Origin of the sequence: Ruminococcus sp. (assembly GCF_019417665.1) — a bacterium.
Classification (GTDB): domain Bacteria; phylum Bacillota; class Clostridia; order Oscillospirales; family Ruminococcaceae; genus Ruminococcus_C.
In genome coordinates this window covers 1-57,671 of the sequence record NZ_DXUU01000002.1, presented here as the reverse complement: position 1 = coordinate 57,671, position 57,671 = coordinate 1, and the positions used below count along the sequence as shown (strand labels likewise).

The window sequence follows — 57,671 nt, the reverse complement described above, 5'->3', positions numbered from 1 at the left end:
AGGAATTTGCTGGATTGTCGAAGCCAATGAGTCTGCCGCCCAGACGCAGCATAGCGGTCTGGAAAGACATCTGTGTCCGGGTAGACGGTTCATAGAACAGGGTCGCCATGATTTTGTTGCTGCACGCGCCGGCGTAGATCTCCGGGTGATCTTTGATCTGTTCTCCCAGATCTACCACTTGTTTCCACCAGGAAACCGGGTAATCATTCAGGTCGATCAGATGCGGATAAGGTGAAATCATTATACGATACCTCCGTGTTTGAATTAGTATAAAATAAATGGATAAGAACCTGTTCAGCATCTTTTTTCGCACGTCCTTTCGGCAGATTTTGCCGTTAACTGCGTCGAAAATCCTTGCCATACGTCAGTATGCCTGCGGATTTTTTCCTTGTAAACGACAAAATTATGCTCGAAAATCCGCACATAAAAAGATACTGAACAGGCTCTAAGAAAACAATGCGCTGAAGAAAAAACCGCCTCGATTTCTCGAAGCGGTTTCTCCAATGGTTTTTGTCATGTAAAACCACAACGTACTTTCGTTTCACATTATAGCACATTTCCAGTGGTTTGTAAAGCGTTTTTGTCGTTTTTTCTGGGGATTTTCAAAAAAAGTGGGGTGGCTGTCTTTTCAGAGTCTGATTGCAGCTTCAATATTTGCTGCCTATAATATATTGCTGCCGTTAATATACATCTTGAACTTCCGGTCAAAGAACAGTGCTGCACGTTTGGACAGCAGCATACGTTCCATGAAGATCTCGAAGTATTCCAACACGGAAGAGATCTCTGTATCAATTTTCAGATCCAGCACAATGGATTTCAGGTCATCGCTGAAATGGAGATTGGAATATTCCACGGCATAATTCACACGGTCGTGGATATCAAAGGTCATAAAATCCGTATTTCGGACACGGCTTCGGCGTACATCGGTTTTGTCGGCGATGATCAGCGCAGCAGAGATGGCATCCACTGGTTGTGCTGTTCCCTCGTCGTGATTGCCGATGGCGGAGATGATGGAACAGATTTCGTCTACAGGCATTTCCAACCGATCCAGCAGACGGAATGCCATGACGGCACCGCTCTGGGCGTGGTCTGTACGGTTGATAACATTGCCGATATCATGGAGAAAACCAGCGATCTTTGCCAGTTCAATTTCTCTTGCCGGATATTCCAGAGTCTCCAGGATCATGGCAGCGGTATGGGCTGCTTTTTCCACGTGGGCAAAGGAATGTTCTGTATAGCCGATGGCAGCCAGTGCCATGTCGGCACGGCGGATATATTCCCGGATATCAGGATTTTGTCGGATATAGGCATAGGTGACGTGGCTTGACATGGTGTCTCCTTTTCAGAGCAGATCCTGAATGCAGATGGTCAGGGGATCTGGATGATTTTGATAGATCCGCATGGGAATCGGTGTATCAAAGGTGTAAATATGGGGTATTTGGCTTTCCTCAAAGAAATAGGTTACGGTTTTTTGGTGCTGAGGGTCAATGATCCAGTATTCCCGGACACCGCTGGTGCGGTAGTGCCAGAGCTTACGGTCAAAATCATCGCTGCGGTTGGAGGAAACAACTTCTGCTACAAAATCCGGTGCACCATTATATTTCTGGCTGTCGAACCAGTCTGCATGACAGGCGATAAATACATCCGGAACTACGATGTTTTCTTCATCCAATTTCACATCTGTTGGCGCAATAAAGGTGTCACAGCCGCCGTGGTTGGCGTCGATATAGCTGCCGAGCCTGCGGTATAATCCGCCGGAGATACGTTGGTGTAAGATGCTGGGGGACGCCATGGCAACGATCTCGCCATCTAGTAGTTCCGTTAGCTGAGAGGTGTTTTTTACGGTATCATAATAGGTTTCTGCCGTATATTTTTGCGTATGGGTCGCATTGTTCATAGAATCACCTGCTGTAAGGGTCGTTTATTTCGTTTATGCTTCACAATTTTCCGGGAAGTAAACCTGATACCACACCAGGAACATATACAGCGTCCAGATCTTACGGCTGTTGTCAGCTTTTCCGGCACGGTGTTCGTCCAGCAGGTGTACCAGCTTTTCTGTATGGAAGAACCGGTTCGCTTCATCGCTCTCGAAACGATCCCGCACGATCTGATAATATTTGTCTTCCTTCAGCCATACACGAATGGGTACCGGGAAGCCCAGCTTTTTCTTGGCAGCCGTCTTTGCTGTCTCAGGCGGTGTATCCTTTTTGGCAGCCAGACGCATGGCATATTTGGTGATATAGGGCGTTTTTTCGTCCGTAGTCGATTCCCGTGTCACACGATACCGTGTGGGGATCTGCTCTGCCAGTGCCATGACTTCCTTATCCAAAAACGGAACACGCAGCTCCAACGAGTTTGCCATGCTCATTTTGTCGGCTTTTAGCAGGATATCGCCAGCCATCCACATGTGCAGATCCAGATACTGCATTTTGGTGACATCGTCCTGATCCTGCACCTTATCATAAAAAGGCTTGGTGATCACCATGGGATCAGGCGCATTGGTGCGCATTTTCAGAAGTGATCTGCGTTCTTCCGGCGTGAACATATAGGCGTTGCCGATGAAGCGTTCTTCCAGATCTTTGCCTTTACGTACCAGGAAGTTTCTGCCCCGGTGTGCCGGCATTTTTTCAGCAATGGCACCAATACCCCGGCGCAGACCACGGGGCAGCTTGTCATAGGCAGAGCCGCCGGGTTCGCTGTATACATTATAGCCGCCGAAGATTTCATCCGCACCCTCGCCGGACAGAACAACTTTCAGGGACTGGGATGCCAGATTGCACACGAAATACAGGGCAATGGCGGCAGGATCGGCAAGAGGTTCATCCATATGATACTGGATCATGGGCAGCTTTTCCCAATATTCTTCCGGGGAGATCACCTTGTTATAATTTTTCTTGCCAATCGCTTCAGAAAAGCCTTTTGCCCAGCCAATTTCGTTATAGCGTTCTTCTGTGCCGAAACCTACCGTAAAAGTTTTATCCACATTGGCGATGGCTGCCACATAGCTGGAATCCACGCCGCTGGACAAGAACGAACCGACTTCGACATCGGCGATCTTATGAGCTTCTACGCTGTTGTGGAAGGTATCGGAGATGCGGTTTACCCAGGTGTCCAGATCCGGTTTTTCGTCCGCTTTGAAGTGGACATCCCAGTACCGTGTCATCTCGAATTTGCCGTTTTTGTAGATGAAATAATGTGCCGGCGGCAGTTTGTAGACACCTTGGAAAAAGGTTTCGTCGCAGGGGGAATACTGGAAGGTTAGATAGTTTTCCAGTGCGGTGGTGTTGAGTACTTTTTTGAAATGGGGATGGCTCAGGAAGCTCTTGATTTCCGAGCCGAAGAGGAAAGTCTCTCCCATCTGTGCATAATAGAGGGGCTTGATGCCGAAAAAGTCCCGTGCGCCGAACAGAGTTTGCTCTTGTTTATCCCAGATGACAAAGGAGAACATGCCCCGCAGCTGCTGGAGCAGGGATGGGCCGTATTCTCGATAACCGTAAATGAGTACCTCAGAGTCTGTCTGTGTGGTAAAGTGATAGCCTGCTTCTGCGAGACGGGAACGGATCTCCTGATAATTATAGATCTCGCCGTTATAGACCAGAACCAGATTGCCGTCCTCACTGTAAAGAGGCTGGGTTCCAGCATCGGAAACGTCGATGATGCTCAGGCGGCGATGTCCCAGAGCAATATGCTCGTCAATGTAAGTTCCCTCAGCATCCGGTCCACGGTGACGGATTTTGTCCAGCATTTCCTGGAGGACAACGTTGGAATTGTCAATGTGATTGGTGAATCCTACAAAACCACACATAGTAATGGCTCCTTTCTGGGGTGATTTATTTCAAGATGGAATTTAAAATGTTTCTTTCCTATTCCAAAAAAGACGCTTGGTAATGAAGTTTTTTGGTCCAGCAATTTTTCAAAAATGCTGGCGAGGTCCAGGGCGAGAAGCCCTGGTCGCCGTCCGCAGACGGCGAAATACCCTGCGCCGTATTTTCGGCGCACGGAGAAAAGGGGTGAGAAAAGCGACAGCTTTTCGAGGGGAAAGCGAACAAGACTGCTTTCCCCTTGTAACGACTTTTCAGTAAGTGAGATTTTGCAAATGTCCCAGTGGGACATTTGCAGTAGATGTACTGAATAGTAGTTCGCCCTTACAGTTTTACCTTTTATTGTAACTATAAAAAGTATATTTCTAGCATTCATAGAAAAAAGTCTTGCAAAATCCATGCAAATCCCGTATAATAGAATCAGATCGCTGCGAAGGGAGTTTGATTATGAGTAAAAAGCAAAAACAGCTGCGCCGTGTGGACGATATCCACAAGCCGAAACCGTTTCTTCGCTTTCGGTTTCGGGTGGTCGTCGCTTTCTTTATTGTATGTATTCTTGCGTGTCTGGTGTACTATATGATCCTCGCCAATGCAGATGCCAGCCACGTGATCACCGGTTGACTGCCGGGTTCTCAGCAAGTGGGCGGATCTTCCGGATATGCTGTAGGGAGAAATGCCCCTGTCGTTTCGTCATAGGCATATGCCATCTTTGCCGGCGGCGTGTGCGCCGTGAGAAGGGGGGTCAGGCATGGCTCTAGTTCCAGGGCACGATCTACGGAGATCAAAAGACTGTTTTCCGGGTTGGCAAGCTCCAGCCCCGTTTCATTTCCGTGGAGCAGCTGCCAGCCTGTGTCACGCTCGTCACAGACAGCGTCTGTACGCAGCAATAGGCGGATCTGCTTTGTCTCATAGGCACGGCGTGTGAGAAATACCAGCTGTGCAGACCTCTCTGAATGCCTGGGATACATATAAAACACCTCCTGCGTTCTGTGCGGTTCCGGTCTGATTGTCTTAGATGCCGGACTGCTGATATACTATTATATCGCAGTTTTGAAAAAATTGCAAGTATGCAGGACGTTCTCTTTCCCGAAATGGCAACATGCACAAAATTCACAAGGAAATTCTTCTGAAAATCGAAAGAAAATCTGTTGGTTTTGGCTTGACATTTTCGGATGTTTTATGTTATAATATTTTTTGTACTGTCAGAGAGACCGGTTATAATCTTGCGCAATGCCGGCAGTGCAGTCTGACCCAACTGCCCTCTGCCTGGTTCCTGCTTTTTGCGGAACCGAGATTATTTTTGATAGAAGTTTAGATGGAGGAATTTACTATGGCAACAACTATGCCGAAAGTCGGCGAAGTAGACCGCAAGTGGTATGTTCTGGACGCTGCTGGAAAGCCGCTGGGACGTGTTGCGGCACAGGCTGCGCACCTGCTGCGCGGCAAGCACAAGCCGACATTTGCACCGCATGTAGACTGTGGTGACCATGTTATCATCATCAACTGCGACAAGGCAGTTCTCACCGGCAACAAGCTGGAGCAGAAGTATTATTACTGGCATACTGGCTGGATCGGCGGCCTGAAGAAGACGCAGTACAAGGTTATGATGGAAGAAAAAGCAGATGAAGCAATGATGATCGCTGTCAAGGGAATGCTCCCGCACAATACCCAGGGCGCAAACCAGCTGAAGCGTCTGCGTACCTACAAGGGCGCAGAGCACAAGCAGGCGGCACAGAAGCCGGAAGTTTGCGAGTTCTAAGGGAAAGGAGCAGAAAAGATGTACGAATCTAAGGTTAAATACTACTATGGTACTGGCAGACGGAAGCACTCTGTTGCAAGAGTTCGTCTGTATCCGGGTACTGGCAATATCACCATTAACGGCAGAAATATTGACGAGTATTTCGGTCTGGACACCCTGAAGCTCATCGTTCGTCAGCCTCTTAATCTGACTGACAACATGGACAAGATGGATGTGATTTGCACCGTTACTGGCGGCGGCGTTACTGGTCAGGCTGGTGCAATCCGTCACGGCATTTCCCGTGCACTGCTGGTTTACAGCCCGGAACTGCGTCCGGTTCTGAAGAAGGCTGGCTTCCTCACTCGTGACCCGAGAATGAAGGAAAGAAAGAAGTATGGTCTGAAGGCAGCACGTCGTGCTCCGCAGTTCTCAAAGAGATAAATTTTTTACTTTTCAAAGATATTGTAAGTCTCCGAAAGCCACGTGCTTTCGGAGACTTTTCTGTTTTTTTGATTATGTTTAGTATTGGCGTAAGGAATATTGTATTGATGCACTTTGAGAAAAGGTGGTCATCATAAAACTCTGCTGTACAGGACAATCCCCATACAGCAGAGTTTTTGCGTCATATCATAGAAAAAATAGTGTAGTTATAGTTGCTCAAAAAAAGCAAATTTGTCTAAGCTCTTTCGTTCCTTTGGATGGACAGCCTTTTCATTGGTATATCCGACTGCAAGAATATTAACAATCTCCAGATGGCCGGGAATGTTAAATTCCTTTTTCAGGATATCAGGTTTGAAATAGCAGATCCAGACGCTGCCTAGACCGAGAGATGCTGCTTGCAGCATCATATGGTCAGTCACAATAGAAGCATCAATATCAGTGGTTTGCTTTTCATCAAAGGGTCTTTTCCATGCGGTGCTGTGGTCAGCACATACAAGAAATGCCAAGGGTGCACCATAGATGTTTACTGCATTTCCCAGCTTTGTAAGGCTGGATTCATGTTCCAGAACCAATACCTGAACCGGCTGTAAATTTGCAGCAGTTGGGGCAATTCGTCCAGCTTTTAAATGGCGTTTCGCTTCTCAGGTTCTACGTGTTTCGGAAGATAGCTCCGCACAGAATGCCTTTCCGTGATCAGTTTGGAAAACTCCATGATAAATTCCTTTCGGCTGTACAGCTTGCAAATTATAATCGATTATGATATGATTATAGCATAGAGATTTCGAATTGACAAGTACCCACTTTTTTGTCATATACTTCCCAAAAAGTAAGAAAAGGAGAATTTCCATGAAAATCTGTCCCAAAGAGTTTAACTGTCCGGTTGATGCAACCATACAACTCATTGGTGGAAAATACAAAGCAGTCATTCTGTGGCATCTGATTAAGGAGCAGAAAAGATTCAGCGAACTAAAACGGCTTATCCCGAAGGCAACGGAAAAAATGCTGGCGCAGCAGCTGCGTGATCTGGAACGTGATGGTCTGGTTATCCGTACAGTTTATCCGGTCGTACCGCCAAAAGTGGAATATCGACTGTCCGAGTTTGGAAAAACGATTATTCCAGTGCTGGATGCTATGTGTCAATGGGGTTCATCGTATTTAAATATGTTAGAGCACCAGACGGATTGAGACGTTTAGAAACTTCATAGAAACAGGCTTTTAGGCTTGTCTTTGTGCAGCCTCCTCTAACCTCTTCATCCGCCGGAATTCCAGCGCCACCATACCGATGGTTACTGCGGCAGATAAAAAGTCCGCAATAGGACCGGTGTACAAAATACCATCAATACCGAAAATCAGCGGCAGTACGATCAAAAAGGGCAGGAAAAAGAGAATCTGTCGTGTCAGGGAAAGGAACATACCTTTCACCGGTTTGCCAATGGAAGTGAAAAATGTCGATGTAATGGGCTGGACGAAATTGATCCAGGTGAAAAACAGGAAAATTCGGAAAAATCTGACTCCGAATTCGTAATAACTCTCATTCCCTGATCCAAACAGGGAAATAATCTGCCTCGGAAATAGCTGAAACAAAATAAATGCCAGAATGGAAATGGCAGCGCCGGTTTTGGAGGCAAGTCCGTATGCCTGGCGTACTCGTGAATAGCGCTTTGCGCCATAGTTGAAGCTTTCGATGGGCTGCGTTCCTTGTCCCAGTCCGATGACAATGGAAAAGACTACCTGATTGACTTTCATGACAATGCCCGCACAGGCAAGGGGCACTGATTCCCCGTAAATGGAAAGCGCACCATAATACCGCAGAGAATTGTTCAGAGCGATCTGTACGATCATAATGGCAAGCTGGTTGAAACAGGATGCCATGCCGATGGAGGCAACCCGCAGCGTATACTGCCGGCGTGGGATCAAATGTTTCCACTGGAGGTTAACATTGCGGAACCGCACCAGATAGACAATCACGATCAGCGCCGAAATGACTTCTCCAATGACTGTAGCATAGGCGGCCCCTGCCATGCCCCAATCCAGCTTCAGGACAAAGAGCGCATCCAACCCTGTGTTAATGACTGCACCGGTCAGGTTGCAGATCATAGTCATTTTCGGGCTGCCATCCGCACGGATCAGATGACCGCCTCCGGTGGTCAGGATCAGAAATGGAAAGCCGAAAGCGGTGATGCGGACATATACCTGCGCCAGAGGCAGTACATCATCCGGCGAGCCGAAGCATTTCAGCAGAGGTGTCAGAAACAGCAGAGTCACAGCGCTGAGCAGTACACCGCTGAAAACCAGCATGGTAATTGCGTTTCCCATAAAATAAGGTGCTTTTTTGGTCTCTCCCTGTCCCATATTTAGATTGAAACAGGATGCGCCGCCGATGCCGAAAAGCAGGGCAAGGGCGATACAGGATGTGGAAAAGGGAAAGGCGATGTTTGTTGCTGCATTGCCCAAAGTGCCCACAGCCTGTCCGATAAACAGCTGGTCAATGATGTTATATAGTGCGCTGACCAGCATGGCGACAATGCTCGGTACAGCAAATTTCGTCATTAACCTGGAGACCGATTCCGTTCCCAGGGGATTATTTTGTTCCAAAGATCTCATGTGAAAAACCTCCCGCTGTACAAATAAGGGCAACACCGTGGCTGTTCTGAAACGGAACTGCTGGGTGTTACCCTATAAAAATTATTATAAGAATATCATATGCCGCAGAAAAAATCAAGAGGAGAAGTGTGAACAGTCAGAGAAATCTATTTTATATTCTCAATGAGATTTGTCATACACCAATTTGTAGACATCCTACAGTATTCACCTTTTCCGGAACAGCCGTGACGGACGGTGTCCGGCAGCTTTGGAAAATTCTTCTGTCTCCACGATCTGTTCTGCAATGGTGCGTCGGAATGCAGCAGGCAAAAGCTTCGTATCGAGAATGATCTCATACACTTCCTGTAGTTGGCTGATGGTAAACTTTTTCGGCATCATGTGAAATACAATATCCGTGTAGTTGATCTTGTTTTTCAGCCGGGCACGTGCTTCAGCAATGATCTGGTTATGGTCAAAGGCAAGGGGCAGTGTTTCTACTTCGTCCACGCTTTGCCACTGGGCATCTGCGATGTGTACCTGTTCCGTGTCGATCAGCGAAAGATAGGCACAGCTGATGACACGCATTCGGGGGTCACGCTCTACTGCGCCAAAAGTATACAACTGTTCCAGATAGAGATGATCCAATCCAGTTTTGGCGTGCAAAACACGCTGTGCCGCCTGTTCCAGGGTCTCATCCGGACGGACAAAGCCGCCAGGCAGGGCATAGCTGTTCTTAAACGGAAACTCATTTCGCTGGACCAGTAGAATATTCAGCTTTTGGCTGTCCAGCTTGCGGTAATTGTCGCTTGCACTTCTTGTCACACCGAATACCACGAGATCCACTGTGACCGCCATGGGCGTATAGGCGTTAGGGTCGTATTCGTTTAGAAACCGCTGTTCCTCGGCTTGTTTTTTTATATCATGCATCGTTGTTTCTCCCTTCATAAAGTTGATCAAACGGTACAGTCAGTCGTATATTGCCGCAGCCTGACAGTGCCTGCACCAGGCGTTCCAGTCCAAAGGCAAAACCGCCGATCTGCAAAGTACCGGCATTGTCCAATTGCTCCAGATACTGTCCGTATTTTTCCGGTTTCACATGAAAGATCTCCATCATTTTTTCCTGTAGACTGCGCTGCATGATCCGCAGATCACCGCCGCCCACTTCAATGCCGTTTATGACAACGTCAAAGGATTCTGTAGTCATCTGCAACAGTGTTTCCTCTGACATATCCGTAATTTCCTCGGATGGCAGCGCAAAGATATGATGGCAGGGAATCCATGTTCCTATTGGTGTCTTTTCGCCGTTTGTCAGCGGCATACGTTTCAGGAATACCACGGAGACGGTATCTTTGTTCTTTCGGCAGTCAGGCTTCATTTCATCACCGTAGATTTTTCGGCAGACTAAGCCATCCATAACACTGATCTCTGCATGAATGGACAGCGTTTCCATAATCTCACGCAGCAGGCTTTCGGCAAAGGCAAGCAGTTCTTCCAGAGACGGAATCTGCATTTCCAGATCCAGCTGCATGAATTCGCATAGCCGTGTTTCACGATTGTTCTCGTGGGCGATAGGGCGGAAACAGTGGGCGAATTGATAGTACCGCTCATAACCGGCGTGTAACAGCAGCATTTTGTACATCTGGGGAGAATCCCCAAGGCAGGCAGAATCGCCGTCGATCTGCACATCGAATGTGGGATTATAGATCTCCCCACCCTTTGGCTGTAAAATGGGCGTATCATATTCCATGAATCCACGCTGTTCCAGAAAGTTTCGTACGGCCTGTTTGATTGTTCTGCCCATGTTCAGATTTTTTTGAACCACGGGATCTCGCAGATGTGCCATGATATCACGCATGTGCATCACCCACATTTCTCCGGCGGCAGAAGTCGGCACCTGTATGATCTACCCGGACAATGCTGTTGATGATATCCACATACTTGTCTATGGCATCGTGCGCTTCTGATTCGGTGATGTCAGCGTGAAGCAATGTTCCGAATGCAGGGTGATTGGTAGGGCATACCCCGATCCAGCCGCTTGCGGAGTGTTTCAGACTATAGATACCTTCCTGACAATATTCTGTACATGTCTCACACATTTCCGCCCGGTGAGTACAGGAAATGCTGTCCTTCATATTGACGGTAATCCCATTCCGGACAAAGTTATAAGAATCGCAGCCCACTCGCAGTCGGCGGTGCACGTCTGTATTTTCCCATGCGATGCGGCTGCGAAGCTGGGCGAGATCTGCAAATTGCGCTTGCCAGAATTGCCGGTTGCCCTCAGAATAGTATAGATCCAGCACACTGATGTAGATCTCGGTGCCGTATTTTTGTTTCAATTCCGCTGCAAAATCAATGAGCTTTGGCAGTTCCTGGGCATTCTGTTTCATGTACACAAAATTCAGCCCGATGGTTTTCACTCCGGCACGGCAGCATTCCTCTACGATCTGCGGCGTTCTGGCTGCGGCAGGGCTACATGCAATTTGTGCGGCAAGCTCCGGTGTCAATGCATCCATGGAGATTTTCAGCACATCAATATACTGCTGCACCGTGTCCATATGGCGTATCAGCTGCGTGCCATTAGTGGTGATCTCGGTCATCCGGAATATACTGCGGCATGCCTTGGCAAGCTCTGCAAAATAGGGACACAGCAGCGGTTCGCCGCCGGTAAACGTGATATTTTGAAATCCGTGCTGTGCAATCCAGTGCAAGTTGCGCACATATTCCTCTGCACGAAGCACCGGTGCCTGAAGACATGTAGGGGTGTGGTTCTCCATTCCCAAGTCAGACGGGCAGTACTGACAGGAAAAATTACACAGATCACTGATGGACGCTCTGAGAAAAATGCTCTGTTTTTCTGCGATAAGACGTTTCATAAGAATGCACCTCACTGTTTCTGTTCTAGTGTTAATATCAATATGATAATAACAGTATAGCACATTCAAGTTCGTTTGTCAAGGGGTCGATAAAATTTTATGGAGAATCAACTTTTCCAGAAACAAAAAAGGTGCAGCTGTTTTTTTAGCCGCACCCTTTCTACACATTTTATACGTGTATTTTCTCACTTAAACACTGCCAGCAAGAAGCCTGCTGCAATTGCCGAACCGATAACGCCGGCAACGTTGGGACCCATAGCGTGCATCAGCAGGAAGTTGGACGGATTTGCTTTCTGTCCTTCCTTCTGTGCAACACGGGCTGCCATAGGAACGGCGGATACACCAGCCGAACCGATCAGCGGATTGACTTTTCCGCCGGTAACCAGATACATGAGCTTGCCCACCAGCAGACCTCCGATGGTGGAGAAGCAAAAAGCAGCCAGCCCCAAGAAAACGATCATCAAGGTTTGCAGGGACAGGAATGAGGATGCCACTGTTGTAGCACCTACAGAAATCCCCAGGAACACTGTGACAATATTCATCAGCGCATTCTGTACTGTGTCGGACAGGCGCTCTGTCACGCCGCATTCCCGCCACAGGTTACCTAGCATCAGACAGCCGATGAGAGGTGCTGTAGATGGCAGCAGCAGAATGACAACCATGGCTACCACAATGGGAAAGAGAATTTTTTCTGTCTTGGATACCTGACGTGTCATTTCCATCTTGACTTCCCGTTCTTTTTTGGTAGTCAGAAGACGCATCAGAGGCGGCTGGATCATGGGGATCAGCGCCATATAGGAATATGCTGCAATGGCGATTGGTCCCAGCAGTTCCGGCGCCAGCTTACTGGTCAGGAAAATTGCCGTCGGACCGTCTGCGCCGCCGATGATGCCGATAGAAGCTGCCTGGTTGCCGTCAAAGCCCAGACAAACTGCACCGAAGAATGCCAGAAAGACACCCATCTGCGCAGCAGCACCTAGCAGCAGATTCTTCGGACTGGACAGCAAAGGTCCAAAGTCCGTCATAGCACCGATGCCCAGGAAGATCAGGGACGGATACAAGCCAGATTTTACACCGATATACAGGATATCCAGCAGACCGCCGTTTGCCATAATATGTCCATAGCTGTGATAATATGCGCTGCTTTCATCCAGGAATGCGTTCCACAGTTCCGGGTGATACAGGGCGTTGGCAGAGCTGACGCCGTCCACAAAGAAGTTCGACACGTTTACCAGCAGACAGCCGAAAGCAATGCCCACCAGCAGCAGCGGTTCAAACTTTTTCTTGATCCCCAGATATAGCAGCACACAGGAGATGGCGATCATCACAAGGTTTTTCCAGCCGCCGTCGGCGAAAAAGCTCACGAAACCGGAATCGTTCAGCAGATTTTGAAGGGTCTCCAGAATATTCATTGATACCCCTCCTTTATGCCAGTACGATCAGCGGCGAACCAGTCTCTACCGTAGAACCCTTGGAGACAACCACCTGTGCCACCGTACCATCTTTTGGCGCCAGGATCTCGTTTTCCATTTTCATTGCCTCCAGTACCACCAGAAGCTGTCCAGCCTTGATGGTATCTCCCTGCTTGACTTCCACACGCAGGATATTGCCTGGCATAGGTGCATTTACCGGTTCTCCGGCAGCAAGATTCACCGCCGGTGTTGGTGCAGGAGCAGCGGCGGCAGCCGGTGCTGTCTCTGCCGCCGGTGCAGCTGCCGGAGCTGGTGCACATGCTTCATATTCGTCAAGCAGTACAGCCTTTCCTGCCTCTACTTCTACCTCATATGTTTTTCCGTTCAGGGTTACTTTATACTTCATCCTCTTTGACCTCCTTGATCGAAATAAAGCGCAGTTCATTCAGCGGTTTCTGCATTTTGTATGCCACCACAGCCATGACCATTGCCGCTTCCTTGTCGGGTACGTCATATAGCTTCACATGACCGGCAGAACCGGGTGCAAGGGGCTTTTCTGGTGCAGGTTCTTCTGCCGACACCGGCGTCTCTATCGGGGCAGCAGCTGCCTTTGCTGCTTCGTTCTTCTTTGCTTTTGCCTTGAATACAGCGCCCATGATATAGAGCACGATCATCAGAAGCAGAAGTCCGCAGAATACGACCAGATAACCGAATACTGCCGTAACAGCTGCATCGCCGATGCTCATCTTTGCCGCTGTGGCAATCTCATTTGGCATAGATGTCCCTCCTTACATTTCCTCAATGGTATATACCGCTTCGTTTTCTTCCTGCGCCTTCCGTGCCTTTAGGAACTTCACTGTCTGATCCGGGAAGCAGATATAGCTCATGAGATCTTCTTCCGATCTTGCCAGATCACCCAGCGCTTCTGCCGCCTCCTGGAATTCCACACCAGTGCGTTTTTGATCTTCGATCCGGCAGTCCACCGGTTTTCCGCCTTCGCCCAATACCTGGGTAATGAGATCCTCACTGACCGGTGCGGGAGCGATGCCGTATTCGCCCTTGATATAATTCTTGATCTCCTTGGAGATCTGCTTATAGCGCTGTCCCAGCAGGACATTTGTCACTGCCTGGTTGCCTACCATCTGGGACAGAGGTGTGACCAACGGAGGATAACCCATATCGGCACGAACCTGAGGGATCTCTTTCAGGGCATTGTCGAATTTGTCCATTGCCTTCATATCCGTCAGGTTGGCGATCATATTGGACAGCATGCCGCCGGGCACTTTATATACCAGCGCTTGTGCATCGGTGCCCAGGCTCTTGGGATTGATCTGACCATTGTCAATATACTTTTGCTTAATGGGCTTAAAATAATCGTTCACTTCATTGATGCGTTTTTCATCCAGACCAGTTTCAATGCCGTACTGCTGGCAGGCGTAGAACATGGTCTCTGTTGCCGGCTGGGATGTGCCGCCGGAGAAGCAGGAGGTCGCTGTATCAATGACATCAATGCCGGATTCAATTGCCTTGGTCAGCGTCAGATATGCCATACCGGTAGTGCTGTGGGTATGGAGGATCAGCGGCATATCGCCCACGGCGTCCTTGATCCCCTTGATGAGATGCTCTGCCTCATAAGGTGTCATGGTACCTGCCATGTCCTTCAGACAGATGGTCTGAAAGCCCATTCGCTTCAGTTCACGGCACATTTCAATATACTTATCCACTGTATGCACCGGGCTTTGGGTATACGAAATACAGCCGGATGCAATGGTATTCTTGGTGGCATATTTCATGGTAGCATTCAGCGCCGTTTCACAGTTGCGGAAATCGTTCAATGCGTCAAAGATACGAATAATGTCAATGCCGTTTTTGATGGAAAGCTCAATAAACTTTTCTACCACATCATCGTGATAATGCTTATAGCCCAGCAGGTTCTGACCACGGAGCAGCATCTGGAGTTTGTTGTTGGGCAGATTTTTCCGGAGCTTCCGCAGGCGTTCCCACGGATCTTCGTTCAAATAGCGCAGGCAGGAATCAAATGTGGCACCGCCCCAGCATTCGATGGAATAATATCCTGCCTTGTCCATGACCGGCAGAATATCTTCATAGTCTGCATAGGGCAGGCGTGTCGCCATCAGGGATTGGTTTGCATCACGCAAAACGGTTTCAGTAAATTGTACTTTTCTCATATAGGAACCTCCTCATGAATCGGCGGACGCTGCATCAGGCTCAATGCCGTCCTCCCAGGAAATATTCTTATTGTTAGAGTATAACATAAAACCATGAATATTTCCACGTCTTTCTTTAAGCTCTTTCATTATTTTGTTTTTTGGATTTTTTCCTTTGTTACCAAAAAGAAACACCCAAATTCATTTCAAAAAAGAGGATATGTCAAAATAGTATGGAATGCTATGAACATGCTCTAGTATGTGCAGAAATTTTTCAGGAATTCCCAACATAGACCAAAGTGGTGTCAAGAAGGATACTTTATTTGGAAAAATGAATACTTTTTTCTGAAAGGAGCTTTTGATTTCCGTGTAAAACAGCGGTAGACAAATCCCAGAATTTATGGTAAAATAACGAATGATAGGGGTCTATTTTCCAAGAAAAACAGGAATGGAGAAGAAATACATGGAAATCATTCGGAGCAAGCCGAGAAAAGCCGTATTCAAAAAGAGGTATCTTCTTTCTCTGGCAGCGCTTTTGATCATTGCCGGCATAGCAGCGGTGCTAGTGATTGGCTGTATGGGAACGCAGAGGATACAACAGAATTTTTCCGAAAACGGGCTGGCTGTCGGAAATAACAGCATTCCTGTGATCGCTACACCAATAACCAGTGCAGAGCCGAAACCTTTTGACTATACCCTTTGCTTTGCCGGCGATATATGCGTGGCGGATAATGCACGCACCACGGCATACTGGAAGGATCAGGAAAGAGATATTACAAAGTGTATTGATCAGGAAATGATCGACCATATGCAGGGTGCGGACATTTGTTTCGTGAACAACGAATTTCAGTATTCTACACGTGGTTCGGCATTGCCCGGAAAGCCGTGGACTTTCCGGGGTGATCCGGAAAATGTCTGCGTCATGGAGGACCTGGGCGTGGATATCGTCTCCCTTGCCAATAACCATGTGTATGATTTCGGCGAAGATGCCTTGTTGGACACCATGGACACTCTGACGGATGCCGGAATCCCTTATGTGGGTGCTGGAAAAGACCTGGACGAAGCCTCGGCGGTGTATTATTACGAACTGGACGGTTTTACCGTTGCGTTTGTCTCCGGTACTCGTGTGGAATGGATTGAGGAAACAAAGGGTGCTGCGGAAACCACGCCGGGCGTGTTTCGTACTACAGATCCTTCCTTACTCTATGCCCGTACCAAAGAAGCGTCTGCCAATGCGGACTTTGTGGTAGTTTACATGCATTGGGGCATGGAAGCAGTGACGTATCAGGAAGAATATCAGACAGAAACGGGAAAAGCACTCATTGCCAGCGGTGCAGATGTGGTCATTGGCGACCATCCTCACTGTCTTCAGGGCATTGAGTACTATCAGGGAAAACCGATCCTGTATTCTCTGGGAAATTACTGGTTCAACGGCAAGGTTATGGATACCATGCTGGCAGAACTGCACATCAGCGGCACTGCGGAGGATTATGCGGTGCAGCTGCAATTGATTCCTGGCAGACAGGAGAATTGCCAGGTGAAATATCTGTCAGAAGAAACGGAACAGGATGCATTTTATCGGAATATGGGGTATCTTTCCAGCGCCTATGGGATTTCCATTGATGCGGACGGCTATGTGACGGAACTGGGCGCGGAAACAGAGATAGAATAGAAGCAAAAACAACGGATAGACTGGCGGTTTATCCGTTGTTTTTGCGTTGAATTGTTTTCATAACTGTATGCCCAACCGTTTGACAATCCCTATCCCATATGATATACTATAATTGACAAAAATATAGATATTCTGTACGATTCCAAGCGAAAGGCGGTGGCGGCTTGTCCGGTATCCAAAAGTTGATCTCTCTGATCTTATCCGATGAAAAATTGCAAAACAGCAGATCCTTTTCTTCTCAGGTGTACCAAGACGAGCCGATCCTGCATACAGCGGCGCAGATGAAAAACTATCTGCCGCCGGAGATCCGTGCTATGAAAAAGCTTGCGCAAAGCTATGATGCCTATCATCATTCTGATGAGTGGCTGTTCTATGAGCAAGGGAAGATGATGGAAACATACGAGGATGATTTTCCGAAGGCTGTGAATTTCAACCGTTATTACCCCACATACCGCAGCATGAACAATGACCAGCTCCGCACCTACTTCACCTGGCGTACCAAGGTGCGGCGGGGCACTGTGGAAAAAATAGATATCTCCTATGTGTTTGTGTATCTCTACGAGATGCTCAATCAGATCGGTGTGCCGTCTCCAGAAGAAGGCTTTACCATGCTCCGGGAGTTTTGGGTGATCTACCGTGAACTGGATGCCCAGATCGATTCCTATATGCCTGCCTGGCTGAGGGATTATGTGGTCTATTATGGTCTGGATTACGCCTTGTTGGAGGATTCCGACGACCTGAAATTTGACAATATACTGCTGACGCTGCTTCAGCCGGATAATCATAGCACCCATGAGATTTTTTCGGCATTGGCAGCCTTTTCTACGTATCATATGGAAAGGTCCCGGTTTTATCAGCAATATCCTGAGGATATGAAGCAGGTGGTGTGTCGTGTTTTCTCTGCACTGTCAGCATATTATGAAAAATACCGCAAAAAAAGCTTCTGCGAATCCCTGTTCGGGAAAAAGGCGACATGCACCTATTATATGTTCCGTTCCGCTGTATTCTATTTACAGGACAAGCAGGACCGGGAATATGTGATAAATCCCATTCACCGTTACCGGTGCAAAAACGGTATCTGGACATGCGAAAAGTATTATGGCAGCTGCGGCAAGCACAAGGAACTGGGTGCAATCCTGAAAACAGTGGACAGCATGATGCGTAAGGCGTATGATTTCCGCTATCCCATGAAGCCGGCAACGGAGAAAAAATATCTTCTGAACCTGATACAGAAAGAAGTTGATCAGTTTCTGGCAGAGAAAAAAGCCAAGACCGCACCAAAATTTGAGATGGATATTTCCAAGCTCCGGGACATCCGCCGGGAGGCAGCCATTACACGGGATAAACTTATTGTGGATACGGAATCGGAAGAGCCGGAATGTTTTCCAGAACCAACTCCAGAGCCGGTTTTGTCTCCGGAAACACTGCCGGAACAGAACAAATCTACCGCCGGACTGGATGCCATAGAAGTGGAATTTCTGCAATGTCTGCTCTGGGAAAAGCCCTATGATGCACTGCTCCGGGAACATGGTGTCATGCTGTCGGTACTGGTGGACAGCATCAATGAAAAGCTGTTCGATCAGTTTGCGGATACGGTGATCTTGTTCGAGGGCGATGTACCGGAGCTGATCGAGGATTATGCAGATGAATTGAAAGGAATGATTACTCCATGAAGATACCAAAGCGGATCGCTTCGGCGATCATCAATTCCCTGAAAGGCGGCGTTGTGCCCCGGATCGGTCTTCCATATATTACCGTGGGCAGAAAAAACGAAATTGACGCACTGCTGCATGATGTGGATATTATGGCAGACGGCGGTGCGGCCTTTCGCTTTATTGTGGGGAAATACGGCAGCGGCAAGAGCTTTTTGCTCCAGACCATCCGCAGCCATGTTATGGATCGGAACTTTGTGGTAGTCGATGCGGATCTCTCTCCGGAACGGCGGCTTCAGGGTACGAAAGGGCAGGGGCTTGCCACCTATAAGGAACTGATCCGGAATATGTCCACCAAGACCCGGCCTGACGGCGGTGCACTGACCTTGATCTTAGACCGCTGGATCAGCAATATCCAGAATGAGACCGCAGCGGAAAGCGGACTGGACAGCAATGACCCGGCGTTTCGCAAGGCAGTGGAATCGAAAATCTACGAGGTCATCGGTGCGCTCAATGAAATGGTGCACGGCTTCGATTTTGCAAAGCTGCTGACCATTTATTATAACGCTTACTGGAACGGCGATGATGAGAGCAAGGCAAAGGTTGTGAAGTGGTTCAGGGGCGAGTATAACACCAAGACGGAAGCCAAATCCGAACTGGGCGTGAATATCATCATCACAGACGAGGACTGGTACGAGTATATCAAGCTGTTTGCCGTGTTCCTGAAAAAGGCAGGCTACAGCGGTCTGCTGGTGCTCATAGATGAGCTGGTGAATATCTACAAGATTCCCAATAGCATCACCCGGCAGTACAACTATGAGAAAATTCTTACCATGTACAACGACACCCTACAGGGCAAGGCAAAATATCTGGGTATCATCATGGGCGGTACGCCCCAGTGCATTGAGGACACCCGGCGTGGGGTATACAGCTACGAAGCCCTGCGTTCCCGTCTGGCAGAGGGACGGTTCGGCAGAGAGGGCATCAAGGATATGCTGGCGCCGGTGATCCACCTGTCACCGCTGACCAATGAAGAGATGCTGGTGCTCATTGAAAAACTGGCGGATATCCACGCCGGACTGTTCCGCTACGCTCAGACATTGACACAGGAGGACATGATCACCTTTATCCAGATCGAGTTCGGCAGGATCGGGTCGGATTCTCATATCACACCCCGTGAGGTGATCCGGGATTTCATTGAACTGTTGGATATTGTGTATCAGAATCCCCAGATCAAGGTGACAGAGCTGCTGCATTCCGATCGTTTTTCCTATGCTAAGGCGCAGGTGAACGAGGAAGATGCGGCAGTTGCACCGGAATTTGCGGAGTTTGACATATGAACCAGACAAGGAAAATTCAAGTAAAATGGCGCTATATTCTGATTGGAATATTGGTCTTTCTGCTTATGATGATTCCATTCCCTGTTCACGATGCAACTGGTACGACGGTAAAATATGTGGCTGTACTCTGGAGCTTTCGGAGAGACAAGGTTGTGCTGGAAGAAGATGTCGGCGGTGAGTGGAATCATGTGAAATACCGCATTGTATATCGGGGCAGAATTTTTGTGTTCCCGTATGCAATCGAAGATGACGAAATACGTTATGCACAGTGGTGATTGATTTTGCGATTTTTAAAGTGGATTGCTTTGAAAACATCCCATTCGAAAAAATGATGGGTCAAAAAACTTCATTGCCTGCGCCTTGCGCAGAAAGGAACTGACATGAACATTTTCGACCGCTACGCCCCATTTGTCCAGGATTTCATCTATCAGAATCATTGGGAATCTCTTCGTGCCATCCAGGTTGCTGCCGGGGATGCCATTTTCAATACGGATGAAAATGTCCTGTTGTCCGCTTCTACTGCCTCCGGCAAGACCGAAGCGGCTTTTTTTCCCATTCTGACACTGTTCTCTGAAGATCCGCCTGCCTCTGTAGGTGCTATTTACATCGGACCGCTGAAAGCACTCATTAACGATCAATTTCTGCGCCTGAATGATCTTTGCGCCGAGGCTAATATTCCCGTCTGGCACTGGCACGGAGACGTGGCACAGTCTCACAAGGCGAAGTTGCTTAAAAAACCTTCCGGTATTTTGCAGATCACCCCGGAATCCCTGGAAGCACTCTTGCTTCACAAGCACGCTGCCATTTCCAAGCTGTTCCACGACTTGCGCTTTATCATTATTGACGAAGTGCATTCTCTTATGCGTGGTGACCGCGGTGGTCAGACCCTTTGTCTTATGGAACGGCTTTCAAAGCTTGCCGGTGTCAATCCCAGACGTATTGGTTTGTCTGCCACCATTGGTGATCTGGAGGGCACTGGTGCGTTTCTCGCCTCCGGTACAGGCAGGGGCACGGTAATTCCCCGCATCGAAACAAAAGGTACAAAATGGCGTCTTTCCATGGAGCATTTCTATATCCAAGGGGAACAGTCTGCCCAGGGAAAGTCTGTGGAACAGGCATTGCCGGAACTGGCGCAGAAAACAGATATTGCCCCGGAACATGCGGATCCGGGCATCGGTTATATTTTTGAGCATACCCGTGGGAAAAAGTGTCTGGTCTTTGTGAATTCTCGGGAGGAATGCGAAGCTGTTACCACGACTTTGCGGCAATACTGCGAGGCAAAGCACGAGCCGGATCGGTTTCTCATTCACCACGGCAATCTTTCCGCTGCCTACCGGGAAACCGCTGAAGCTGTCATGAAAGACGAGGAACAGTTTCAGACCACAGTTACCACTGCTACGCTGGAACTGGGCATTGACATCGGGCGATTGGAACGTGCATTTCAGATTGACGCACCTTTTACCGTATCCTCCTTTTTGCAGCGCATGGGACGTACCGGCAGACGGGATCTGCCGCCGGAAATGTGGTTTGTCATCCGGGAAGATCCGCCGGAAGCCCGGGCAATGCTTCCCACTACTGTACCCTGGAAACTGATCCAGGGCATAGCGTTGGTGCAGCTCTATGTTCAGGAACGTTGGGTAGAGCCACCGAGGCTGGATCGTCTGCCCTATAGCCTGCTGTATCATCAGACCATGAGTACCCTTGCCTCCTGCGGAGAGTTGTCTCCGGCAGCACTGGCATCCCGTGTGTTGACGCTCAGTTATTTCCACAGGGTCACCCAGGAGGATTTCAAGGTGCTCCTACGCCACCTGTTGTCCATTGATCATATCCAACGCACGGAAAACGGTGGGCTGATCGTGGGGATTGCCGGAGAACGGATTACGAATTCTTTCAAGTTCTATGCAGTATTCCAGGAAAACGAGGAATATACCGTCCGCTGGAATTCTCAGGAACTGGGGACGATTGTTCAGCCGCCGCCAGCAGGGGAAAAGATCGCCATTGCCGGGCATGTCTGGGTGGTAGAGGAAGTAGATCACAAGCGGCATCTAGTCTACTGCGAACAGGTGAAGGGAAAGGTTCCGGCATATTTCGGAGAATGCCCCGGAGACATCAATACCAAGGTGCTGGAACGGATGCGCATGGTGCTGCGAGAGAATATGATCTATCCCTATTTGATGAAAAATGCCGTGGCAAGGCTGGAACTGGCACGGCATACAGCGGCAAATTCCGGTTTGACAGAAGAACCGTTGATTTGTCTGGGCGGTGATATGTGGTGTCTGTTTCCGTGGCTGGGGTCATATGCTTTTTTGGCATTGGAGCGTTTTCTCAAGATCAAGTGCGCACCCCATCTGAAGCTGACGGGCATGGATTCCTCCCGGCCGTACTTCATACAGTTCAAGATGCAGGCAAGCAAAAGTCAATTTTTCCAGGTGCTGTCAGAGATGGAACGCCAGCCCTTGGATCCTATGGAGCTGGTCTATCCCAAAGAAGTGCCTATGTTCGAAAAGTATGATGAGTTTCTGCCGGAAGAACTGGTGAAAAAAGGGTTTGCCTATGGTGTCCTTGCCATTGACGAAATGCGGGCACGGATTCGAAATTGGAACGGAAAAATAGCGGAAAGTGTTTGAAATTCCGGTAAGATTTGCAGCAAAAATAATAAAAACGCCCATATCCCGATTTTTCCAGGATATGGGCGTTTCTTCGTGCCGGAAAAAGGCAACAAAAATCCTCGCAAGCATTTGCTGCGAGGAGACAATGCGTCATATTTCACTGTCAATCTTACCATGTTGTTTTGCTCCCAGACCTGGGAGCACGTCGTCCCTATGACGACGGCTGATAGAAAAGAAGATTAGTAGATGATTTTATACAATGTAGGGTATATTGCAAAGTATTCATCCAATCGGCTTCGTTTGCTGGAACCCGGATCGTTGATCACAAAATTAGAAAGAGAGAATGTAGTTCCGGTAGAACCAGTATAGCCGGTGACCAGTACATAGTGCTGACCGCCATTGGATTTTTTTGCACCGATAATGACTGGTGTACCATCTTGCAGAGAATTGTAAATCTGCTGCATCTGTGCTTGAGTGAGAGAACCGCTTGCGTCCTCTACAGTGTAGCCCAGATCGGTGCAGGAAGACCACAAAAGATTGTCTCCGCTGAAACTCAGTTTGGAGATCATTTTGTCCGGTGTAGTAGCTGTACCTGTTTCATAAGAATACTTCATCGAAATGGCAGTTGCCAAACAGCCAACCTTTCCAATGGTAGAATATGTAATCTTTTTATTTGCCCACTGGGAATCGAATTGCTTGTAGTCTGGTGCATTCAGCTGTACTGCTTCATGTCCGACTTCTGTCATGATACCGCTGGTGAGATCGAAATATCGGGAAGTGCCGTCAATGGTGATCCATCCAGTCTGCATTGCACCTGTCGTCGGGAGAAAATAATAAGAATTTCCGTCGATTTCTACAAGACCCGTGGCAGCGCCGTTTTCTGTGAGATAAACCTTGTCGGTATCGTGGATGCACCAACCGGTGAGCATTGCGCCCGTCTCTATATTGAAGCAATAGAGCTTTCCGTCAATGGTTTGCCAGCTGGTAAGCATTACACCTGTTTCTGGGTCAAAATAATATGTAACACCGTCCACTGCTGTCAAGCCGGTTGCCATACCATTTTCTGTGAGATAAACTTTGCCGCTGTCTGTCTGTATCCAGCCGGTATGCATTACACCGGAAGTGAGGTCGAAATAATACCGCTTTTCGTTGATGGTCTGCCATCCGGTCTGCATGAGTCCAGTCTCTGGCAAGAAGTAATGGATCTGATTGCTGATGATCTGAAGTCCTGTGAGCATCACACCGTCTGTACCGCAGTAGTAAGTACCTTCTTTGGTAGAGATGAGTCCCGTTTGCATAACGCCATTTTCGTCAAAATAATAGGACTTGTCGTCGATCACTGCTTTGCCTACAGCAAGAACACCATTTGCATCTGCCCACATGGTACCGTTTTCGGTGACGATCCATCCGGTCTGCATCAGCTTGTCCTGGGAGAAATAATAATTACTGCCGTCAATGACAGTCAAACCAGCTGCTGCGCCATCTGCGGTGAAATAATAAGTGCCGTTTTCATTGGTGACCCAGCCACTTGACGGAACGGCATTTTCGTCATAATAATAAAGAGAACCGTCCTCATAAGAGATCCATCCGGTCTGCACGCAGCCATACTCATCGAAAATATACGGTATGCCATCGATTTCCTGCGTGCCGGTGAGCTTTCCTGCCGTTTCATCTACGTAGTACAACTCTTCATGATAGGAGAGCCAACCGAACACCGGAGTGCCAATTTCTGCGTTATAATAATATCGCTTTCCCTCAACCGTTTGCCAGCCGGTGCGCAGCGCACCATCTGCGGCAAATAAATAAGTGTAGCCGTCTTCCAGAGTAGTCTCGTCCTGTGCACAGCTTCCGTCGCTGTAGTAATAATATAAATTATCATCATTTGAAACATACCAACCGGTCTGGCTGATCTGATTGGAAGAAACACTGCCTGTCAGAACACGGTTACCGCTGTCTGTGACAATGAATCGGTTCAGTGTTTGTATATCATCTGTTTCGGCATCAGCCGCCCCTGCGGAAACTGCACCAATGGTCAGTGCTGTCAGCAGACCACTTGCTGCTGACAGAAGTAATTTGCGCAATTGAAGCGCCATGGTTTCACGTCCTTTCGAATCAGGCAATCGCTTGTTTCCATTTCGCAATTGCTGCCCTGTGTTTTCGTATCAAATCGACAAAAAATGAAAGTCGATTGTAATCAAATTGTCATGAATCCACTATTTATTATAACGAAGTTTCCCTGCAATGTCAATCGTTTTCAGGGCTGCCTTAAAAAAAGTGTCGAATTTTCAGCGCACTGCACAAATCGTGCCGGCAAAACAGCTGGATTCTGCACAAAAGTGTGCCGAAATTTCACCCATTTTCAGGATTTTTCTTGCGGTTTTGCCCAATTAATAACATGTAACAAACGATTACAAAGCAACTTCGAATTGGTTATTCCGGCAGAACCACAGGCGCTGGCGCACTGATGACATTGTAATATTCCGGACGGCGGTCACGGAATACCCCCCAGCTCATGCGCATTTCTTCCAGTTCGTCCAGGTCATATTCCGCCAGTGCAATGCCGGGCTTGTTTCTGTCCAGCTGCTGTAACACTGCTCCAGTGCCGTCAGTGAGGAATGATGTGCCGTAGAAGCAGAGAGAGGAGGATTGCTGTTGGTTTTCCTCATCCGGTTGGATGGTTTCCGTGCCGATGCGGTTTGCCGCAATGACCGGCATGAGATTTGCCGCAGAATGTCCCTGCATACAACGCTGCCAGTGAGGTGCACTGTCTACTTCTAAAATTGGTTCCGAGCCGATGGCTGTGGGGTAGAAGAGCAGTTCAGCTCCTTGTAAAGCCATGCATCGTGCTGCTTCGGGAAACCATTGATCCCAGCAGATGCCCACACCGATTTTTGCATAGCGGGTGTTCCATACCCGAAAACCGGTATCGCCGGGGGTGAAGTAGAACTTTTCCTGATAAAAATGGTCGTCTGGGATATGTGTCTTGCGGTAAATGCCCAGCACAGTGCCGTCTGCGTCAATGATGGCAATGGAATTGTACAGCGCTGTTCCAGCACGCTCATAGAAGCTCACGGGCAGTACAACGCCTAGTTCTCTGGCGACCTTACGAAGCCGCAGGATCGCCGGGTTATCTGCCGGGGACGTGGCGAGGTCATAGGACGCATAGCGGCGTTCCTGGCAGAAATAAGGGGTCTCGAACAGTTCCGGCAGCAGAATGATCTGTGCGCCGGATGCTGCTGCATCTCGTACCATTTTTTCCGCAGTGCAGCGGTTTTCCTCTGCATCCGGAGTGCACGCCATCTGTATGGCGGCAGCAGTTACTTTACGCATCAGAGGCAACTCCTTTCAGAATGTGGGATCTGCTGGGTGATACAGTGGATATTGCCGCCGCCCAGCAGGATCTCCCGTGCGGCAATGGGAACGATATTTCTCGTGGGGAACTGTGCCGCCAGAATTTCGCAGGCGGTCTTGTCCATCGGATCGCCGAACTGAGGCACAAGCACAGCTTCATTTGCGATGTAAAAATTCACATAGGATGCCGCCAGTCGTTCACCGGGAGTGCGTGTCGGCTCGCCGTCCCAGAGATCCAGCTCCCGGCATTCTTCCTCCGTAATGCACACAGGCGTCTGGGGAATGGGTAAGCGTGTGACTGCGATTTTTCTGCCGCAGGCATCCGTCTGTTGCAATAGATAGTCCTCGCAAGCCTTGGAAAGCGCATATTGCGGATCGCTCTGGTCATCTGTCCAGGCGAGAACAACTTTTCCCGGAGCTGTAAAGGCGCCGATGTTATCCACATGTTCATTTGTCTCATCGGCGTAAATGCCCCGCGGCAGCCAAAGTACTTTCCGGGCATTCAGCATATCACAGAGCTTGTCCTCAATTTCTGCCTGGGTCATATGGGGATTGCGTCCGGCACTGAGAAGACAGCTTTTTGTGGTGAGGATAGTACCGTCGCCGTCGCTGTGGATACTGCCGCCTTCCAGAATAAATTCCCGGCAGTCGTAACAGTCTGTGTGGAACAGGTCACAGACTTTCCGGGCGACATGGTTGTCCTTATCCCAGGGAAAATACAGCCCGTCTTCAAGACCGCCCCAGGCGTTAAAACCCCAATCCACGCCGCGGACATTGCCTGCCCGGTCACGGACGAAAGTGGGGCAGACATCTCTTGCCCAGGCATCATCTGTGGAAAGTTCCACGAGCCGTACTTCTGGAGGGAGCATGGTACGGGCAGTCTCGTACTGAGAAGCATCTACCAGCATCGTCACATTTTCCGACTGTGCAATGGCAGAAGCTACAGCAACAAAGGCATCTCGTGCCGGCCAGCCGCCTCTGCGCCAGGAATCTCCCCGGATGGGCCAGATCATGAGACAGCTGTCGTGACGGTCGAATTCCGCCGGCATGGCGAAGCCGTCTCCACGAGGTGTGGTATGTAAAATTTGCATCCTATCATCCTTATCTATGTTTTGATTGCCTTTATTATACCACATAATTTTCCGGAATGCAATCGAATTCTAAGGGCATATTTCAGCGATAAGGTGGCAATGATGGCGAAAAGGAGAGCAATGAAGGTAAAATGAAATGCAGTGTATAATCAAAATATTCCTGAGCAAACTAACAGTGGAGGTGAGAGTTATGACAAGCAAAGAACTGTTATATGTGGAGGATGCACTGGGACATGAACAGTATTTTCAGATGCAGTGTAAGACTGCAGCATCACAGATCCAGGACGAGGATCTGAAGCAGTGTGTACAGCAGATGGCGGAGAAACACCGGAAGCTGTTCCAGAGCTTTTATGGCTTACTTTAAAAGAAAGGAGGCAGTAACATGGATGACAAGAATCTGATGGAAGGTATTTTGCTGTTGGAAAAGGGTGTTTGTGATCTGTATATGCACGGCACCATCGAATCTCCTACCAGCAATGTACACCAGGCATTCAGCCAGGCGCTGAACGACTCCCTTTGTATGCAGGACACCTTGTATGACAAGATGGCAGCAAAGGGCTGGTATCCCACCGACCGTGCGGAGATGACAAAGCTCCAGGCAGTCAAGAAGAAGTTCCAGTCGGTACAGGGTTAAGCAAAAAGACGGACACCTCACGAAGAGATGTCCGTCTTTGTTAGTTTCTAAAATTACTTTTGTTTATTTTATTCTTCCGTGGGCAGAGAATTGATGAGATGTACCAGGAATTTCAGCAGGGCAATGGCATCGTCTGAGCCAAGCTCGCCGTTGGCGTTGCAGTCGGCATTTGCTGCCGCCTGGTCATTCAGGGAAACAGAACCAGCAGATACTTTGTTCAATAAAACTGCATCAGTAATGTCCACTCTGCCGTCCAGGTTGACATCACCATAGAGCGTTGCACCGGATATATTGCCGGAGGACGCTGTGGTAGTTGTGGTAGTTGTGGAGGAATCCGTCGTGGTGCTTTCGCCGTTGCCTACTGTAACCTCAAAAGAAACAGTGTTATCAAAAACCCGATATTGATACCGGATGTCATCGCTGCATGTAATACGAATCGTATATGTTCCCGGAGTGGAACTATCAAATTCGGAGATATCCACAAGAAGGGAGTCACTATCCATTTCCATTGGATTGACATTGTCAAAAATCACATCGTGATTCGATTCTCCATAATAGTAATCCAGCGTAACGCCAAGTCCGGTCAGATCCAGCCCTTCACCAATGTTATATGTGAGCTTAGCCGGTAAATTGGTCAAGGAAAGATATCCTTCGGATTCATAGATCACGTATTCCGATGTTGTTGTTTCAGTCGTGTAGATATCCGAATCGGTTGTTCCCGAAACAGAACTGGCGGTAGTAGTTGTTTCTGTAGTAGTTGTTGTCTGTACTGGTTTTGTAGTTGGTGTTGTCACTTTCGGTGTAGTGCCGTCCGGCTCAGTACCCCAGATGAGTGTATCGCCGTCATACATGGTGATCTTATCTGTAATCACCATAGCATCCTCGCCGCCCTGAGCAAGTCCTTCAAAGGAATAGTCATTGGTGGGATCCCACACGCCCTGTACATTGTCCGGGATGGAGATACGGAACTGGCATTCGCTGCGGTGTTCCGACTGTCCAGTGGGCATTACCACGCTGCCGTCTGCGAAGGAAAGCTTCACGTAGTAAATATTGCCGTCATACTGGATCGGGTCGGAAATGGACATTGCGCCCTTGTCAGAAGCGTGCTGGTCATAACCGATCTTTACGGAAATGTCATTTGCAGACATGCCGGCTTCTACCAATTCAGTGATATCGAAATAGTAATTGTAGGAAAGATCCTTGACAAATCTTGCCGGCCATGCAGTGTGGTTCAGGGCAAATACTTTCAGTTCAGTATAGCTGGACGCTGCCTGGTTCACAGAAGCAGAGATGGAGAATTCATCCCACTTCGGTGTTTCTGTGGGCGGGAAGTCCGAATCAGAAGTGCCGCCGTACTTTTCTACCATAGCGCACAGCGCTGCGGTATAGCCTGCGTTATAGTCAATGGCAACCTCAGAATACTGATAGTCACCGATCTTGTCGGAATAGCCGTCCTGCTGATCCGGACCGCCTACCAGTGCACCGTATAGGATGTGGGCATGTTCTTTGGCATCCTCGCCCTCAGTCTGACCGATACCGCTCCATTTGTCATTCCATGCACCGCTGGAGGTTCTGTGATGCCATGCATGAGGATAATCCTCGCCCATACCAACAACATAGCTGAAATTTTTGGAATTATCACCAAAGCAATAATTCATAGTATCATCGGCAAAATCCGTGTATTTTTCAATAAGTGCAGTATCCCCTGCAAAGAGCTCATCCACTGCAACATATGCCAAAAATGCAGTGGTAGTAGCATGCCGCAAAGAACCCCATTGGAACAGCCATGCCAAGCCATCCGGTGTATGTGTAATTTGCTTTCCGCCATAGCCTGTGGTCCAGTATTCCAGATGCTTTTTGAACTGATCCTTCCAGGTAGAATCGCCAGTGTTGATGGCATACAGTAATGTACCGCCCTGCTGAACATCGTCCCAGCAGTGGCCCCAGGTATATTTCAGGTCAGAGGACTGTTCCTCCTTGCCCAGATTCGGGATATAATCCGATTTGCAGAGATCCAGATACTTTTGCTCACCGGTTGCCATATACATCCAGTTTGCTGCAAAGAACAGATCATCATAGAATGTGGAGATCTTATAATAGGATTGTTCCTCCGGGTCATCGCCGATGGAACGGTTTTTGTCAGCACGGTCAAACAATGCCTTTGCGTGCTCCAGATATTCCGCTGCCTTTTCCGGCTTGGAATCCTTGAAGTTCAGATAGCCGGTGCACAGTGCTGCTGCCATCTGTGCTTCGATACAGCTGTCGTTGCAAGTATAGTACGGACGTTCTGTTTCACCCTTCATCAGCTCATACTTTGCCATATACATTTCAGCTGCGCCCCACCACACGTGGTCGAAAGAGCCTTCACCGATCATATAGACAATTTCATCGCCCAGATCGCAGCCCACCAGATAATCCAGAGCGAACTGCAAGTTGTTCTCATACATTTCGGTTTGGCCGCATTTTTCCACGCCGTCACGGTATTGGTACAGACCCCAGCCCAGCATGGTGGCGGAATAGGCATTGGTCAGGGTGAATTTCAGGTGGTCGCCGGCATCGAACCAGCCGCCGGGGACAAAGTCGTTTGTCATAGAATCGGCACGCCAGGTGACTTCGTTCCACTCCGGCAGTTCGCCGCTTTGCTGTACCTCGTAGAAAAACATCGACTTTTGCAGGGCTTCACCATAGTTGTACTTGCTGTTCGACTCGGCAGTTGCGATTGCAGTCGGCACAGCCGCAGCCGTTCCGGTGAACGCCAGTACTGCGGCGGAGATTGCCGCAATCCATTTCTTCATAATCAAATCCTTCCTTTCACAGAATGCACGTGCATTTTTCGCACTGTTGTCAATCCAATTATTTTTATTGTATCATGTTCTCATTGGAAAGTCAAGATTTTTTGTGAAAATACACGGAAAACTGTTTTGCAATAAGACGCTGCTGCAAAAAAGCCCCACACCAACGGATTCTCTCCGTCAGTGCAGGGCCTTTTATATTATTTTAGATCAGATTTTTCGTGTTGCTTTTAGGAGGCATCCGGCAGGGAATTGATGAGATGCACCAGGAATTTCAGCAGGATAATAGAATCATCTGCACCAAGCTCGCCGTTGGCGTTGCAGTCGGCATTTGCTGCTGCCTGGTCATTCAGCGAAACAGAGCCGGCAGATGCCTTGTTCAGCAGAACTGCATCGGTAATGTCCACTCTGCCGTCCAGATTCACGTCACCGTATAGAACGTTGGTGTCTGCGCTGGCGCTGCTCTTGGAAGTTGTGGCCTCGCTGGAATTTGTGTTGGAGGCGGAACTTGAAGTGGCTGTGTTTATAGAAGTTGCTGAAGATGTGGTGGCCACTGTGCCAGAAGCACTTGCAGAAGAAGCTGTAGTTTCGGTGGATTTTGCAGTGGTTTCCGAAGATTTTGCAGTAGTCGTGCCGGCAGTAGTTGTTGTTGTCTCAGCCGGTGTAGTTGTTGTGACAACGTTTGGCTTTTCCGGGCCAGTGACCTCGCCTTTGACAATGCCGCAGCCGACTGTGGACATGTAAACTGTACCAAAGGTGTTCATATCACCTACCAGGAAGTTGCCGTTTCCAGTACCACCGTAAAGCTTGTTCTGATTGATAAGCAGCCAGGATTCACCGCCGTCTACAGAACGATAGATGCCCTCTGGATCGGATTCCTGAGGTTTACCGTACATATAAAGCGTATTCAGACCGCCTGTTTTCTCCGGTGCACCATAGCCTACGGTCTTACAGTAGAAAACATCCAGTTGTTCCACTGTTTTGCCGCCGTTTGTCACATGATACATGCCGTACCAGCCTGCACCCAGGATAATGTCATCCTCACCCAGATAAGCGATTCTGCCGGCACTGTCGCACTGATCATACATGGCAATATCTGTACCAGTAAAGGTTTTGCCGTAGTCTGTGCTCACATAGAATGTATAGTGTGCATCAGAAAATTCCGCTGCCGGTTTGGAATAACCCCAGGAAGAATTGTAGTAGGTCGCATAAGCGTAAACCACATTGGGCTGATTTGGTTCTACCAGCATATAGGTCGTTTTGGAACCATATGTGGAACTAATGCCGGAACAGCTGTTCCATGTCTGTCCCCAGTCGTCAGAGTAGCTGACATTGCCGTCGTCTTTACCGGATTTGAAAATGCGGTATGTGCTGTCATCCAGCTGTGTGATGGCAGCCTTTCCACCGGGAGAGTTTGCCATTGTTGTCCAGGTCTTGCCGCCGTCAGTGGTGTAAAAGCCGGGAGCAATGTCGTTCTGATTTTCTGCAATACGAACCATTACGTCCGGGTTCTGAGGACAATAGGCAATGGCACAGGTAGAACCCATGTTGGGCTGATACTGTTTGCCAGGGACAGAAGTGTCTGTATGCTTGAATCCGTCGTAGTCACCGATAGCGGAATATGGTGCATCGCCGGGAATGCTTATCATATCCAGTGCAACGACTTCTTCAATGCCGTTGGGGTGGAAATAGAACGCAGGAGTATCAGCCCAGGTGTTGTCGCAGGCAAATACGCCGTTACCGGAGGTGACAAAGAGTCGGTCGCTGTCTCTTGGATCCAGTACAATGGCGCCTGCCCAGTGGATGGCCTTGTACTGTACCCAATCGAAGCCGCCGTCCTGGAGATATTCTGCCTCCAAGGGCTGTCCCCAGCCTTTTTCATTGCCGGGCGTCATGCTGGTCCAGGTCTTTCCGCCGTCCTCAGATTTGAAGAAGCGGTCGCCCCATGCAGGACCATGTTCTTCAGTCCAGGCTTCCCACATCTGAGAATACCACAGACCGCAGGTAGTTGCTACCAGCTTGTTGGCGTCATTCGGGTCACTGAAAACAGCACCAAAACCGTTCCCTGAAGGAGAAATGTCCGTTACTTCACCTGTTTTGGTGTTGTATTTGTATGCGCCGCCGGCACTGCCGTCGAATACGATACCGGCAACATAGCTGATGAGCAGATTGCCATCAGCATCCACATTGATGCGGGACGGATAATAGTTTGTGGGAAGATCGGCGCTCAGGGCTTCGAAATCGTCACTGCCCACATCAGCCACATGGACATTGGTCTGTCCCGAAATGGAGGTGGCAACATAGACCTTTCCATCCTGGATCATAACCGAAGCCACACCGTTCTGGTGGTTGTACTCATCGCTGGTGAGAGATTTTACCACATGGTTATCCCAGGTGGGCCATTTAATGGTGTTGCTGAACATACCGAGATCGTCATAGCCCTTTACAGGCGTCCAGGTAGAACCGCCGTCCTTGCTCATGATCAGTGCAGAAGAGCCGCCGGCAACATCGCCGCCGCAGTACAGAATATCTGGATCGTCCGGATCAACTGCAATGGCTTCGCCGCACTGTCTGCCGTCACCGTTGCCGTGTACCTGGATCAGATCTGTGACATCGATCTCTTCAAAAGTCTCTCCGGCATCATGAGAGCGGAAAATAACAGTGCGTGCACCGCTGAAATAAGCACATCCGCAGAGCAGATAAATCGTATTGTCATCATTCGGGTCGAGACACATGGCGTCTACACTCAGAAGGCCACGATCCTCTTCGTTCAGAAATGCCAGGAGTTGCACCCACTCTTCCTTTTCATAGTCATAGCGGTAAGCACCGCCGACGTCAGTACGGGCATACATCTGGTCGTCGCCGGTGACAATGCCGGAGACAAAGCCGCCGCCGCCGATCTCTACCGTGTCCCAACTCATAGAGGCTTCAATGGAGTCTGTCGCTTGGACCTTCATTGGTGATACCACAGCAGCTGTACCGATACCAGTGCACAGCAGAACTGCTGCCGTTAAAACTGATATACATTTGTTCTTTTTGTTCATGGAGAATCCCCTTTCCAAAGAATTTGGCAGTGCATGAAGAAAGAATGTCCCATTGCACTGCCGGGCAGATTGCATTTATATTCATTCTTATTATAGCACACTTTGTGCAGAATTGCAAGAATGGAATAACATTGCAGCCGAGATTTGTATATTATATCTACAGCATGGGGCGCTTTTTCGGCAATGTGCACAACATCCTCAATAATGCACAAAATCTGGGGAGAACATTTGGCGAATTTACCACATGACAGCACAAGGAAAGTGTGGTATAATACAATAGATGTAACCACTTTGTAAGATTTAGAAGATTTTTTGTTAGAAACATTACAATTTGGAGAAAATACAAGAAGAGAAACGACAAAGAAGTAAAAACGGAGAGAAAGGGAACGATTATGGCGAAACGATCGAAAGCCGGCGTTTGGGAACGCTTTTCGAGAACAGGAGTTATTTTGATATTATTGTATGTGATGTTTATTATTCTGGGTTTTGCAGTGCGCCTGCTGTTTTTCTCGGACGAACGGAGCACGAGTATCATCCCCGATAATAACAATGTCATTGCTTCGGCAGAGGGCACTGCTGTACAGAGTGCGGCAGTTTCGGAAACAGATGGGAACAGCGAAGCGACCAATGCGAACATTCTGGAATTGAAAGTGGATCAACAATTTCTGGCAGTGCTGGAAGGAAACACGGCGGGTATTGCAGTAAACATGTCCACTACCGGTCAGGCGAGTGCAGGCGATCTGGTCTGGAGCAGCAGCGATGAATCCGTTGCCATAGTAGACGCCTCTGGTACAGTCACCGGCGTGAAGCAGGGTAAGTGTGATATTACCGTTGCAGTCAAGGGAAACGATGCGATCTCCCAGACTGTGCCGGTGACAGTGCGGAAACTGGAGCAGAAGGACGGCTGTACGTATATTGACGGCATTCTCATTGTCAATAAGACCTATGGTTTGCCGGAAAGCTTTAATCCGGGACAGTTGGACGCCACAGCAAGGGCAGCTTTTGAGCAGCTGAAAGCAGATGCTGCAAAGGAAAATCTGAACATTTATATTGGCTCGGATTACCGGGACTATCAGTATCAGGTGACCATTTACAACAATTACAGCGAGCTGTATGGCTGGGAGATGGCGGATACTTTCTCAGCACGTCCAGGACATTCCGAGCACCAGACAGGATTGACGATCGACTGCAATACGATAGATGATGCCTTCGGAGAAACAGAAGAGGCGGCATGGCTGGGAGAACACTGTGCGGACTATGGATTTATTGTGCGATTTCCAAAGGAAAAAGAAGATATCACCGGTTATAAGTATGAGCCGTGGCACATCCGCTATGTGGGTGCAGACGTGGCGAAGGAGATCAATTCCCTTGGTTTGACCCTGGAGGAATACTTGGGTGTGGATTCTGTATACACCACATCTTGGGAAGGTTGATCGTGACAGTACAGCATATTATAATAGTATAACAGATCTCCGTGCCTTTGGGTGCGGAGATTTCTTGTGGGAAGGAGGGCAATATGTTTCTTTTGCAGCTTCTGCTGGGCTTCCCCGCACTCATTGGAATGGGCTTTTTGCCGCATCCATTTGGGATCATACTCTTTCTCGCCTGGGCGGTGCAGCTGATTTTCTGGAAATTGCTTCAAGAGTATTACCCTTATGCCGACCGAGTGCGAGGGTATCCGTCAGCGGAACGGGGCGTGTACCGCCGTCTGTTCAGTCGGAAAGCCATGCCTTCTTTGACGCATCTTACTGTGCCGAAGCAGTCTGTGCTGGCACAGGATGCTGCCGGGAATCTGTTCCAGATCATCCGCTATAAGCAAGTCCTGTATTTCCGGATGCTTCGTCCTAGACATAGTCTGAATGATGATGCAATATTACAAAACCACTTAATGACATATTACCCCAATCTAAGCAGCGGCAAAAAATGCGGCAAGAAAGATTTCCGATTTCCCGTGAGTCAGGTACAGTCAGTCTCCTACATAGAAAAACCTGTGGAAAATACACGATATGCTGCCTTTGGTATCCTGCAACTGGAAATGAAGGACAATACGGATAAGAAAATCCATCGCTATTATCTGCTGTCGAAGCTGTCTGCGGCAGAACTTGCCCTTATGTTCGATCCTGTGCCCTTTGTGGATGAAACGAAAACGATATTGGAATATAACACAGTCTGGAGCGTTCTGAAAACATTAGGGACACCGAGACTTTGTAATCTGATATTGCAGGTGGGGCTGTGGTTTTCCACGGCGTGGCTTCTTTCTTTTACAATATTGTCATCGTCGTATTTGTTTCTGCCTTTGACATTCTGGCTGATCTGCACTGTGCTGCTGATGCTGCTGTGCTGGACAAACGGCAGCCTTTTCTTCTGGGGAAAGGCGGATGATACAGAGCAGCCGGGATTATTTGGAACATCGCCCTGCGTACACTATGCGCTATTTGCACCAATGCTGATCCAACTGGCATTTTTGACACATCGGGTGAATTTAGTTGTTTCTGATTGGGGGCGTTATGCTGTTATTTGTTTTATTTTCGCCGTAGTACTGAGCGTATTGTTTCTCTATTTCTGCCGAAATCGGACAGCTTCTGGTGTTGCGTGGATGATAGGGCTGTCGTTTCTGTTTTCCATTTTGTCTGTAGTCTGTGCGAACCAATTGTATGACCCATATATTCCAGAAGAACAGGCTGTGATTATAATCGAAAAAGAATATCATCGGGGCGGTACAAAGAGTCCAGGATCATATTACATTACGGTACAGCGTTCAGATAAATCACAAGAAGAACTGACGGTTACTGGAAGATACTACTATACCGTTGAAGAAGACGATACTGTCATACTGCAGAAACCCCCCGGATTGTTCGGAATTGCCTATTTTACTTTGGAATAAGACCGAATCTGAAAAATACACACTCAAATACCAAAAAAAATTTCAAAAAACCATTCCCAAAAGAAGAAAAATGTGCTATAATAGAAACAAAGCCGCCCGAACCCAGGGGAAACCTGACGATTTGCGGCAAAACTATCAAAAAAGAGGTTTTTGAGATGGAAATCAAGAAACAATCGACCACATGTCCGAAGGAGAAGCCCCAGGACGAGAGCAAGCTGGGCTTCGGTCATATCTTCACGGATCATATGCTCATGATGCCCTATGACGAGGGACAGGGCTGGCATGATCCAGTGATCCTGCCTTATGGGGATATCACCCTCAGCCCGGCGGCAATGTGCCTGCACTACGGTCAGACCGTGTTCGAGGGACTGAAAGCATACCGTCGTGCAGACGGCGGCGTACAGCTGTTCCGTCCGGAGGAGAACTTTAAGCGTCTGAACCGTTCCAACGAGCGTCTGGTTATTCCGGAATTGCCCGTAGAACTGGGCTTGCAGTGCCTGAAGGAACTGGTTTCTGTAGAAAAGGATTGGGTTCCGCATCAGGAGGGTGCGTCCCTTTATATCCGTCCGTACATTTTCGCAACAGATCCCTTCCTGGGCGTACATCCGGGTGAACATTACCTGTTTATGATTATCCTGTCTCCGTCTGGCCCGTACTATGCTTCTGGCCTGGATCCGGTCAACATCTATGTGGAAAACAAGTATGTCCGCACCGTCCGCGGCGGCATGGGTTATGCCAAGACTGGCGGTAACTATGCAGCTTCGCTCCACAGCCAGGATGATGCCTATAAACAGGGCTACTCCCAGGTACTGTGGCTGGACGGCGTAGAGCAGAAGTACATCGAAGAAGTAGGCGCCATGAACATTGCCTTTGTCATTGACGGCGAGGTAGTGACTCCGTCTCTGGAGACTGGCTCGATTCTGTCGGGTATCACTAGAAAATCCGCTTTGGAACTGTGCCGCAGCAAGGGCATTCCGGTTTCTGAGCGCCGTATCACCATCCAGGAGATCGCCGATGCCTATGATGCAGGCAAGCTGACAGAAGTATTCGGCACCGGTACTGCCGCAGTTATTTCCCCGGTAGGCCACCTGAAGTGGGGCGATAAGGTCATGGTCATTAATGACAACAAGATCGGACCTGTTTCCCAGATGATCTATGACACCCTGACTGGTATCCAGTGGGGCAAGATTCCGGATGAATTCGGCTGGATTGTGCCCATTGACTGATTGTGATTATGCTGAAACAAATCCTTTCCCCCAAGACCTGTGCAGAATGCAGGCTTTGCTGCGGTTTTGACTGTACTGACCTCTGGGAACTGCCGGTGCTGCCGGCGGAAACTGTAGAAGCCGTTCACCGTAGAGATTCTGCTGTCGCTCTTACAGCGGCAGGCGAGGAACAGACCTTTACCGCACCGGAACTCCGAGAGAATGAAATCTACGCCTGTCCCATGCTGGGAGAGTCTGGCTGTATTATGGGTGACGAAAAGCCCTTTGACTGCAAGATCTGGCCGTTCCGCATGATGCAGGATGAGACCGGCGCTTTGCGGATCGCCGTGGCGTCTTATTGTCCGGGCATGGAGCAGTATACAGAGAAGCAGCTCCGGGATTTCTTGTCCCAGGGACTGGCACAGCAGATTCTGAACTATGCCAAAGCGCATCCGTCCCATGTGAAGCCCTTTTCGGCGCAGTATCGGATGATCTGGTGAACATGCAGCAAAAATCCGTACCTGTAAAGGTGGGGATGACGTTATAACGAAAAATAACCTGGGAAGATTTTGTTCTTCTCAGGTTTTTTGATCTTACGGACAAATTGAAATTTATCCTGTTAAATAGATTCATATTTTTCGTACTCATCTTTTAAAATGGAATAATATAGTCTTCCGATATATTTATCATCTATAAAGAAGCAGTCTCTTAATGTACCTTCATATGTAAAACCACATTTTTCAATGACTCTTTTTGATGCACTGTTGATCGTCATTGTGCATATTTGAACTTTATGCAATTTGATTTTTTCAAATCCATATGCGATAACCGCCTTTGTTGCTTCTGTTGCAAGACCTTTGCACTGAAAATCCGAACCGATACAATATTCTATCTCCGCAAAGTTATTCTTACTGTCAACAAGGTAGTATGCTATTTGACCTATGCAGTCTAGGGATATTTTATCTATTATAGCCCAACGATAATAGTCTTCTTTTTCATATGAGCCGATATATTTATCAAGAAGTTCTTTTACTTCTAATTCCGTTGTGTAAACCGGTTCACGGTATAAAGATTGTATCTTTTTATCGGCGATCCAGTTTTTTCGCATTGATGCATTATCTGAATATTCAAATCTGCGAAGAATTAATCTTTCTGTTTCAATGGTATTCGTGCCGATATGTGTAAGCATTTTCTTTCCTCCAACTTCCGATTTATTATCATACCAATTATACCACCGAAAAAAAGAAAAGTCAATTCAGTCAAACACAAAAAACGCAAAGCCACTTCTGACACACTGCATCAGATTCTGAATTATGCCAAAGCTCATCCGTCTCATGTGAAGCCTTTTTCAGCGCAGTATCGGATGATCTGGTGAATATGCAGTAAAAATCCGCACTTGTAAAGGTGGCGTGACATTATAACAAAAAACCTGGGAAGATTTTGATCTTCTCAGGTTTTTTTGATTTTACAGGCGAATTGAAATTTCCCATTATTTTTTAATTTTAGAAATATCATCCAAATAGAATTCAATATAGCCGCATTCCGGACAAACGGCAGCTTGCACCTTACCAAGATTGTCTTTGAATATTCCCTGTTTCGTAATTTTCAAGCCATATGCCGCACCTTCTACTTTTACATCGTAGTTTTCAATCATTTCAGATTCACATCTAATACATTTCTTCATATCATTCACCTCCTCAAATTTCGATTTATCGTCACACCAAAATTATACCACCGGAAGAAAGAAAAGTCAATCCAATCATAAAAAAGAAGCCATTTCTGACACACAGCATCAGAAGTGGCTTCCACATACTCTTATCAATCCCACGTCAGTGATTCTCTTTTTGGCATCACGTTTACCTCATTGTCCAGTGCAGCAACGAGCCGATTCCAGGTTGCCGCATCGACTTCCCCGGACGGTGGAGCACTGGTCAGTTTCTGGAATTCCTGGACTGCGTGTGCGGTGGTATTGTCAAATATACCGTTTGCCTGCACAGGCGGCAGCTGGGGGAAAATCGATTGGATCGCTTGTAGGATACCCTGAATCAGATACACGCTGGCACCTTTATCGCCGAGAGAATAACTGCAGATTCCCGCCGGAAAAAGGACAACGGCATTCAGCGGTGGTACGACTTCATCCAGATATGCTTCCACAAGGGCATTCCACGTGGCGGTATTTGCTGCGCCATTGGGGCGAAGCTGGTTTTTCTGTTGAAATTCCCGGACAGCGGCGGCAGTTTTAGGGTCATAGATGCCGTCCGGTGCAACACGTGGCAGGTCTTGCACATGGGAAAGCCCATGCAAATAGGTCTGCAATTCCCGGATATGTTCCCGTTTTTGTTCTTCGGTATAAGCCATTTGCGCATCTCCTTATCTGATAATATATCCCGGTGCTTGATACGGCTGCTTGTTATACCCATATTTCAGATCTGAATACAGACTCGTAATGGCATTCCAGGCAGCTGCACCTACGACACCGTTCTGAGGATAACCGAACTGTCGCTGAAAGGCAATAACGGATGCCTTTGTCATGGGGCCGAAATAGCCTGTGGCATTTACCGCCGGGATCTCTGGATAAGTCTCGTGGATGAAAGAGAGATACGTTTGCAGCAGTTTCACATATTCGCTGGTAGTGCCTTCCCGCAGGACAACGCCCGGATATAGCACCACGTCATTGACGGTGGTATCTATGGGAACGGATTCTACAATGCCGGAATATGCGTCAAACATAGCATACCAAGTGTCACCGTCCACGATTCCTGTCTGAGGCAACCCGAATACTTGCTGCAAAGATTTCACGGAAGTCTCCGTCTGCGCCCCGAAATATCCAGTGATCTCCACAGGCTGCACTGCTGCATAATAAGCGCCAATGACAGCAAGATAATACTGAATGGTGCGGACATCCTGCCCCTGCATGCCGATCTGCAGCGTGCCCGTAAACTGCTGTTCCACTTCTTCCATGGTCAGTCCCTCTGAATTCAGTTCCGCCAGATTCTTGACGCTGGTGAAAATGTAGGCAATTTGATACCAGGTTGCTTCGTTGACCACGCCAGTTTCCGGCAGTCCAAAAATATCCTGAAAGACTTTTACGGCTTCCTCTGTGATATAGTCGAAATCGCCTACCACATCACCGATCTTCGGAATCGCAGGGTAGTTTCTGGAAATGCGGTTCAGCTGAACCTGAATGGTACGCACCGGGTCGCCGCTGTATCCCAACTCCAGGGGGAATCCAGGATAGGAAGGTGTATTTGTCATAACGGGCACATTTGTTACAATATCAATGTTGTCGCCATAATAATATTTCAGGATCTCATACGGCGTCATGCCCTGTTGTGCCAGGGGGACAGTTCCCCATTGGGACAGTCCTTCACATGTCACCGTAGTACCGTTGCAGAAAGCGGTGAACATCGGCTCAACGCTGCCCTGCCGGCGGACGTAGGAATTGAACAATTCATCCACCAGTTGGGAAACGTTTTCAAATACTTCTCTGCCATATATGTACTTCTGGTCAAACTGAGTGGAGTTCGTGATGTCAAAAGGGTATCCTCTCGCACGATACCATTCTGTATAGATACGATTGAGGGCAAAGCTGACAATGACGTAAATATTGGCACGGAGAGAGTTTTCCGGCCATGTAGGGTAAATTTCGCTGGATGCTACGTTTTTGATGTAATCTGGAAAGGAAATGGTGACATTTTCTCCGTCATCCTGGGGACGCCCCAGATGTACGGTAATGTCTCTGGGAATATAAGGTTCTCCGACTGGCATAGTGTTTCTCCTTAAAGATTCGGTTCTGTGTTGCGGTATGTGATGGTTTCCGGTTCTTCCTGGGGATAGATGGGCAGGGGAATCATGGAAAAGATCTGACGGGATGTAATGCCGGCGAAAACCGGCACACTTTCGCTGACCTGACGGTAATAGCCTGAAGCGTAAACACTCACATCATAAGTGCTGTAGGGCTGTAATTTCTCATTCTGATCCAACGACAGGGAAGCTGCTGGAACGGGCAGGGCAATTTTTTCTGTTTCACCGCTTTCGTCGGTGACAGCCACATGCTCCAATTCCATTTGTGTTCCAGTGCCATTGGTGATGAGAACAGAAACGCCAGGGATAGCTCTGGCATTTCCGGCGGAACGGGCGATGACCTGAATCCATCCAATAGCGGTCTGTGGGGCATTTTCTTTCTGTTGTGTTTCCGGCTGAATTTCCATCTCCGGTGCTGGGGCAGGCTGTTCTGGTATAGGCATTGGTTCCGCAGGGATAACAGGTTCTGGCATAGGCATCGGTTCTGGCATGGGTGTGGGTTCCGGTGCTGGGGCAGGCTCTGGCGGTGCAGAGGGTTCCGGTTCTGGATTTGGTGCAGGTTTTGTTGCAGGAGTTGGTTGGGATGATGCAGAAGCAGGCGGCGCTGGATTTGCTGCTTGTGCATTGCGATACAGCCGCATGAGTTCCTCTTGATATTCCTCCGGTGTACGGGGATGCTGGTTTTGATTTGGCATGAAAAAATTCCTCCTTTGAAAATGCAGCAGTCAGATGCAACTGATACATGTTTATGCGTGCCGCTTTTCGGATATGCCGAAAAAAAGGAGCCTTATTACAGGCTCCCTCTGAATCAGCGTCGTTCCGTTGCAGCTGACGGTTCTGTCAGTGCATCTCTTCGGAAGAGGAACGTCATACACCATAGTGCAGAGATCGCAACCAGAATATAGATCGCACGGCTGATGAATGATGCTGCACCGCCGAAGATCCAGGCGACGAGATCAAATTCAAATACGCCGACCAGACCCCAGTTGATACCACCGATGATCAGCAGGATCAGTGCTAGCTTATCCCACATGGTATTCACCTCATTTCCGCACTCGCTGTAAAAATACTTGTCCGCTTTCTACAGATGTGCAGAAATAGTATTCCACACGAGAAAAATGTTATACATGAATTACATTGTACGGGAAAATGCGGCAAAATTCGACAAAACTTACGGAAATTACGACGCATTTTTCATAATAATCAATAAAACCGCATTGCTGTTTTTGTGCATTTCTACAAAAAAACCGATTTTTCCGGGTTTTTAGCGAAATTCTCTTGACGACTGCAGGGAGATTGTGTATAATATAAAAGGTGATAAGCTGATTGGATGAAAGAATGTCTTCGACTGAAAACCTCTTTTTATTCATGGTTTTATCGATTTTTTCATTTGATTTTATCACTCGTTTTGTTGTCTCCTTTCTTTTGTTCTACTGATTTTATATGATATGAAAGTCCAGGATGTTCGTTTATCCTGGCATTTTTTTTGCCCAAAACACGCTTTGCTTTAAATAGGAATACTGCACCCAAAAAAGCCCCTGTCTGCGTCCAGACAAGGGCTTTTCTATGTTTACATTCGGGAATCATTGCGACAGCTTCTGCCGGCTGCTTGTCCGCAGGGTGCAGGTACTGTCAAAGGTCAGTAAGGTTTATGGTCGTATGAAAAAGAACAGATCTTACTTGTTTTTGATTGCAGCCTGTGCAGCAGCCAGTCTTGCGATCGGCACACGGAACGGCGAGCAGGAAACATAGTCCAGACCGATTTCGTGGCAGAACTCAACAGATGTCGGGTCACCGCCGTGCTCACCGCAGATACCACAGTGCAGCTTGCTGTTTACGGGCTTGCCCAGGTCGATAGCCATCTTCATGAGCTTGCCGACACCAGTCTGATCCAGTTTTGCAAACGGATCGTTCTCGAAGATCTTTGCGTCATAATATGCGCCCAGGAACTTACCAGCATCGTCACGAGAGAAGCCATAAGTCATCTGAGTCAGGTCGTTTGTACCGAAGCAGAAGAAATCAGCTTCCTTTGCGATATCGTCAGCTGTCAGAGCAGCTCTCGGGATCTCGATCATGGTACCAACTTCATATGTCAGGTCACTGCCGGCAGCAGCGATCTCAGCATCAGCAGTTTCAACAACTACCTTCTTAACAAACTTCAGTTCCTTCACATCACCGATCAGCGGGATCATGATTTCCGGCTTTACTGTCCAATCCGGGTGATTCTTCTTCACATTGATTGCAGCCTTGATGATAGCCTTCGTCTGCATCTTTGCGATTTCCGGATAAGTAACAGCCAGACGGCAGCCACGGTGACCCATCATCGGGTTGAACTCGTGGAGAGAAGCGATGATGCTCTTGATCTCCTCAACGGTCTTGCCCTGAGCGTCAGCCAGCTTCTTGATATCCTCTTCCTCGGTAGGAACGAATTCGTGGAGCGGCGGATCCAGGAAACGGATGGTAACCGGATTGCCTTCCAGAGCCTCATACAGAGCCTCAAAGTCGCCCTGCTGCATCGGCTCGATCTTAGCCAGAGCAGCTTCTCTTTCTTCAACAGTATCAGCGCAGATCATTTCACGGAATGCAGCGATTCTGTCAGCCTCAAAGAACATGTGCTCGGTACGGCACAGACCGATACCTTCAGCGCCCAGTTCACGAGCCTTCTTAGCGTCTGCCGGTGTATCAGCATTGGTACGAACCTTCATGGTTCTGTACTTGTCAGCCCAGCCCATAACACGACCGAATGTGCCTGCGATGGAAGCGTCAACGGTCGGGATGATGCCGTCATAGATGTTACCGGTAGAACCGTCGATGGAGATGAAATCGCCTTCTGTGAAAGTCTTTCCGCCCAGTTCGAACTTCTTGTTTTCTTCGTCCATCTTGATGTCACCGCAGCCGGATACGCAGCAGGTACCCATACCACGAGCAACAACGGCAGCGTGAGAAGTCATACCGCCGCGAACAGTCAGAATACCCTGAGAAGCCTTCATACCGGTGATATCTTCCGGAGAAGTTTCCAGACGAACCAGGATAACCTTTTCGCCCTTTGCGTTCCAGGATTCAGCGTCGTCAGCTGTAAATACAACCTTACCGCAAGCAGCACCAGGAGATGCGCCCAGACCCTTGCCCATCGGAGTAGCAGCCTTCAGAGCCTTTGCATCGAACTGCGGGTGCAGCAGTGTGTCCAGGTTTCTCGGGTCGATCATCAGAACAGCTTCTTCTTCTGTCTTATGTCCTTCATCTACCAGATCACAAGCGATCTGCAGTGCAGCCTGAGCGGTTCTCTTACCGTTACGGCACTGCAGCATGTACAGCTTCTTGTTCTCAACAGTGAATTCCATATCCTGCATGTCGTGATAGTGGTTTTCCAGTGTATCACAAACCTTGATGAATTCAGCATATGCATCCGGGAATTCCTCTTCCATCTGAGCGATCGGCATCGGTGTACGAACACCGGCAACAACGTCTTCGCCCTGTGCGTTGATCAGGAATTCACCCATCAGCTTCTTTTCACCAGTAGCCGGGTCACGGGTAAATGCAACACCAGTACCAGACTGATTGTTCAGGTTACCGAATACCATCGGCATTACGTTTACAGCGGTACCCCAACTGTACGGAATATCGTTGTCACGACGATATACGTTAGCTCTCGGGTTGTCCCAGCTGCGGAATACAGCCTCAATAGCGAGCTTCAGCTGCTCAACCGGATCAGACGGGAAGTCTGCGCCCAGCTGCTTCTTATATTCAGCCTTGAACTGTTCAGCCAGAGTCTTAAGATCCTGTGCAGTCAGCTCAACGTCGTACTGAACGCCCTTTTCTTCCTTCATCTTGTCGATGAGTTGTTCGAAGTACTTCTTACCAACTTCCATAACAACGTCAGAGAACATCTGGATGAAACGTCTGTAGGAGTCGTATACGAAGCGCTCAAAAGCCGGATCCGGGTTGCCTGCGATCATAGCGGCAACAACATCGTCATTCAGACCCAGGTTCAGGATGGTATCCATCATACCCGGCATAGATGCACGAGCGCCGGAACGTACAGAAACCAGAAGCGGATTCTTCAGATCGCCGAACTTCTTGCCGTTGATCTCTTCCATCTTCTTGACGCCTTCCATGACTTGATCCATGATCTCGTCGCTGATCTTGCGTCCGTCTTCATAATACTGTGTACAAGCCTCAGTTGTGATGGTGAAGCCCTGCGGCACAGGAAGGCCGATGCTTGTCATTTCAGCCAGGTTAGCACCCTTGCCTCCGAGAAGGTTGCGCATGCTCATGTCGCCTTCGCTAAACATATAAACCCATTTGTTTGCCATTGGTAACTACCTCCAGTTTTAAATTCGTTTGTGTTTCCGGCTGCGTGATTGCAAAAGGGAAAATCTGGCAAATTCTCCGTTTCCAGCCGGCGTATCTTTATTATAACATACTTCTCTTGAAAATACTATACATTTTTTAAAAAAAATCTGCCCCTTTTTTTGTGGCAAGTTATACAAAAATCACAATACACAAATTTTTTTTGCAAAAAGGCTTGCAAAAGTTTCAAGATTTTGTCATAATATAAAGTAAGGCTTTTCGTTCCGGTGCAAGGGGTCTCCGGACGAACAGTGATAACGGCGCAGTTTGCAGATGGAATGCAGGGCAGAGCTTGTTTCTGCCGCAGTACAGATTTGTGTGCCCATTTGCATCCTGATGCCATATGACGAAAAATACAGGAGGCATTTTATTATGAATCAAGTAGTGATCCTTGCCGGCGGCCATGGCAATCGTATGAAAGCGGCCATTCCGAAGCCTATGCTCCAGGTGCTGGATGTTCCCATGCTGGGCTGGGTGATCCGTGCCTGCGAGGGTGCAGGGATGAGCCGGATCTGTGTTGTAACTGGCTATAAGGCACAGTATGTAGAGCTTTATCTGAATAATCGTTATCGCACTGCACTCCAGGAGGAACAGCTGGGTACAGGACACGCTGTGATGCAGGCAGACAAATTCCTTCGGGAATTCGATGATGGCAACACTCTGGTGCTCTGCGGTGATGCCCCCTTTATGGACAGCGACACCATTACCAATGCCCTGAAGCTTCACGAGGCTCAGGAAAATGCAGTCACGGTTATCACAGCAGAACTGGATCAGCCCAAGGGTTATGGCAGAATTCTCCGCAGCGAAAATGGTATTGCTGCCATTGTGGAGGAGAAAGATGCCACAGATGCACAGCGTGCCATCCATGAGGTGAACTCCGGTGCATACTGGTTCCGCACCAAGGCACTGCTGGAACTACTGGGCGGTCTGTCTCAGTCCAACGCACAAGGTGAATATTACCTGACAGATACTGTAGGTCTGGCACTGGAGCATGGCTGGAAGGCCGGTGCATACCGCAGTGAAAATCCTGATGTGATCCTGGGCGCGAATACCCGGAAGGATCTGCTGCATCTGAACGAAGTAGCACGTCAGCGTGTTCTGGATCAACACATGGATAACGGCGTGAATTTTGTCTGCACTGATGGTATTATTATTGGCAGTGATGTGGAGATCGGTGCAGAGACGACCATTCTGCCGGGCACTATTTTAAAAGGAAAAACCAAGATCGGTTCTAAGTGCACCATCGGTCCGAATTGTCTCATTGAAAACTGCACCATTGGCGATCATGTCACGTTGAATTATGTGCAGGCATACGAGTCTGAGATCGAGGATGCTGTCAAGGCAGGTCCTTTTGTACATATCCGTCCGGATTCTCATCTGAAAAACGGCGTGAAGATCGGCGATTTTGTGGAGGTCAAGAATTCCACTGTAGGCGAACAGACAGCCATTGCTCATTTGACCTATGTGGGCGACAGCGATGTGGGCAAGAAGGTCAATTTCGGCTGCGGCACAGTTACCGTGAACTACGACGGTATGAAAAAACAGCGCTGCGTCATCGGGGACAACTGCTTTATCGGCTGTAACACCAATCTCATTGCACCAGTGAAATTGGGTAAGGGTGCTTATACCGCAGCCGGTTCTACAGTCACTAAGGATGTGCCGGACTATGCTCTTGCTGTAGAACGTGCTGACCTGAAGGTAAAAGAGGGCTACAGCCTGAAAAAGCTCCGGGATAAGCTGTTCCCGGCAGATGAAAACGGCAAAAAGTAAGCTTTTTGAATTGTCTGTTGCACTTGTAGGGGCGGATATTATCCGCCCGTACATTACGTTTTTTCACATCATTTAAAATAACGAAAGGAATTCATGCGGCATTGGGGCGAACCTGGTGCCGCATGAAACAGGTTCACAGAAAAATGGGTATTATGGACTTATTTCGCCAGATCGAGTCGGGTTCTGACGGCAGACTCCATGGCAAACTGACGTGGATCATTGCCGGGCTGGGAAACCCTGGCCTGGAATATGAACATACACGCCATAACGCCGGGTTCCTGACCATGGAACAGCTGGCGAAGAATTGCGGCGTCCGACTCAGTCAGATGAAGTTCCAGGCGGATTGCACCGAAGCTATGGTAGGTGAAGTGCGCTGTCTGCTCATGAAGCCGGCGACCTACATGAACCGCAGTGGTGATGCCATTGGTGCGGCGGCGGATTTTTACCATATTCCGCCGGAGCAGGTGCTGGTTATTTACGATGATATCTCCCTCGCACCAGGCAAACTGCGTATTCGTAGAAAGGGCAGCGCCGGGGGACACAATGGCATCAAAAGCATTATTGCACAGCTGGGCACAGAAGAATTTCCCCGGATCCGTGTGGGCGTAGGCACAATGCCTGATCCCCGGTACGACCTGGCAGACTGGGTGCTTTCCAAATTCACCGAGGAGGAACAGGCTGCGCTTCAGCCGGCACTGGAACACGCTGCGGATGCGGCAAACCTGATCGTCCGGGGCGATATCAATCAGGCAATGAATCAATACAATTCTTAGTTGTAAGTTGTAATGAGGAATGAGGAGGTCATACCATGCAGTTTTTTGCGGCAGCATTTGAAAAACTGGCGGCATACCGGGGGCTGCTGCAAGCCCGGAAAGATGGTGCGAGTCCGGTTTCCTTTACCGGTGTTTCACAGATCCACAAGGCGCATCTGTTGGCGGCGCTCTGCGGAGAACAAGCGCCCATTCTGGCAGTGACTGCCGAAGAAGCCGAAGCGCGTCGGCTTTGCGATGATATCAATGCGATGCTGGACGAACCAGCAGCGTGGATGTTTCCGGCAAAGGAACTGGTGCTGACGCCAGTGGAAGGGATCACCACTGCCTATGAGCACGCCCGGATTGCCGCACTGACGGCACTACAACAGGGACAGTGCCGGGTTGTCGCCGCAAGCGTGGAAGCACTGCTTCAGCCCACACTTTCCCCGGAAATACTGGAACAACACACCATACTCCTGCATCGGGATGATACTGCTGATCTGGGGGAATTGATCCGCCGTCTCACAGACTGCGGCTATGTCCGGTGTGAAGGTGTTTCCGGTGCTGGTCAGTTTGCCGTGCGTGGAGACATCCTGGATGTGTTTCCGGTGCAGATGCAGGCACCAGTGCGTATGGAATTCTGGGATGATACGATTGATACATTGGTGCAGTTCGACCCGGATACCCAGCGGCGTACAGATCCGGTGGAGGAACTGCTTATTCCGCCGGCAAGGGAGACGCTTTGTGAGCCGACGGAATTGGCAGAAAAAATCCGCAGACATGCGAAATCGCTGTGCGGTAAGTATGCAGAAATTGCCCGGGAAAAACTCTATGCAGATGCAGATAATCTGGATGCTGGTATGATCCCGGTGCATCTAGACAAATATGCGCCGCTGCTCCGGGAGACACCGTCTATGGTGTTTGATTACGGCGTGGAAATGGTGACTTTCAGTGAATACGGCGCTATTGTGGACACCCAGCGCAGTCTCATGGCACAGTATCAGGAGGACTGCAAATTGTTGCTGGAGGAAGGCAACCTCTGCCGCAGGCTAGAAGGCTACTATCAGAATCCGGCGGAAGTTGCCGCCCGGATGGACGGCATGTTCCAGATCTATCTCAGCAACTTTCTCCAGGGCGGCGAGCATGTCACATTCCAGAAGCTGCTCAGCGTAGAAGCGTTGCAAAATGCACCCTGGGGCGGCGAACTGCGGCAGCTGACGGAGGATTTGTTGGAATACAGTCAGCAGGGTTACTGCACCATGCTCTATGCCGGCAGTGAAAAAACCCTGCCCATTTTGCAGCAGGATCTTCGGGAAAGCGGCATTCAGTGCGAACTGGCAAAGTCGGACAGTGTCTGGAAAGCCGGGACAGTCTATCTGCGTACCGGCAGTCTTTCCGGGGGATTTGCCTATCCGGAAGTCAAAACTGCGCTGATCACCCAGGCACGTACCATGCGTGCCGTACCCAACCGGAAGAAAAAACATCGTGGGGAAGAGATCCGCACCCTGGCAGATATTACGCCGGGCGATCTGGTGGTACACGCACTTCACGGTATCGGGCGCTTTCTGGGTATCCGCAAGCTGGAGTTGGAGGGCGTTATCAAAGATTATATTACCATCCAGTATGCCGGGAAAGAAAATCTCTATGTCCCTGTTACTCAGCTGGATATGGTGTCCAAATATATTGGCCCCCGGGAAGATGCCGGGGTGAAACTGAGCCGTCTTTCTTCTCCGGAATGGCAAAAGACCCGGAACAATGTCCGCAGAGCTGTCAAGGACATGGCGGATGAATTGTTAGCGCTGTACGCAAAACGGGAAAAGACGAAGGGCTTTGCGTTTTATCCTGACGATGAGATGCAGCATGATTTCGAAACACGTTTTCCCTATGTGGAGACAGAGGATCAGCTTGCTTGCATTGAAGAAGTGAAGCAGGACATGGAACGGGAACGCCCCATGGATCGCTTGCTTTGCGGTGATGTAGGCTTCGGCAAAACAGAGGTTGCCCTTCGTGCAGCTATGAAATGTGTCCTCAGCGGTAAACAGTGTGCCATTCTGGTGCCCACTACTGTTCTCGCCATGCAGCACTATCAGACGGCGGTGCGGCGCTTTGAGCATTTCCCTGTGAATGTGGTCATGCTGTCTCGATTTGTGCCGCAGAAACGGCAGAAAGAGATCCTCAAGGAACTGAAAAGCGGCAAGGCGGATATTGTGATCGGCACCCACCGCATTGTTCAGAAAGACGTGGAATTTCACGCCTTAGGGCTGGCGATCGTGGACGAAGAACAACGTTTTGGCGTGGCGCATAAGGAAAAATTCAAAGAGATGTTTACTGGGGTGGATATGCTGACCCTATCGGCAACACCCATTCCCCGGACGCTGAATATGGCGATGAGCGGCATCCGGGATATGTCTGTCATCTCCCAGCCGCCTCAGGATCGTTATCCGGTTCAGACCTATGTTATGGAATACAGCGAGCCGACTTTGATACAAGCGATCCAAAGGGAACTGAAACGGGGCGGTCAGGTGTACTATATCCACAACCGGGTGGATACCATTGAATTCACTGCGTCGAAGCTCCAGAAATATCTGCCGGATGCTCGGATCTTGGTGGCACATGGGCGCATGGGCGAAGCGGAAATGTCTGAGATCTGGCGAAAATTGGTAGAGCATGAGGCGGATATTCTAGTATGCACTACCATTATTGAAACAGGCGTGGATGTGCCAAATGTAAACACCCTGATCATCGAAAATGCAGACTGCTTCGGGCTGAGTCAGCTGTATCAGCTGAGAGGACGTGTGGGGCGGTCAAATCGCCGTGCCTATGCTTATTTCACATTCAAGCGTGATAAGGTGCTTCGGGAGGAATCGGCTCGCCGTCTGGCGGCAATGCGGGAATTCACCCAGTTCGGCAGCGGCTTTCACATTGCCCTGCGTGATCTGGAGATCCGGGGGGCAGGCAGCCTTCTGGGCGGCAGACAGCACGGCCATATGGAATCTGTGGGTTATGATATGTACCTGCGCCTGCTGGGCGAAGCAGTGGCAGAGGCAAAGGGCGAACCGATTCAGGAAACGGCAGAGTGTACCGTGGATATCCAGATCGATGCTCACATTCCCGAAAAATACATGGAAAGCCTCAGTCAGCGGCTGGATATGTACCGGAAAATCGCATCTGTGCACACGGCTGAGGACGAAATGGATCTGCTGGACGAACTCATTGACCGCTACGGCGAACCGCCAAAGGAAGTCATGGGGCTGATTACAGTTTCCCGGCTGCGCAATACGGCGGCACAGCTGGGTATCACAGAGATCACCCAGCGGTCGGGCAGTATGCTGTTCTATCTGGAACATCCTACGCCGGAAATGATTACAGCATTGTCGGCGAAATATCGGGGACGAGTGCAGTTCGGCAGTGTGGGGAAGTCTTATCTTGGCGTAAAGCTGGAGCAGGATAAGCCGCTGGAACTTATGCGGGAAATACTGCAAATATTGCATGAAACCGCTGTAAAAGGAAAATGAATGCAGAATTTCAAGCGGGGTTTGTATGTTTTTCGGCGATTTCACAGGAATCCACCGCAAGATTTAGGCAAAATGTGCATAGACAAGAATGTGGATTTGTGCTATAATCATGTATATGAATGTAATGTCAGGTTCGAGTGTACCTGCTTATTTTAGGAGGAGATTACTATGAAGATGATGAAGAAAATGATGGCAGCAATTGCTGCTGCAGCTGTTGCCGCTTTGTCCGTAACTTCTTTGGTTGTTTCGGCTGATCTGCCGGCACGTGAAGAAGCACCGTATACTGCGTTTTTGGCACTTCAGGCTGGCGGCGATTACAAATGGGTTTCCGAGACGGATTCACTGGCGCCGACAAAAAATAATACCACTGGTACAGAAGCAACGATCACTGGCGACGGTTCTTATTCTGTTGACGTTGTAATGGTGAATGGTTCTGAGACAATTGAAGCAATGATTTTGTCTACAGATATCAACGCATGGTCATTCGCTCCTGAGGGCGCAAGCTGTCCGAATGGCTCTTTGCCTGAGGGCTGTACTGCCAGCATTACAATTGATTCTGTTGAAGTTCAGCATGTTGGCGGCGGATCTACGCCGTTGGCTTACACAAGCGGTCAGGAAGGCGCACTGCGTACTGCTGATGACGGCAATAGCATTCGTGTAAATATTTTGAATGTATGGACAAAGCCGACAGTAAATAGCCTTGGTACAGGCGAGAATGTTGCTCCTGAGGGCGGTCTGGCTGCTGGCGATAAGGTTGTTGTAAACTTTACTGTAAGCGGCATTTCAGCTGGCGGCAATGGTGAAGGTACTACTGCTCCAAACGAAAATGGCTCTGACACGACTACAACTGCTGCAACCGATGCAAATGGCAATGCAGTTACTACTACTACCACAGCAGCTGGTGGAAACAACAACAACTCTGGCAATAATTCCAACGGAAACAACAGCAGCAACTCTAACAAGAGCAATAGCTCTTCCAACAGCAACTCTACCAATAATGCTAAGACCTCTGAAACCGGCGATTTCGGCATTGCCGCAGTTGTTCTGGGTGCAATTGCAACCGCAGCATTGGGTGCTGGTGCATACACTGTAACAAGAAGAAAGAAGTAAGCTTGTTGCTGTGTTGATTTTTGACAATCTCATTTTTTCATTTTTACCCCTATAATACAGAGAACCCCCTGTCCTGATCCGGCAGGGGGTTCTCGCTTTTTATGTTGCAAAATAAATGACTAATGGCTAATGATATGGGGCGGCGGTTGGGAAATCAGGCGTTCTTATCCCGCTCCATTACCGCAAGCTCATCGCATCGTTCATTTTCGGGATGTCCGGCGTGTCCCTTGACCCAATGAAATGTCACATCATGCCGTTCCAGAAGAGGCAGAAGCTGTTCCCAGAGATCCACGTTCAGCGCCGGCTTCTTATCCGATTTGATCCAGCCCCGTTTCTGCCAGCCATAGACCCAGCCCTTTGTGACGCTGTCCACCACATATTTGCTGTCCGTGGTCAGAATGACCTTGCACGGCTCTTTCAGGGCAGAGAGTGCTGCGATCACCCCGGAAAGCTCCATGCGGTTGTTGGTGGTGGAATGTTCACCCCCGGAAAGCTCCTTTTCCGCACTGCCGTAGCGCAGTATGGCACCCCAACCGCCGGGACCGGGATTGCCGCTGCATGCGCCGTCTGTAAAAATCTCCACTGTTTTCATACCTGTCCTCCTGTATTGTGTAATGGTATTATTATACTATAAAACACTGCAAATGGCAACTCCCAAAAAATAACGGCGGATTTTATGCAGATTGTATGTAATATATCCCTTGACCTGGCATGTATTTTATGCTATAATACAAATGTCAGGTTCGGCTTTACGGACTGCTTTGTGACTCGAAATTCGGAAAGGAGTTTTTGAAAATATGAAGAAATTAACACGTATTCTCGCTGTGCTGATGGCATTGACCATGATGGGATCGCTAGCTGCCTGCGGAGACAGCGGCTCGGAGGGCAATTCTACTGCGGAATCCTCTTCGGCAGATTCTGCTTATAAGGAGGAAGATGATGTCAAGGTAGACACCACTCTGGTCGATGAAATGGTCGCAAATGACCCGGATATCAAGGGACAGAAGATCTACTGGCTGGCAGATTATGACCTGAACCCTACAAATAACCAGGACAGAAGCGTTGCGCTGACCATTTTTGAGGACAAGTATGGCGCAAGTGTAGAATACGTTTCCTGTACATCAGATACAAAGTTTGATACGCTGGCAAGCCGTATCCTTGGCGGTGACCCTGTGGACATGTTCCCCTATGAGTGGGATGCTGTGCCCAATGGTGTTACCAAGGATCAGTATCAGCCGCTGGATGATTATCTGGATCTCAGCGATGATATCTGGTCGGATATGTCTGACGTTATTGATATGTTTGAATATAAGGGTTCGCACTATGTCGTACCTTACTGTCTGTCTGATCCGCTGCTGATCACCTATAGCCGTTCTATGTGCGAGGAAAACGGTCTGGATGATCCCTATGAACTGTATCAGGACGATAAGTGGGATTGGGATTCCTTCATGAACATGATGAAGACCTTTGTTTCCAATGCAGGTGACGGTGAGACGCGCTATGGCATCAACGGTTGGTTTGGTCAGGCAATGGTACAGTCTACTGGCGAAACCTTTGTCACTTATGATGGCGAAAAGTTTGCCAATAATATCAGCAGCCCGGCAATTGAAGACGCTGAGGGCATTATGGAAGAGATCATGAACCTGGGCATGTATGATCCCACTTGGTACGGCTATCTGCCGGATGACGGTTCTACGCTGTTCTTTGGTATGGCAGACTGGGCACTGGGTAGCTCTAATACAAAGCATGATCCGGATCCGGAAGTCGGTGATGACGGATTTGTAGAGGAAAACGATCTGATGATCGTACCGTTCCCGAAGCAGCCTGGCTCTGATGAATATTATCTGAACTGTAATTTCGCAGCGAAAATGCTGGTAAAGGGTTCCGATAAGGGCGATGCAGTTGCTGCATACATCAAGTGTGAGCGTCTGGCAGCGATGATCGACGAATATCAGGATGCTGCAAAGGAAAAGGCAATCATTCCGGAATACAATGCACAGGGCAAGCTGAAGTCCTATGTGACGGAAGAACAATATGATGCATTGCAGGATTACAAAGATCCGAAAAATATCACACCAGTATTTGACTTCGGCTATGGTATGGGCAGCAGAATGTACGGTGACGGCGAGTACACCTATGAGACAAGAGGTGTCATGAATAACCTGACCACTGCGCTGCTGAACGGCGATAAGGATTCCTGGGCAGTATTGCGTGACGAATGGTCTGCGGTAATTGATGAGGTAATCAGCGGTTATAACAGCTAAGTAAAAATATTTGTCTTATGAGAAAGGTCTTTCCTGGATAACAGGGGAGACCTTTTTGCTTATATAGTGTTGGATCTGGCGTAAAGGTTGGGTATGTAAGGGAGATTAATCGGGGGAATTGTGTTCGTTCTATTTTGTTTCATAACATCTCAAAGGTTTGCGTTTCGCTGAAATTTATGCTATAATAAAAGAAACCATTCTTTTTGAAAGGAGACGCCTATGGACGAACTGTTTCAGCCGATCTCTCAGCTCAAGGGCATTGGCGCAAAGCGTGCAGAAGCCATGGCACGGCTGGGAATCCAGACCCCCTACGACTTGCTCTATCACATTCCTCGCAGTTATCTGGATTATAGCCACCCGGTGGCAGTTGCGGCAGCACAGCCCGGCGAGGAATGCGTGATCCGTGTGCAGATTGCACGGAAATTCCCACCCCAGTATATCCGCAAGGGTATGACCATTTTCAAGGCAGTTGCTACAGACGGCGTCTCCGATGTGACGATTGTGATCTATAATAACCCCTACGGCTTTCAGGCACTGCATCCAGGCGAATGGTATCGCATGTCCGGAAAAATGCAGGGGAATCTCCTGCGCCGGGAAATTTCTGCGCCCCATGTACTGCCGGATAATTCTAAGGAACTGATCTATCCGTCTTATCCTTTGACTAGCGGCATTTCCACACAGGTTTTGGTAAATGCCGTGAAACAGGCAATGGCAATTGTAAAGGCGAAGCCATTCGATTGGATGCCGGAATCCATGCGCCTGGAGCATGGTTTACTGCCCTTGCCGCAAGCATTGGAGCAAGTCCATTTTCCAGCCAGCCCGGCGCTCATGGAAACGGCACGCCGTCGCCTTGCCTTTGATGAACTGCTCCAATTACAGCTAGGCATGCTTATGCGCCGTGCAGAGAATCGCACCAGATCGGCGTATCCCATGGCTGCCAGAACGGATTTGCAGCCCTTCTATGATGCCCTGCCTTTCCAGATGACCCAGGGGCAGAAAACCGCTGTCCAGGAGATCATACGGGATCTCTGCGGTGCTGCGCCTATGAACCGTCTGCTCCAGGGAGATGTAGGCAGCGGTAAAACAGCAGTTGCAGCGGCGGCGTGTTATTTCACTGTCCGGAACGGGATGCAGTGTGCACTCATGGCGCCCACGGAAATTCTGGCGGTACAGCATTATCACACCCTGAAACAGTTTCTGGAGCCTTTGGGCATTACGGTGGGATTGCTCACCGGTTCACTCCGTGCCAAGGAAAAGCGTGCCGTCTATGACGGACTGAAGGATGGCTCTGTGCAGCTGGTGGCAGGTACCCATGCCATTTTTCAAAAGGAAGTGCAGTTTCAGAAGCTGGCATTAGTGATTACCGACGAGCAGCACCGCTTCGGCGTAGCTCAGCGTACCCTGTTCGCCGACAAAGGAGGTTGCCCTCATAAGCTGGTCATGTCTGCAACGCCCATCCCACGTACCTTGGCGCTGATGATCTACGGCGATCTGGATATCTCCGTGCTGAAAGAACTGCCCAACGGACGGTTGCCCATCAAGACTTTTGCCGTCACCGGAAAGCTCCGTACACGGGCGTACAATTTTATCCGGGAACAGCTTCAAGAGGGACATCAGGGGTATATTGTCTGCCCCATGATCGATGACAAGGACGAAAGTGAATTGCAGGCGGTTTCCAGCTATGCGGAATCCATACAGAATGGTGCCTTTGCGGATTATCGGGTGGGACTGCTCCATGGCAGAATGAAAGCTGCGGAAAAAGATCAGGTCATGGAGGCGTTTCGTGCCCATCAGCTGGATCTGCTGGTAAGTACCACGGTGATTGAAGTAGGCGTGGATGTACCCAACGCCACTATTCTGCTGATAGAAAATGCGGAGCGGTTTGGGCTGTCCCAGCTGCACCAGCTTCGTGGGCGAGTGGGACGGGGTAGTGTGCAGAGCTATTGCATTCTCATGACAGACCATGTGACGGAGGAGTGCCGTACCCGGATGCAGATCATGAGCCGCACCAATGACGGCTTTCAGATTGCCGAGGCGGATTTGCAGCTGAGAGGCCCTGGAGACTTTTTTGGGGAACGCCAGCACGGTCTGCCGCCACTACAGATTGCCGACCTGTCACATGATACCCAGCTGCTCCACGAGGTACAGGAAACTGCCCGGGCACTGCTGCAAGAGGATTCGGATCTGTCAAAGCCGGAACACAGCGCACTGCGGCTGGAAGTACTGCGTCTGTTCAACCGCAGTAGCGAGAATGGGCGAAATTAACCTGATTTTTGTTGAAATATAACATAAAATTCTGTTGAAATAATACGGTTTTCACAAAACTCGCTTTTTTTCGATTTTTTTGAAAAAAGTGCTTGACAAACCCCTTGCATTGTGGTATACTGTAATAGTCGCCGGTGAGGAACACAAAACAAACCGGAATGACAGCAATGTGGAAGCTTAGCTCAGCTGGGAGAGCATCTGCCTTACAAGCAGAGGGTCATAGGTTCGAGCCCTATAGTTTCCACCAAATGGCCCGGTAGTTCAGCTGGTTAGAACGCCGCCCTGTCACGGCGGAGGTCGTGAGTTCGAACCTCATCCGGGTCGCCATGCAGCATACTTATGCTGTGATGCCTCTGTAGCTCAGTCGGTAGAGCAGGGGACTGAAAATCCCCGTGTCATTGGTTCGATTCCGATCGGAGGCACCATGGAATATGTATCGGTTTGCTGTAGTAACAGTTTACTGCAACATGTTCCGGAATGCGGATTTAGCTCATCTGGTAGAGCGCCACCTTGCCAAGGTGGAGGTAGCGA

48 protein-coding genes and 3 tRNA genes (1 of these 51 running past the window's edge) are annotated in these 57,671 nt (G+C 48.9%); 24 read left to right on the top strand and 27 right to left on the bottom strand.

Going from position 1 to position 57,671, the window contains the following annotated elements; genetic code table 11:
* The 4 genes from pyrB to asnB all read right to left on the bottom strand — a co-directional run.
* Positions 1 to 241, bottom strand: the start of a protein-coding gene (pyrB, locus tag QZ375_RS00935) for an aspartate carbamoyltransferase (protein ID WP_295214102.1). The gene continues 845 nt to the left of window position 1, outside the view; the window shows 241 of its 1,086 coding nt (coding positions 1-241); the start codon lies at positions 239 to 241; its stop codon lies beyond the left edge, outside the window.
* 420 nt (positions 242 to 661) lie between these two features.
* Positions 662 to 1,330, bottom strand: coding sequence for an HD domain-containing protein (locus QZ375_RS00930; protein ID WP_295214101.1), 669 nt, complete (start codon positions 1,328 to 1,330; stop codon positions 662 to 664).
* A 12-nt stretch (positions 1,331 to 1,342) separates the two neighbouring features.
* A complete protein-coding gene (locus tag QZ375_RS00925) occupies positions 1,343 to 1,897 on the bottom strand; it encodes a Uma2 family endonuclease (protein WP_295214100.1) in 555 nt (184 codons plus the stop codon).
* A 33-nt stretch (positions 1,898 to 1,930) separates the two neighbouring features.
* Entirely contained in the window at positions 1,931 to 3,805 is a 1,875-nt protein-coding gene (gene asnB, locus QZ375_RS00920; protein ID WP_295214099.1) for an asparagine synthase (glutamine-hydrolyzing), read from the bottom strand.
* Positions 3,806 to 4,268: 463 nt separating this feature from the next.
* On the opposite strand from asnB, the gene QZ375_RS00915 reads away from it, so the two are divergent.
* Positions 4,269 to 4,442: a hypothetical protein gene (locus QZ375_RS00915; RefSeq protein WP_295214098.1), complete on the top strand. Its 174-nt coding sequence runs from the start codon at positions 4,269 to 4,271 to the stop codon at positions 4,440 to 4,442.
* A gap of 11 nt (positions 4,443 to 4,453) precedes the next feature.
* Here QZ375_RS00915 and QZ375_RS00910 read toward each other — a convergent pair whose 3' ends face one another.
* The gene (locus tag QZ375_RS00910) at positions 4,454 to 4,789 is read right to left on the bottom strand and encodes a DUF2185 domain-containing protein (protein ID WP_295214097.1); all 336 of its coding nucleotides are present in this window, start codon (positions 4,787 to 4,789) and stop codon (positions 4,454 to 4,456) included.
* Positions 4,790 to 5,151: 362 nt separating this feature from the next.
* Between QZ375_RS00910 and rplM the strand changes: the two genes are divergently transcribed.
* Positions 5,152 to 5,580, top strand: a complete 429-nt coding sequence (gene rplM / locus QZ375_RS00905; protein WP_295214096.1) for a 50S ribosomal protein L13 — start codon at positions 5,152 to 5,154, stop codon at positions 5,578 to 5,580.
* Between the two features lie 18 nt (positions 5,581 to 5,598).
* Entirely contained in the window at positions 5,599 to 6,000 is a 402-nt protein-coding gene (gene rpsI, locus QZ375_RS00900; protein WP_295214095.1) for a 30S ribosomal protein S9, read from the top strand.
* 206 nt (positions 6,001 to 6,206) lie between these two features.
* Here rpsI and QZ375_RS00895 read toward each other — a convergent pair whose 3' ends face one another.
* The gene (locus QZ375_RS00895) at positions 6,207 to 6,572 is read right to left on the bottom strand and encodes a nitroreductase family protein (RefSeq protein WP_365727915.1); all 366 of its coding nucleotides are present in this window, start codon (positions 6,570 to 6,572) and stop codon (positions 6,207 to 6,209) included.
* 274 nt (positions 6,573 to 6,846) lie between these two features.
* Between QZ375_RS00895 and QZ375_RS00890 the strand changes: the two genes are divergently transcribed.
* Positions 6,847 to 7,185 (top strand): helix-turn-helix domain-containing protein, encoded by a 339-nt coding sequence (locus QZ375_RS00890; RefSeq protein ID WP_295214094.1) that lies wholly within the window; start codon positions 6,847 to 6,849, stop codon positions 7,183 to 7,185.
* 30 nt (positions 7,186 to 7,215) lie between these two features.
* Here the strand turns inward: QZ375_RS00890 and QZ375_RS00885 are convergent, their stop codons facing one another.
* The 8 genes from QZ375_RS00885 to QZ375_RS00850 all read right to left on the bottom strand — a co-directional run bounded on the left by QZ375_RS00885 (position 7,216) and on the right by QZ375_RS00850 (position 15,057).
* Positions 7,216 to 8,604, bottom strand: a complete 1,389-nt coding sequence (locus QZ375_RS00885) for an MATE family efflux transporter (protein ID WP_295214093.1) — start codon at positions 8,602 to 8,604, stop codon at positions 7,216 to 7,218.
* Positions 8,605 to 8,808: 204 nt separating this feature from the next.
* Positions 8,809 to 9,510: an NUDIX hydrolase gene (locus tag QZ375_RS00880; protein WP_295214092.1), complete on the bottom strand. Its 702-nt coding sequence runs from the start codon at positions 9,508 to 9,510 to the stop codon at positions 8,809 to 8,811.
* Positions 9,503 to 10,444: an amino acid--tRNA ligase-related protein gene (locus QZ375_RS00875; RefSeq protein ID WP_295214165.1), complete on the bottom strand. Its 942-nt coding sequence runs from the start codon at positions 10,442 to 10,444 to the stop codon at positions 9,503 to 9,505. The genes QZ375_RS00880 and QZ375_RS00875 overlap by 8 nt, the downstream gene beginning before the upstream one ends.
* A complete protein-coding gene (locus tag QZ375_RS00870; protein WP_295214091.1) occupies positions 10,431 to 11,456 on the bottom strand; it encodes a radical SAM protein in 1,026 nt (341 codons plus the stop codon). The genes QZ375_RS00875 and QZ375_RS00870 overlap by 14 nt, the downstream gene beginning before the upstream one ends.
* Before the next feature lie 185 nt (positions 11,457 to 11,641).
* Positions 11,642 to 12,868 carry a sodium ion-translocating decarboxylase subunit beta gene (locus QZ375_RS00865; protein ID WP_295214090.1) on the bottom strand — a complete coding sequence of 409 codons (1,227 nt, stop codon included), beginning with the start codon at positions 12,866 to 12,868 and terminating at the stop codon, positions 11,642 to 11,644.
* A gap of 13 nt (positions 12,869 to 12,881) precedes the next feature.
* A complete protein-coding gene (locus tag QZ375_RS00860; protein ID WP_295214089.1) occupies positions 12,882 to 13,274 on the bottom strand; it encodes a biotin/lipoyl-containing protein in 393 nt (130 codons plus the stop codon).
* On the bottom strand, positions 13,264 to 13,644 hold the full coding sequence (locus tag QZ375_RS00855) for an OadG family protein (RefSeq protein ID WP_295214088.1): 381 nt from the start codon (positions 13,642 to 13,644) through the stop codon (positions 13,264 to 13,266). Before QZ375_RS00855 ends, QZ375_RS00860 begins: the two co-directional genes overlap by 11 nt.
* A 12-nt stretch (positions 13,645 to 13,656) precedes the next feature.
* Entirely contained in the window at positions 13,657 to 15,057 is a 1,401-nt protein-coding gene (locus QZ375_RS00850) for a pyruvate carboxylase subunit B (RefSeq protein ID WP_295214087.1), read from the bottom strand.
* A 442-nt stretch (positions 15,058 to 15,499) separates the two neighbouring features.
* On the opposite strand from QZ375_RS00850, the gene QZ375_RS00845 reads away from it, so the two are divergent.
* The 5 genes from QZ375_RS00845 (at position 15,500) to QZ375_RS00825 (ending at position 22,327) form a co-directional block, all read left to right on the top strand.
* Positions 15,500 to 16,708 (top strand): CapA family protein, encoded by a 1,209-nt coding sequence (locus QZ375_RS00845; protein ID WP_295214086.1) that lies wholly within the window; start codon positions 15,500 to 15,502, stop codon positions 16,706 to 16,708.
* 164 nt (positions 16,709 to 16,872) lie between these two features.
* Complete coding sequence (locus QZ375_RS00840) at positions 16,873 to 18,381, top strand: TerB N-terminal domain-containing protein (protein WP_295214085.1); 1,509 nt, start codon at positions 16,873 to 16,875, stop codon at positions 18,379 to 18,381.
* Complete coding sequence (locus QZ375_RS00835) at positions 18,378 to 19,700, top strand: ATP-binding protein (RefSeq protein ID WP_295214084.1); 1,323 nt, start codon at positions 18,378 to 18,380, stop codon at positions 19,698 to 19,700. Before QZ375_RS00840 ends, QZ375_RS00835 begins: the two co-directional genes overlap by 4 nt.
* The gene (locus tag QZ375_RS00830; protein ID WP_295214083.1) at positions 19,697 to 19,975 is read left to right on the top strand and encodes a hypothetical protein; all 279 of its coding nucleotides are present in this window, start codon (positions 19,697 to 19,699) and stop codon (positions 19,973 to 19,975) included. The genes QZ375_RS00835 and QZ375_RS00830 overlap by 4 nt, the downstream gene beginning before the upstream one ends.
* A 105-nt stretch (positions 19,976 to 20,080) precedes the next feature.
* Positions 20,081 to 22,327, top strand: coding sequence for a DEAD/DEAH box helicase (locus QZ375_RS00825; RefSeq protein WP_295214082.1), 2,247 nt, complete (start codon positions 20,081 to 20,083; stop codon positions 22,325 to 22,327).
* 221 nt (positions 22,328 to 22,548) lie between these two features.
* Here QZ375_RS00825 and QZ375_RS00820 read toward each other — a convergent pair whose 3' ends face one another.
* The 3 genes from QZ375_RS00820 to aguA form a co-directional block, all read right to left on the bottom strand.
* Positions 22,549 to 24,402 (bottom strand): C39 family peptidase, encoded by a 1,854-nt coding sequence (locus tag QZ375_RS00820; protein WP_295214081.1) that lies wholly within the window; start codon positions 24,400 to 24,402, stop codon positions 22,549 to 22,551.
* Between the two features lie 337 nt (positions 24,403 to 24,739).
* A complete protein-coding gene (aguB, locus tag QZ375_RS00815; protein WP_295214080.1) occupies positions 24,740 to 25,639 on the bottom strand; it encodes an N-carbamoylputrescine amidase in 900 nt (299 codons plus the stop codon).
* Positions 25,639 to 26,751, bottom strand: coding sequence for an agmatine deiminase (gene aguA, locus QZ375_RS00810; RefSeq protein ID WP_295214079.1), 1,113 nt, complete (start codon positions 26,749 to 26,751; stop codon positions 25,639 to 25,641). The genes aguB and aguA overlap by 1 nt, the downstream gene beginning before the upstream one ends.
* Positions 26,752 to 26,941: 190 nt before the next feature.
* On the opposite strand from aguA, the gene QZ375_RS00805 reads away from it, so the two are divergent.
* Both QZ375_RS00805 and QZ375_RS00800 read left to right on the top strand, forming a co-directional pair.
* Positions 26,942 to 27,115, top strand: a complete 174-nt coding sequence (locus QZ375_RS00805) for a hypothetical protein (RefSeq protein ID WP_295214078.1) — start codon at positions 26,942 to 26,944, stop codon at positions 27,113 to 27,115.
* A gap of 18 nt (positions 27,116 to 27,133) precedes the next feature.
* Positions 27,134 to 27,385: a spore coat protein gene (locus tag QZ375_RS00800; protein ID WP_295214077.1), complete on the top strand. Its 252-nt coding sequence runs from the start codon at positions 27,134 to 27,136 to the stop codon at positions 27,383 to 27,385.
* A 68-nt stretch (positions 27,386 to 27,453) separates the two neighbouring features.
* On the opposite strand, the gene QZ375_RS00795 is transcribed toward QZ375_RS00800, so the two are convergent.
* The gene (locus tag QZ375_RS00795) at positions 27,454 to 30,180 is read right to left on the bottom strand and encodes a glycoside hydrolase family 9 protein (protein ID WP_295214076.1); all 2,727 of its coding nucleotides are present in this window, start codon (positions 30,178 to 30,180) and stop codon (positions 27,454 to 27,456) included.
* A 227-nt stretch (positions 30,181 to 30,407) separates the two neighbouring features.
* Positions 30,408 to 33,221 (bottom strand): dockerin type I domain-containing protein, encoded by a 2,814-nt coding sequence (locus QZ375_RS00790; RefSeq protein WP_295214075.1) that lies wholly within the window; start codon positions 33,219 to 33,221, stop codon positions 30,408 to 30,410.
* Positions 33,222 to 33,613: 392 nt separating this feature from the next.
* On the opposite strand from QZ375_RS00790, the gene QZ375_RS00785 reads away from it, so the two are divergent.
* From QZ375_RS00785 to QZ375_RS00770, 4 genes are all read left to right on the top strand, one after another.
* A complete protein-coding gene (locus QZ375_RS00785) occupies positions 33,614 to 34,654 on the top strand; it encodes a D-alanyl-D-alanine carboxypeptidase family protein (RefSeq protein ID WP_295214074.1) in 1,041 nt (346 codons plus the stop codon).
* Between the two features lie 83 nt (positions 34,655 to 34,737).
* Positions 34,738 to 36,105, top strand: coding sequence for a hypothetical protein (locus tag QZ375_RS00780; protein ID WP_295214073.1), 1,368 nt, complete (start codon positions 34,738 to 34,740; stop codon positions 36,103 to 36,105).
* 155 nt (positions 36,106 to 36,260) lie between these two features.
* Positions 36,261 to 37,331: a branched-chain amino acid aminotransferase gene (locus QZ375_RS00775; protein WP_295214072.1), complete on the top strand. Its 1,071-nt coding sequence runs from the start codon at positions 36,261 to 36,263 to the stop codon at positions 37,329 to 37,331.
* 8 nt (positions 37,332 to 37,339) lie between these two features.
* Positions 37,340 to 37,810 carry a hypothetical protein gene (locus QZ375_RS00770; protein WP_295214071.1) on the top strand — a complete coding sequence of 157 codons (471 nt, stop codon included), beginning with the start codon at positions 37,340 to 37,342 and terminating at the stop codon, positions 37,808 to 37,810.
* Positions 37,811 to 37,929: 119 nt separating this feature from the next.
* Here QZ375_RS00770 and QZ375_RS00765 read toward each other — a convergent pair whose 3' ends face one another.
* The 7 genes from QZ375_RS00765 to ppdK all read right to left on the bottom strand — a co-directional run bounded on the left by QZ375_RS00765 (position 37,930) and on the right by ppdK (position 45,427).
* Entirely contained in the window at positions 37,930 to 38,499 is a 570-nt protein-coding gene (locus tag QZ375_RS00765; protein ID WP_295214070.1) for a GNAT family protein, read from the bottom strand.
* A gap of 300 nt (positions 38,500 to 38,799) precedes the next feature.
* Entirely contained in the window at positions 38,800 to 38,994 is a 195-nt protein-coding gene (locus QZ375_RS00760) for a nucleic acid-binding protein (protein WP_295214069.1), read from the bottom strand.
* 134 nt (positions 38,995 to 39,128) lie between these two features.
* Positions 39,129 to 39,668: a peptidoglycan-binding protein gene (locus QZ375_RS00755; protein ID WP_295214068.1), complete on the bottom strand. Its 540-nt coding sequence runs from the start codon at positions 39,666 to 39,668 to the stop codon at positions 39,129 to 39,131.
* A gap of 12 nt (positions 39,669 to 39,680) precedes the next feature.
* Positions 39,681 to 41,078, bottom strand: coding sequence for a peptidoglycan-binding protein (locus tag QZ375_RS00750; protein ID WP_295214067.1), 1,398 nt, complete (start codon positions 41,076 to 41,078; stop codon positions 39,681 to 39,683).
* A gap of 11 nt (positions 41,079 to 41,089) precedes the next feature.
* Positions 41,090 to 41,809: a carboxypeptidase-like regulatory domain-containing protein gene (locus QZ375_RS00745; RefSeq protein WP_295214066.1), complete on the bottom strand. Its 720-nt coding sequence runs from the start codon at positions 41,807 to 41,809 to the stop codon at positions 41,090 to 41,092.
* Between the two features lie 113 nt (positions 41,810 to 41,922).
* On the bottom strand, positions 41,923 to 42,147 hold the full coding sequence (locus QZ375_RS00740; protein WP_295214065.1) for a DUF378 domain-containing protein: 225 nt from the start codon (positions 42,145 to 42,147) through the stop codon (positions 41,923 to 41,925).
* A 643-nt stretch (positions 42,148 to 42,790) separates the two neighbouring features.
* On the bottom strand, positions 42,791 to 45,427 hold the full coding sequence (gene ppdK / locus QZ375_RS00735; protein ID WP_295214064.1) for a pyruvate, phosphate dikinase: 2,637 nt from the start codon (positions 45,425 to 45,427) through the stop codon (positions 42,791 to 42,793).
* 409 nt (positions 45,428 to 45,836) lie between these two features.
* On the opposite strand from ppdK, the gene glmU reads away from it, so the two are divergent.
* The 4 genes from glmU to QZ375_RS00715 all read left to right on the top strand — a co-directional run bounded on the left by glmU (position 45,837) and on the right by QZ375_RS00715 (position 52,611).
* Complete coding sequence (glmU, locus tag QZ375_RS00730) at positions 45,837 to 47,234, top strand: bifunctional UDP-N-acetylglucosamine diphosphorylase/glucosamine-1-phosphate N-acetyltransferase GlmU (RefSeq protein WP_295214063.1); 1,398 nt, start codon at positions 45,837 to 45,839, stop codon at positions 47,232 to 47,234.
* Positions 47,235 to 47,356: 122 nt separating this feature from the next.
* Positions 47,357 to 48,007 (top strand): aminoacyl-tRNA hydrolase, encoded by a 651-nt coding sequence (pth, locus tag QZ375_RS00725; RefSeq protein WP_295214062.1) that lies wholly within the window; start codon positions 47,357 to 47,359, stop codon positions 48,005 to 48,007.
* A 35-nt stretch (positions 48,008 to 48,042) separates the two neighbouring features.
* Entirely contained in the window at positions 48,043 to 51,501 is a 3,459-nt protein-coding gene (mfd, locus tag QZ375_RS00720; protein ID WP_295214061.1) for a transcription-repair coupling factor, read from the top strand.
* Positions 51,502 to 51,669: 168 nt separating this feature from the next.
* On the top strand, positions 51,670 to 52,611 hold the full coding sequence (locus tag QZ375_RS00715) for a hypothetical protein (protein ID WP_295214060.1): 942 nt from the start codon (positions 51,670 to 51,672) through the stop codon (positions 52,609 to 52,611).
* Between the two features lie 154 nt (positions 52,612 to 52,765).
* Here QZ375_RS00715 and rnhA read toward each other — a convergent pair whose 3' ends face one another.
* Complete coding sequence (gene rnhA, locus QZ375_RS00710; protein ID WP_295214059.1) at positions 52,766 to 53,203, bottom strand: ribonuclease HI; 438 nt, start codon at positions 53,201 to 53,203, stop codon at positions 52,766 to 52,768.
* 205 nt (positions 53,204 to 53,408) lie between these two features.
* Here rnhA and QZ375_RS00705 point away from each other — a divergent pair, with 205 nt between their 5' ends.
* From QZ375_RS00705 to QZ375_RS00685, 5 genes are all read left to right on the top strand, one after another.
* The gene (locus tag QZ375_RS00705) at positions 53,409 to 54,875 is read left to right on the top strand and encodes an extracellular solute-binding protein (protein ID WP_295214058.1); all 1,467 of its coding nucleotides are present in this window, start codon (positions 53,409 to 53,411) and stop codon (positions 54,873 to 54,875) included.
* A 219-nt stretch (positions 54,876 to 55,094) separates the two neighbouring features.
* Positions 55,095 to 57,140, top strand: coding sequence for an ATP-dependent DNA helicase RecG (gene recG, locus QZ375_RS00700; protein WP_295214057.1), 2,046 nt, complete (start codon positions 55,095 to 55,097; stop codon positions 57,138 to 57,140).
* Between the two features lie 171 nt (positions 57,141 to 57,311).
* A tRNA-Val gene (locus QZ375_RS00695) sits at positions 57,312 to 57,387 on the top strand.
* Positions 57,388 to 57,390: 3 nt separating this feature from the next.
* Positions 57,391 to 57,467 (top strand) — tRNA-Asp (locus QZ375_RS00690).
* A gap of 22 nt (positions 57,468 to 57,489) precedes the next feature.
* Positions 57,490 to 57,565: transfer RNA gene (locus tag QZ375_RS00685), tRNA-Phe, on the top strand.
* Positions 57,566 to 57,671 lie beyond the last annotated feature (106 nt).

Bases quoted from the DNA above. Each gene is read 5' to 3' on its own strand.
- QZ375_RS00885 (WP_295214093.1), bottom strand. From the start codon at position 8,604: ATGAGATCTTTGGAACAAAATAATCCCCTGGGAACGGAATCGGTCTCC.
- QZ375_RS00770 (WP_295214071.1), top strand. From the start codon at position 37,340: ATGCTGAAACAAATCCTTTCCCCCAAGACCTGTGCAGAATGCAGGCTT.
- QZ375_RS00790 (WP_295214075.1), bottom strand. From the start codon at position 33,221: ATGAACAAAAAGAACAAATGTATATCAGTTTTAACGGCAGCAGTTCTG.
- aguB (WP_295214080.1), bottom strand. From the start codon at position 25,639: ATGCGTAAAGTAACTGCTGCCGCCATACAGATGGCGTGCACTCCGGAT.
- QZ375_RS00845 (WP_295214086.1), top strand. From the start codon at position 15,500: ATGGAAATCATTCGGAGCAAGCCGAGAAAAGCCGTATTCAAAAAGAGG.
- aguA (WP_295214079.1), bottom strand. From the start codon at position 26,751: ATGCAAATTTTACATACCACACCTCGTGGAGACGGCTTCGCCATGCCG.
- QZ375_RS00775 (WP_295214072.1), top strand. From the start codon at position 36,261: ATGGAAATCAAGAAACAATCGACCACATGTCCGAAGGAGAAGCCCCAG.
- QZ375_RS00760 (WP_295214069.1), bottom strand. From the start codon at position 38,994: ATGAAGAAATGTATTAGATGTGAATCTGAAATGATTGAAAACTACGAT.
- rnhA (WP_295214059.1), bottom strand. From the start codon at position 53,203: ATGAAAACAGTGGAGATTTTTACAGACGGCGCATGCAGCGGCAATCCC.
- QZ375_RS00800 (WP_295214077.1), top strand. From the start codon at position 27,134: ATGGATGACAAGAATCTGATGGAAGGTATTTTGCTGTTGGAAAAGGGT.
- QZ375_RS00830 (WP_295214083.1), top strand. From the start codon at position 19,697: ATGAACCAGACAAGGAAAATTCAAGTAAAATGGCGCTATATTCTGATT.
- asnB (WP_295214099.1), bottom strand. From the start codon at position 3,805: ATGTGTGGTTTTGTAGGATTCACCAATCACATTGACAATTCCAACGTT.
- pth (WP_295214062.1), top strand. From the start codon at position 47,357: ATGAAACAGGTTCACAGAAAAATGGGTATTATGGACTTATTTCGCCAG.
- QZ375_RS00825 (WP_295214082.1), top strand. From the start codon at position 20,081: ATGAACATTTTCGACCGCTACGCCCCATTTGTCCAGGATTTCATCTAT.
- rplM (WP_295214096.1), top strand. From the start codon at position 5,152: ATGGCAACAACTATGCCGAAAGTCGGCGAAGTAGACCGCAAGTGGTAT.
- QZ375_RS00850 (WP_295214087.1), bottom strand. From the start codon at position 15,057: ATGAGAAAAGTACAATTTACTGAAACCGTTTTGCGTGATGCAAACCAA.
- QZ375_RS00930 (WP_295214101.1), bottom strand. From the start codon at position 1,330: ATGTCAAGCCACGTCACCTATGCCTATATCCGACAAAATCCTGATATC.
- mfd (WP_295214061.1), top strand. From the start codon at position 48,043: ATGCAGTTTTTTGCGGCAGCATTTGAAAAACTGGCGGCATACCGGGGG.
- QZ375_RS00805 (WP_295214078.1), top strand. From the start codon at position 26,942: ATGACAAGCAAAGAACTGTTATATGTGGAGGATGCACTGGGACATGAA.
- QZ375_RS00715 (WP_295214060.1), top strand. From the start codon at position 51,670: ATGAAGATGATGAAGAAAATGATGGCAGCAATTGCTGCTGCAGCTGTT.
- QZ375_RS00750 (WP_295214067.1), bottom strand. From the start codon at position 41,078: ATGCCAGTCGGAGAACCTTATATTCCCAGAGACATTACCGTACATCTG.
- rpsI (WP_295214095.1), top strand. From the start codon at position 5,599: ATGTACGAATCTAAGGTTAAATACTACTATGGTACTGGCAGACGGAAG.
- QZ375_RS00925 (WP_295214100.1), bottom strand. From the start codon at position 1,897: ATGAACAATGCGACCCATACGCAAAAATATACGGCAGAAACCTATTAT.
- ppdK (WP_295214064.1), bottom strand. From the start codon at position 45,427: ATGGCAAACAAATGGGTTTATATGTTTAGCGAAGGCGACATGAGCATG.
- QZ375_RS00875 (WP_295214165.1), bottom strand. From the start codon at position 10,444: ATGCACATGCGTGATATCATGGCACATCTGCGAGATCCCGTGGTTCAA.
- QZ375_RS00870 (WP_295214091.1), bottom strand. From the start codon at position 11,456: ATGAAACGTCTTATCGCAGAAAAACAGAGCATTTTTCTCAGAGCGTCC.
- QZ375_RS00780 (WP_295214073.1), top strand. From the start codon at position 34,738: ATGTTTCTTTTGCAGCTTCTGCTGGGCTTCCCCGCACTCATTGGAATG.
- QZ375_RS00855 (WP_295214088.1), bottom strand. From the start codon at position 13,644: ATGCCAAATGAGATTGCCACAGCGGCAAAGATGAGCATCGGCGATGCA.
- QZ375_RS00705 (WP_295214058.1), top strand. From the start codon at position 53,409: ATGAAGAAATTAACACGTATTCTCGCTGTGCTGATGGCATTGACCATG.
- QZ375_RS00880 (WP_295214092.1), bottom strand. From the start codon at position 9,510: ATGCATGATATAAAAAAACAAGCCGAGGAACAGCGGTTTCTAAACGAA.
- QZ375_RS00765 (WP_295214070.1), bottom strand. From the start codon at position 38,499: ATGCTTACACATATCGGCACGAATACCATTGAAACAGAAAGATTAATT.
- QZ375_RS00755 (WP_295214068.1), bottom strand. From the start codon at position 39,668: ATGGCTTATACCGAAGAACAAAAACGGGAACATATCCGGGAATTGCAG.
- QZ375_RS00820 (WP_295214081.1), bottom strand. From the start codon at position 24,402: ATGGCGCTTCAATTGCGCAAATTACTTCTGTCAGCAGCAAGTGGTCTG.
- QZ375_RS00740 (WP_295214065.1), bottom strand. From the start codon at position 42,147: ATGTGGGATAAGCTAGCACTGATCCTGCTGATCATCGGTGGTATCAAC.
- QZ375_RS00835 (WP_295214084.1), top strand. From the start codon at position 18,378: ATGAAGATACCAAAGCGGATCGCTTCGGCGATCATCAATTCCCTGAAA.
- QZ375_RS00795 (WP_295214076.1), bottom strand. From the start codon at position 30,180: ATGAAGAAATGGATTGCGGCAATCTCCGCCGCAGTACTGGCGTTCACC.
- QZ375_RS00890 (WP_295214094.1), top strand. From the start codon at position 6,847: ATGAAAATCTGTCCCAAAGAGTTTAACTGTCCGGTTGATGCAACCATA.
- glmU (WP_295214063.1), top strand. From the start codon at position 45,837: ATGAATCAAGTAGTGATCCTTGCCGGCGGCCATGGCAATCGTATGAAA.
- QZ375_RS00865 (WP_295214090.1), bottom strand. From the start codon at position 12,868: ATGAATATTCTGGAGACCCTTCAAAATCTGCTGAACGATTCCGGTTTC.
- QZ375_RS00745 (WP_295214066.1), bottom strand. From the start codon at position 41,809: ATGCCAAATCAAAACCAGCATCCCCGTACACCGGAGGAATATCAAGAG.
- QZ375_RS00915 (WP_295214098.1), top strand. From the start codon at position 4,269: ATGAGTAAAAAGCAAAAACAGCTGCGCCGTGTGGACGATATCCACAAG.
- QZ375_RS00860 (WP_295214089.1), bottom strand. From the start codon at position 13,274: ATGAAGTATAAAGTAACCCTGAACGGAAAAACATATGAGGTAGAAGTA.
- recG (WP_295214057.1), top strand. From the start codon at position 55,095: ATGGACGAACTGTTTCAGCCGATCTCTCAGCTCAAGGGCATTGGCGCA.
- QZ375_RS00910 (WP_295214097.1), bottom strand. From the start codon at position 4,789: ATGTATCCCAGGCATTCAGAGAGGTCTGCACAGCTGGTATTTCTCACA.
- QZ375_RS00785 (WP_295214074.1), top strand. From the start codon at position 33,614: ATGGCGAAACGATCGAAAGCCGGCGTTTGGGAACGCTTTTCGAGAACA.